We start from the raw sequence: 57,289 nt of genomic DNA, 5'->3' as shown, positions 1-57,289 counted from the left end.
CACCGGGCTGACCGAGACCGCTACCGGGGTGGGCGGCCCGCCGCTCGCCCTCGTCTACCAGCACCGGCCTCCGGGCGAGCTGCGGGCGACGGTCGCCGCCTGCTTCCTGGTGGGCGAAGTCGCCTCCCTCCTCCTGTTGTTCGTCACGGGGCGGGGACGTCCGGCGGACATGGGCTGGGCCCTCCTGCTGCTGCCGGCGCTCGCCGCGGGAGCCTGGCTGAGCCGGCTCGTGCACCGTCGTGTCGACGCGCGGCGGATGCGGGCGTTCGTCCTCGTCTTCGCCCTGGTGTCCGGGGTGGTGCTGATGACGGGGACGTGACACCTCCCTGCGCGAGGGGCCCTGTCTACGCCTCCCCCTGCCCCGTGCGCGTCCCGCCGGTCCCGGGCGGTGGGCGGCGCAGCGACGAGGCGCGCGGTACGAGCCGGGGTGCGGCGGAGGGCGGCTCGTCCCTGGTCCCCGCCGGCCCGGCCGTGCCGGTGGCCGGTCGCGCGCCCAGCCGGGCGAGCAGCAGTTCCACCGCGTCCGCGGCGGCCCGGTCCAGCCGCAAGTCGACCGCGGTGAGCGGCGGTTCGCAGGTACGGGCGCGCAGCCCGTCGTACCGGGTGACGACCATGACGTCGTCGGGAACACGGCGTCCCGCGTCCCGCAGTGCCCGTACGGCGCCGACGGCGAAGGCGTCGACCAGGACGCACAGCGCGTCGATGCCGGGGTGCCGCGCGAGCAGCGCGGCGCATCGGTCGTACCCCGCCTGCTCGCCGCCGTCCTCCGGGGCGGTGGCGACGATCGGCGGCCAGCCGTGCGCGGCGGCGGTGCGTTCGTACGCCGCCCGGGCGTCCACCGAGGAGTGACGGGTGCCCGCGCCGATGATGAGTGCCGGACTGCGGGCGCCCTGGTCGCGCAGGTGGTCCAGGAGCAGTTCGACCACCCTGCCGCCGTGCAGGTCCACGTAGGGGGCGTCGTCGTCGGGCGCGGTGGGCCGGCCCAGGGCGACGTACGGCAGTCCGCGCTCGCGCAGTTGGGCCACGGCCGCGTCGTCCGCCTCGGGTTCGACCACGATCGCGCCGTCGATGTCGACGGAGTACAGCGCGGACCCGGACTGCACGGGCGGGATCAGCACCAGGGCGTAGTCGTGGACGAGGGCCCGCTCGGCCGCCGCGGCGGCCACCTCCATGTAGAAGCCGAGCCGTGAGGGGCCTCCGGCCACCGCGAACGGCATCGAGGACGCCAGCGCGATGGCCTTGGCCTGGCCCCGGCGCAGCCGCTGGGCGCGCAGGTTGGGCCGGTACCCCAGCTCGGCGGCGATCTTCTTGATGCGTTCGCGGGTCCGCGGGTCGACCTTGCCGATGCCGTTGAGGGCGTGGGACACCGTGGTCCGCGACACCGACGCCGCGGCGGCGACATCGGCGATCGTGGGCCGGCGAGCGCCCTGCGAGGTGGTCATGGGCCCATCTTCGCAATCTCCGTCCGCCGGAGCCAGCACGGCCCCGCACCGGCAGCCGGCCGCCCGGGCAACGGGCGCCCCGCGTAAGGGTGTTCACGCGCGGTCGGCGGTGGGGCCGAGTCCCTGTCGGATACACGCGCCGGCGCCGAGGAAGCGGCCGAAGCCGGCACCTGTGGGGGGCGCCTTCGACCGGGGCTGGGCCGCGCTGATCGCACTGAGCTGATCGCACTCATCTGTGCCACGGACACCGGTCCCGAGGGGGTGCGGGCCCCGAGGGGGTGCGGGCAGCGGGCGGCCCGTCTCGGCCATGCCGGGAACCTGCTGACCGCGGAGGTGACCGAGCCGCTCGGACCGACCTCCGCCCTCGGCGGCCCGCCCGGCCCGCGGGTGGCGCAGGTGCCCTGCCGGGACCCGCCGTGGCAGCGGCCCGCGTCGCCCGGTTCGACGTCACCCGGGGCTGCCGGTACCTGCGACGTCATCCGTGGCTGCCGGCGCCTGCGTGGCCGGTCCCTTCGGCGAGGCGGCCGTCGCCGCCGAGGTCGTGCGCACCGGCGGACTACCTGGCGGCCGGCGGCTGCTGCGCGCGGACGTGCGCCGCCCTCGTCCGCGATCAGCGCCCCGCCGGCGTCGTCGGCGAGGCGATCGGCGTGTCCGTGCGGTGGGGGCCGGCGCCGACGCTGGACGCGTTCGACTTCGGCTCCCCGACTGCCCGCCGCCCGCTCACCGGCACCGCACCGCTCACTCACCGACCGCATCCCCGCGACGACGTGCCGTGCGCGGCCGCGTACGCCGACGTGCATGCCGGGACGGCCGGACTCGTTGTCCGGCAGAGCCACCTGCGTTCCCGGCGCAGGCAGGCCGGAGTCTCTGGTGAGGCTCGCGTGATGGTGCGACTCTGGGTGGAGAGGTCTGCGACGAGGGGAACCCTGGAGGGCCGATGGGGCGCGACGTCCCGGCGCTCGTCTTCACCCGCGAGGACCGCCGCCGGTACCGGATCAAGATGCACGAGTGCCTCGACGCGCTGGCGCAGATGCTGCGCGAGTCACGGTTCGAGTCGGAACGGCCGCAGGTCGGCCTGGAGATAGAGCTGAACCTGGTCGGTGAGGACGCCGAGCCGGCGATGCGCAACACCGATGCGCTGAAGGCGATCTCCGACCCCGCCTGGTCCACCGAGCTGGGCCGGTTCAATCTGGAGATCAACGTCCCGCCCCGGCGGCTGACCGCGGGCGGCCCCGACGCCTGGGAGTCGGAGATCCGCGCCGCGCTGAACCACGCCGACGAGCGGGCCGGATCGATCGGCACCCGGCTGATCATGATCGGGATCCTGCCCACCCTGCGCCAGGAGGACATCGGCGAGGAGAGCCTGTCGGAGAACCCGCGCTACCAGCTGCTCAACGACCAGATCTTCGCGGCCCGGGGCGAGGACCTGCGCATCGAGGTGGACGGTGTGGACCGGCTGCGCACCTACGCGGACACCATCACCCCGGAGGCCGCGTGCACGAGCACGCAGTTCCATCTCCAGGTGTCGCCCGAGGAGTTCGCCGGCTACTGGAACGCGGCGCAGGCCGTCGCCGGGGTCCAGGTCGCCCTTGCGGCGAACTCGCCGTTCCTGTTCGGCAAGGAGCTGTGGCACGAGACGCGCATCCCGCTGTTCGAACAGGCCACGGACACCCGCCCGGAGGAGATCAAGGTGCAGGGTGTACGGCCCCGGGTGTGGTTCGGCGAGCGGTGGATCAACAGCGTCTTCGACCTCTTCGAGGAGAACCTGCGCTACTTCCCGGCGCTCCTCCCGCTGTGCGACGAGCAGGACCCGGTGGAGACGCTGGACCGCGGAGACACCCCCGAACTCGGCGAACTGACCCTGCACAACGGCACGATCTACCGCTGGAACCGCCCGGTGTACGCCGTCTCGCACGACCTGCCGCACATCCGGGTGGAGAACCGGGTGCTGCCCGCCGGACCGACCGTCGCCGACACCCTCGCCAACGGTGCCTTCTACTACGGGCTCACCCGCGCCCTGGTGGAGGAGGACCGGCCGGTGTGGTCGCGGATGTCGTTCGCGGCCGCCGAGGACAATCTGCACACCGCCGCCCGGCACGGCATCGACGCCCTGCTGTACTGGCCGGGGACGGGCGAGGTGCCGGTGCCGGAACTGGTCCTTCGGCGGCTGCTGCCGCTGGCGCACCGGGGCCTGGAGCTGTCCGGCATGGACGAGGCGTGGCGGGAGCCGCTGCTCGGCATCATCGAGCAGCGCTGTGTGACGGCGCGCAACGGCGCCGTGTGGCAGAAGGAGATGTTCCACCACCTCGACGCCACCGCGCACGCGGGCCGGCACGAGGCGCTGCGCCGGATGACCCAGCTGTACATCGACTACATGCACCTCAACGCGCCCGTCCACACCTGGCCGGTGGACTGAGCCGGCTCAGCCTCGCCCGCCCAGCAGGTTCACGGCCCGGTCGAAGGCCGAGTCACGGTTCTTCGCGAACTCCTCCTTGGTGAAGACCGGTTCGGTCAGCTGCGGAGGGATGCCCGTGCCGTCGAAGGTGCGGCCGGTGCGGGTCAGGTACTCCTCGTTCGGCAGGCCGAAGAGCAGGCCGTCGGGCAGGGAGCACACCATCACGTCCGAGAAGACCCCCTGGGTGGGCTGTCCGATGCGCACGGTCGGCCCGGGCCGGTCCAGGAGGGCCTGGGTGAAGGTCTCGCCCGCGCTGACCGTGGAGCCGCCGGTGAGGACGGCGACGGGGCCGGTGTAGCGGGGGGCGTCGGCCGGGACGACACGCACGGGTTCGGGGCGGGTGTGCCGGGTGGGGTCGGCCGGGTCGTTGCGGGCCTGTTTCGTGTACGCCGTGTACGGCGTGTCGGTCAGCCGCTGGGCGATGCGGATGCCCAGGCGGTCGGAGCCGCCGCCGTTGACCCGCAGGTCGACGACGAGCCCCTTGAGGCGTTGGGTACGGCTGGGGGTGAGCACGGTGTTCAACGCCCGGTCGAGCTCGGCCTGTTCGGCGGTGTACGGCGCGCCGTCGCCGGCGTAGCCGCCGAATCCGGAGATGCGCAGATAGCCGAGGTCGCCCCGCAGGTCGGCGTAGGTGATCCGGCCGGCGGCGAAGTCCTGGCGGTGGGGGGCGTCCTCGAGGTCGCGGGTCAGGATGAACTTCTTGACCCTGGCGTCCAGTTCCGGGCCCGGGTTCTCCGTGCCGGGGCGGACCTGGCCGAAGACGCGGTCGCCGTCCATCACCGTGACATGGGCGTCGTACAGCGGACGCACCATCCGGCTCAGGATGCCGAAGAGTTCGTCCTTGGTGGTGTCCTGGTGCACCAGCGGCCGGTACCGGTCGCGGACGGCGTGCCAGTCGACGGCCTTCGGGGCGAAGAAGGGGTAGTTCTCCTCGAAGGTGTGCCAGAAGACGTCGAAGGCGGTGCGTGGGTCGGTGCCGGTCGGTCGGGTGCAGTCGGCGGGCGGGGCGCTCAGGCGGCGCAGCTTGCGGTGTCCCACCGAGCTGTCGGCGGAGAGCAGGGCGTGGTCGCGGTCGCGCACGGTCCGTACGGTGAGGATCGAGCCGTCCGGGGCCGCGTACGTCCCGGGACCGGTCTGCCGCGAGGTGTCTCCCCTCAGGCAGCTGACGGACGTCGTCTGGTACTCCTGCAGCACTCCCCCGCCGAGCACGAGCACGGTGCCGTAACCGTCCATGCGCCACACCCCGTCGGTGCCGGGCGGCCCCGTTCGGGCGGCGGCCGCGGCCGGTACGGCTCCGGCGGCGAGGACCAGGGTGGCGACGGTGGCCGTGAGGGTGCGCACAAGCACGTCCTTTCGACGTCGGTGGGCGGAAGACCACCGTCGTCGACGCGCCCCGGCGAACACCATCCGGCCATCCGGTGCATCGGAGGGGGGGACAACCCCCGCCCCCGCCTCGGCCCCGGTCGCACGCTCATGGTGTGGGTGCCATGGGCGTCCGCTCCGGTGTCCTGCGACGGGCCAGGGTCTCGGTCCGGCCCTGGCGCAGCCGCGCGGTGGGTGGCCCGCGGCGCCACCGAGGTGTCCGCGGCCTGGTGCTACGCCTGCGACCGCGCCGACCGCTCGCGGTCCAGGCCGGGGCACGGCGGCTCGTCGGGCAGGTGGGACTTCGCCCATCGGGCCAGTTCCCGGAGCGCCGGTTCCAGGGCGGCTCCCGCCTCGGTCAGCCGGTAGGACACCCGCAGCGGCGGGCCCTCGTCGACCTCGCGGAGCACGAGTCCGGCCGCGCCGAGTTCCGCGAGCCGGTCGGACAGCATGCGCTCGCTGATGCCGGGGACGGCCCGGCGCAGGTCGGCGAAGTGGGCGGGCTGTTCCACGAGGACGGCGACGATCGGGCCGCTCCAGCGTTTTCCGAGCAGCTGGAAGACGCGGGTGATGCCATCGTCCACCCGCTTGCACGCCGCGCTGTCGTGGGTCGTGTCCGCCGCCATGTGATCAGGGTACTACCCCGGCGTAGGGGGGTGAAAAAAAGTAAGTCCCTGTGTTAGAGATAGTCGAGTACAAAAGCTCAGCCCTCGACGAGGACCGTCGCGGAGCACCTCACCCTTTACCCCCCTTATTCGGTTCTGGAGTCACCATGGCCACCCTGCTGCACATCGACTCGTCCGTGTTCCCGGCCGAGGCCTCCGCCTCGCGCGCCGTGGCGGCGGCCTTCCGCGCGCACTGGCAGGAGCAGCACCCCGACGGCACGGTCGTCCACCGCGACCTGTCGGCGCAGCCCGTGCCGCACATCACCGCCGACGCACACACCGCCGGCTTCGCCGACCCGGCCTCGCACACGCCCGGGCAGGCCGCGGCCTTCGCCGAGCGCGTCCGGCTGATCGAGGAGCTGGAGCAGGCCGACGCGGTACTGATCGGCGCCCCGATGTACAACTTCTCGATCCCCTCGACGCTGAAGGCCTGGCTGGACAACGTCATCCTCCTCGGCCGTACCGCGGGCGAGGCCCCGTCCGCCAAGGGCACCCCGGTGACCGTGGTCGCCAGCCGGGGCGGCTCGTACGCGCCGGGCACCCCGCGCGAGGGGTACGAGTACGTCCAGAACTACCTCACGGCCGTCCTCGCCGACGCCCTCGGCCTGGACGTCGACTTCATCGTCCCGGAGCTGACCATGGCCCCGCGGAACCCGGCGATGTCCGAGCTGGTCCCGCTGTACGAGGCCTCCCGCGACCGTGCCTTCGAGGAGGCGGCCGCGAAGGCCAAGCAGCTCGCGGAGCGCCTCGCGGGCTGAGCGGAGCACCTCGCGGGCTGAGCGGCCCGCCATGGACCGGGCACCGCCAGGACGCGGCGCCCGGTCCTAGTCGCTCAGCGGGCCGCCCCGAGCGCTGCACATCGGCTCACACCCGGCCAGGCGGCGACCAAGGCCGCCTCGTGACCCGGCCCCCGTCAAGGATGTACCGTGCAACGACCTGCGCGCCCCGGGTGCCCGCGGGACACCGGTGAGGAGAGGCACGCGTTGACCGCCAGCTACTTCGAGCGCATCGACCGGCACCGCTACAAGCCCACCCCGCACGCGAGCGGCGCATGGGACCCCGACGAGCAGCACTTCAGCCCGCTGGCCGGACTCGTGGTCCACGCGATCGACCAGTACCGGGCCGAGCGCCCGCCGAGCGGACTGCTGCTGTCCCGGATCAGCTTCGACATCCTGGGGCGCCTCGCCCTCGACGAGTGTGAGATCCAGGTGGAGTCGATCCGGCCGGGCCGCACCATCGAACTGCTCGAAGCGGTCGTACGCATCGCGGACCGGCCGGTGGTGCGGGCCCGTGCCTGGCTGCTCACCGAGGTGGACACCGGCGCGGTGGCCGGCGGCGGCGACGCCCGCCTGCCCTTGCCGGACGGCCTCGCCCGCCAGTCCCTGGCTTCCGTCTGGCCCGGCGGCCACTGCGCGTCCGTCGACATCCGGCCGGTCCGTGCCCCGGAGCCGGGCCGCGCCACGGCCTGGATCACCACGGACCTCCGCCTCGTCGCCGGCGAGCCGAGCAGTCCGGTCGCGTCGTACGTCGCACTGGTCGACACGGCCAACGGCATCGCCGTACGCCGGCCGCCGACCGAGTGGATGTTCCCCAACGTCGACCTGACGATCCATCTGCACCGGCAGCCGGAAGGGCGCTGGGTCGGCCTGGACACCACGGTCGTCTTCGGCCCCACCGGCCTGGGCCTCACCAGCAGCGTCCTGCACGACATGCACGGCCCGGTCGGACAGGCCGAGCAGATCCTCACGGTACGCCCGCTGCCCGGCCGGTGACCCCGGCACAGGCCTCAGGACTCGATGTTCCACCGCCCGGGAAGATCGGCGTCGCAGAAGACACAGACGAAGTGGCCGTCCCGCACGATGTGGTGCTGCCCGCAGACGCCGCAGCGGCGGAAGACCACCTCATGGGTGAAGGAACCGGGGGCCGGGCCGCGGCCCTCAGGTCCTCGGGGCCGATACCGATAGCTCCGGCGGCTCCCACGGCGGGGGTGGAGACGGGGCGTCAGCGCGGCCCCACCCTTCAGACCGAGGACGCCGCCGAGGACGAGCGGCTGATGGGTACCGGGCTCCTTGTGCGACTGCCCTCGCGTCCCTGGGGTGACGACCCCTGGGTGATCAACAGGGGGCTGGTGGCACGGCTGCCGGCGGTACCGCTTAGCGTGCTGTCATGCGCGTCGACTACTCACCCGAGGCCATGGGCGCCGGAGCGTTCTACCGGCTGCTCACGGCCGTCGTCGTCCCCCGGCCGATCGCCTGGGTGTCGACCCTCGCTCCGGACGGCGAGACGGCGAACCTGGCCCCGCACTCCTTCTTCACGGTCGCCTGCACCGATCCTCCGGTGGTCCAGTTCACGTCGGTGGGCCGCAAGGACTCGCTGCGCAATGCCGAGGACACCGGCGAGTTCGTCGTGAACTTCGCCCCCGAGCCGCTCTTCGCCGAGATCAACGCGACGGCGACCGACTTTCCCCGCGACCGGGGTGAGTTCGACGCCGTGGGCATCGAGCGGGAGCCGTCGCTGCGGGTGCGCCCGCCGCGGGTGGCGGCGTCTCCGGTCGCCCTCGAATGCACGCTGCACTCGACCCTGCGGCTGGGCGATTCGACGGTGGTGTTCGGCCGGGTCGTGCACGCCGCCGTCCGCGAGGACGTGCTGGTGGACGGCCGTCCCGACATCGACCGGCTACGGCCGCTGTCCCGGCTGGGCGGAAACGAGTGGGGCACGGTCGGCGAGACCCACGAACTGGCCCGCCTACCGTACCGGGACCGCAAGCCCGACTGAGCAGCCCCGCTCCTCAGGCCAGCACCAGCACGAGGGCACCCCCGGCGAGTCCATGGCCGGCCTGCGCGCCGCACCGGAACCCGACCGCGACTCCCCCTGCTCCCGGCGAGCTGCTCCGGGTGCCGTACCGGGACCGCGCCCGCGACCGAGCAGCCCCGCTCCTCAGGCCAGCACCAGCACCAGGGGCACGCCCTGGCACGGCACCAAACGCAGGCCGTCGTACGCGCCGGGGCGTGCCGCGCTGAGCAGTTCGCCGAAGTCGGGGCCCTTCGTGAGGGAGCCGGCCAGATGGGCGGGGTCGGCGGAGGCGGCGACCCGGCCCCGGGCGTTGACCAGACGGGCGGGGCGGGGCAGGCGGCGCAGGAGGGGGAGGACGGCCGCCTCGAAGTGCCGCAGGTAGACGTCGGCGGCGGCCACCCCGGTGAACCGGCCCTCCCACAGCACCGGTTCGGACAGGGTGAGGCTGTACTCGTCGGAGCAGAGGTAGTCGACGTAGGGTCCGGCCACCGCCCGGCGCCCGGTGTCGCGGGGCAGCGTGAACCAGTCCCAGTGCGTGTAGTCGGAGTACGCCGACTGACCGGGATCGAGGTCGAGGAGGAGCGGTCGGACGCCGCCGTCGGCACCCGACTGCCACCACTCCAGCCAGGCGGGCACGTCGGACAGCAGGCCGGGCACCGCGACGAAACCGACACCGGAGACCAGTTCCTCGCGGGTCAGGTGGGGATGCAGTCCGGGACGGAGGGCGGCGAGGTCGGCGCTGACGGGCCGCCGGCCCTGCGCGGCCACCCGGCGGAGCAGGGCTTCGGTGTCGGCGCGGATGGCGGCGACGGTCTCGAAGACAGCCTCCAGCGCACCGCCGACCTGCGCGGCCACCCAGGTCTCCGTCTCGGTGTCGAGGGTGGCGAGCCCGGGCCTGACGCCCATGGTGTCCTCCAGCGGCCGGGAACCGGACGCGGCGCGGTCAGAGGGTGAGGCGTACGGCGACGAGCCGCGCCGTCGACTCCCTGACGCACCGCTCGGCCAGCGTGCCGGCCGTTTCGTGGGCCCCATCCTGCACGGCGGAGATGACGGAGCGGTGACGGTCCGCAACTTCTTCACGATATGCGTCGTCGGCGAGGACGAGGCACAGCAGTGCCCCGACCTCGCTCTGCAGGGCGACCTGTTCGCGGGTGAGCCGGGCGGACTGGGCGGCTGCAGCGAGTTCGACGTGGAAGCGGCCGTACAGCCGGCTGCGTGCCGCCGCGCCTTCGGCCCGGGTCAACTCCTCGGACGTCCGGCGCAGTTGGCGCAGGTCCTCGGGTTCGGTGCGCTGCGCGGCGAGGCGGGCGGCGGCACCGGACAGGGCGGCCCAGTGGTCGCCCAGGTCGCGCAGTTCCTCGGTGCTCCAGCCGCGCAGCCGGGCCCTCAGCCGGTCGTCGGCGGGGACTTCGGGGAGGGAGACGAAGCTGCCGCCGCCGCGCCCCCGGCGGGTGGTGACCAGACCCTGTTGCCGCAGGGCCATGAGTGCCTCGCGCAGCGTGACCGTGGAGACACCGAGCTGCCCGGCGAGCTCGCTCTCGCCGGGGAGCTGCTCACCGTCGGCGAGGAGGCCCAGTTCTATGGCGTCGCCGAGGCGGCGGACGACCGCGTCCACGCGGGCCCGGTTGTCCACCGGACTGAAGACGGCCTTGCGGGCCCGGCCGTCCCTCTCCTGCTGCCTCACGGTCACCACCTCATGCATTGACTCAAGCTTTACCTTAAGGGGACCTTGAGCTTAGAACTATGACTTCATATGTTTGCCGTCAAGCGGTTCAACGTACAGCGCGCCAGAAAGGTTCCCGTATGCAGGGAATTGCGATCCGGCTGCAGGACCTGTGGAAGTCGTTCGGTGAGACGACCGCTGTGGCCGGGGTCGACCTGGAGATCCGGGACGGCGAGTTCTTCTCGATGCTGGGCCCCTCCGGCTCCGGGAAGACCACGGTCCTCCGGCTCCTCGCCGGGTTCGAGACACCGGACCGGGGCCGGATCGAACTCGCCGGCCAGGAGGTCACCGGCCTCGCCCCGTTCGAGCGGGACGTGCACACGGTCTTCCAGGACTACGCCCTCTTCCCGCACATGACGGTCGAGCAGAACGTCGCCTATGGACTGAAGGTCCGCAAGGTGGCGAAGGCCGAACGGCTCGTCCGCGCCCGCAAGGCCCTCGCCGAGGTCCGCCTCGAAGGCTACGGCCAGCGGCGTCCGGCCCAGCTCTCCGGCGGGCAGCGCCAGCGCGTCGCCCTCGCCCGCGCCCTCGTCGGCCGGCCCCGGGTGCTCCTCCTGGACGAGCCCCTCGGCGCCCTCGACCTGAAGCTGCGCGAGCAGATGCAGGTCGAGCTGAAGGCGATCCAGCGGGAGGTCGGCATCACCTTCGTCTTCGTCACCCACGACCAGGAGGAGGCCCTGACGATGAGCGACCGCATCGCCGTCTTCGACCAGGGCCGTATCGCCCAGGTCGGCACGCCCGCGGAGATATACGAGCGCCCGGCGAGCCCCTTCGTCGCCTCCTTCGTCGGCACCTCGAACCTCCTCGACGGGGAGAGGGCCCACCGCGTCGTCGGCACCCCGGGCACGTACAACATCCGGCCGGAGAAGATCCGCGTCCTGAAGGAGTCCGCCGAGGCGGACGAACCGGAGCACGCCACCGCGACCGGAACCGTCGCCGAGGTCGTCTACCTCGGCGACGCCACCCGCTTCCTGGTCGACCTCGACGGCGGGGGCCGGCTCACCGCGCTCCAGCAGAACCTGGAGACCTCCTCCGAGGACGTCGCCGCCTACCGCGGCAACCGGGTGCGCCTGACCTGGCACCGCCGGCACGCCGTCCGGCTGCCCTCCTGACCCCCGCCCCGTCTCTACGTCCCCCTGGAGAACGCCGTGCGTCCCACCCGTACCCTGCGTACCGCGGCCTGCGCCGCCGCACTGCTGCTCGCCGCCGCCTGCGACTCCTCCGGCCCGGGCACCTCGTCCGCCACCGGACTCAACCCGCCCGACCTCAAGGCCCCGACCAAGCTCGGCAAGACGGAGGGCCAGGTCAATCTGATCGCCTGGGCCGGCTATGTCGAGGACGGTTCCGACGACCCGAAGGTGAACTGGGTCGGCGACTTCGAGAAGCAGACGGGCTGCCAGGTGCACTCCAAGGTCGCCGCCAGCTCGGACGAGATGGTCAGGCTGATGAAGACCGGCGAGTACGACGCCGTCTCCGCCTCCGGCGACGCCTCCCTGCGCCTGATCGCCGCCGGCGACGCGGCCCCCGTGAACACCGACCTGGTCCCCCACTACAAGGACGTCTTCGCCGGGCTGAAGAACGGCGCCTGGAACTCGGTGAAGGGGCGGATGTACGGCATCCCGCACGGCCGGGGCGCCAACCTGCTGATGTACAACACGGAGAAGGTCAGGCCCGCGCCCACCTCCTGGTCGGCCGTCTTCGGCGACGCCGCACGGTACAAGGGGCACGTCACCGCGTACGACTCGCCGATCTACATCGCCGACGCGGCCCTGTATCTCAAGGCCACCAAGCCCGAGTTGAAGATCAAGGACCCGTACGCGCTGGACCAGAAGCAGTTCGACGCGGCGGTGGCCCTGCTCAAGCAGCAGAACGCGAACGTGGGGGAATACTGGAGCGACTACCTCAAGGAGGTCTCCGCGTTCAAGAGCGGTGACTCGGTGGTCGGCACCACCTGGCAGGTCATCGCCAACCTCGCCGCCTCCGAGGGCGCGAAGGTCAAGGCGCTGGTGCCGAAGGAGGGTTCGACCGGCTGGTCCGACACCTGGATGGTGTACAGCAAGGCCAAGCACCCCAACTGCGCCTACAAGTGGCTGAACTGGATCGTGTCGCCCAAGGTCAACGCGCAGGTCGCCGAGTACTTCGGCGAGGCCCCGGCCAACTCCAGGGCCTGCGCCGAGACCAGTGACAAGAACTTCTGCACGGTCTACCACGCCGCCGACGAACGCTACTGGAAGAAGATCGCCTTCTGGAACACGCCCATCGAGCAGTGCCTCGACGGCCGCAAGGACGTGAAGTGCGTGCCGTACGCGAAGTGGGTGCAGGCCTGGACCGAGATCAAGGGCTGAGACATGGCCCTGCTGACCCGGACCGCGGGGGCGCTGCACCGCAGACCCCGGCTGCGGCTGACCCTGCTGCTCACCGCCCCGCTACTGTGGCTCGCCGTCCTCTATCTCGGCTCGCTGGCGGTGCTGTTCGTCTCCGCGTTCTGGACGACGAACTCCTTCACCTCCCAGGTGGTGAAGGTCTGGTCGACGGACAACTTCCACGAGCTGTTCACCACACCCGTCTTCCGCCAGGTGATCCTGCGCAGTGTCGGCGTGGCGCTCGCGGTGACCGTACTGTGCGCGCTGATCGCCTTCCCGGTGGCCTTCTACACCGCGCGCGTGGCCCGCCCCAGCCGGCGCCCGCTGCTCGTGGTGGCCATCCTCACCCCGCTGTGGGCGAGTTACCTGGTCAAGGTGTACGCGTGGCGGCTCATCCTGTCCCGGGGCGGCCTCGCCGACTGGATGCTCGCGCCGTTCGGGGCGAGCGGCCCCGGCTTCGGTCTGCCGGCCACCGTCCTCACCCTGACCTACCTGTGGCTACCGTACATGATCCTGCCGATCCACACGGCGCTGGGACACCTCCCCGCCAACCTGCTCGACGCCTCGGCCGACCTCGGGGCGCGGGCGGGACGGACCTTCCGCTCGGTGGTGCTGCCGATGGTGCTGCCGTCGGTCGCGGCCGGCTCGGTGTTCACCTTCTCGCTCAGCCTCGGCGACTACATCACCGTGCAGATCGTCGGCGGCAAGACCCAGCTCATCGGCAACCTCGTGTACTCCAACATCGAGCTGAACCTGCCCATGGCCGCCGCGCTCGGCACCGTCCCCGTCGTCGTGATCGTCCTGTACCTGCTGGCGATCCGCCGCACGGGCGCCCTCAACAGCCTGTAGGACCCTCAGGAGAGGAGCGCCATGCATCTCAGCCGCACCGCGCGCATCGCCCTGCGCGCCGGCGCCGGGCTCGGCTTCGCGGTGATCTACGTCCCGCTGCTGCTCGTCCTCGTCAACTCCCTCAACCCCGACCGCAGTGCGAGCTGGCCGCCGCCGGGGCTGACCTGGCACTGGTGGTCGGTGGCCGTGCACGACTCCGGTGCCCGGCAGGCGCTGTGGGTCTCGGTGAAGGCGGGTCTCGGGGCCACCGCGATCGCGCTGGTCCTCGGTACGCTCATCGCCTTCGCCGTGGCCCGGCACCGCTTCTTCGGCCGCGACACCGTCTCGTTCATCGTGGTCCTGCCGATCGCGCTGCCCGGAATCGTCACCGGTATCGCTCTCAACTCGGCCTTCAGCACGGTGCTGGAGCCGCTCGGCGTGGGTCTCGGGCTGTTCACGGTGATCGTCGGCCACGCCACGTTCTGCATCGTGGTGGTCTTCAACAACGTGGTCGCGCGGCTGCGCCGTACGGCCTCCTCGTACGAGGAGGCGGCCATGGACCTCGGTGCGACGACCTTCCGTGCCTTCGCCGACGTCACCTTCCCGCTCGTCCGCTCCGCGCTGCTGGCGGGCGCACTGCTCGCCTTCGCCCTCTCCTTCGACGAGATCGTGGTCACCACGTTCACCGCGGGCCCCGGCATCGTGACGCTCCCGATCTGGATCTTCGACAACATGACGCGGCCGCAGCAGGCACCGGTGGTGAACGTCGTGGCCGCCGTACTCGTGCTGCTGTCGGTGATCCCGATCTACGTCGCCCAGCGGCTGTCCGCGGACACGGCGACGTCCAGCCGGGTGTGACAGCCTGTACGGGGACGAACAGGGGGATGCATGAGCACGGGGTACGGTGTCGACCCGGCAGGGGCGGTGCGCGCGGCGTACGAGGCGGCCTCGGCGGTCGTCTCGGGCCTGGGCGACGAGGAGTCGTGGCTGCCGACCGGTTGTACCGGCTGGGCGGTCCGCGACCTCGTCTTCCACTGTCTGACGGACGCTCAGCGCGCACTCGTGGCCCTGCACACACCGGTGCGCGAGCCGGTGGACCGGGACGCGGTGACCTACTGGCGGGACTGGCGGCCGGACACCGTCGGAGCGGCGAACGGCCGGCGCTGGGTACGGGTGAACGCCAGCATGTTCCTCGACTTCCGTCAGCTCCAGGGCTTGTATCTGGAGACCCTGGCGGCGGTCGTACAGGCGGCGGAGACGGCCGGTCCCGCGCAGCGCGTCGGCACGCAGGGGCACGTGCTGACGGCCGGGGACCTGATGACCACCCTCGCGGTGGAGGCGACCGTCCACCACCTGGACCTGACCATCCGTCTCCCGCACGCGCCGGGCCCGGCCCCGGAGGGCCTGGCGGCGGTGCGCGCCACCTTGGACGGTCTGCTCGGGCGGCCGCCGCTGCCGGACTGGACCGACGAGCACTACGCGCGCGTGGGCACCGGGCGCGCCGCGCTCACCGAGGCCGAACGGGCCGCCCTGGGCGCGGTGGCGGACCGCTTCCCCCTGTTCGGCTGAGACCACCGGTCCCCTCTGTTCGGCCGGGACCACCAGTGCCCTCTGTTCGGCCGGAACCGCCGGTCCCTTGTTCGGCCCCGGCCCGCGTCCCCGCCGCACACCCAACACGGGGACGCAGGCGGCGACACCTGCGCGGCGCGGGGCTCGCCGGCCGGGTTGATGGAAGCCTGCGCCCCATGAGCAACCCGCCCAGCATCAACCGGTACGTCGACCGGGTCGTCTCCGGCCCCGGCGGAGCGATGACCGACGAGGTCGGTGTGATCACCGGTGACCTGACCGTCGCGACCATCCTGCTGTCGGACGGCCGCAGCGTGCGCGTCGCCATCCAGCACTCCGGCAGCGACACCTGGTACACCCTGGCCGGCAGCCCGGCCCCGGTGCCCGCCGGGCAACTCGCGGCGTACCACCGGGATCTGCTGGGCCGCATCCGCCGCGGGGGCGGCACGCGCGCCACCTGAACGGGGCAACTCCCCACGAGGACAGGCACGTTCGCTTTCCCATGAACATGCAAAGGGCGGCTCCCGCACCTTGACCGACGCTTGGTCCAGACCAATCATGGCGTAGCCCCACAGCCCCGGCCGGGCCGCACAGTGCCGTTCGCTATCCGGGAGTACCCGATGACACGTCCGAGACCTGTACGCGCCCTGCTCGCGGGCCTGGCCACCCTGGCCGCCTCCGCGGGGCTCGCCCTGGGAGCCCAGGGCACCGCGCACGCGGCGACCCCGCTGCCCCCGCATGTCTTCGCGCCCTACTTCGAGGCCTACAACGGCGACAGCCCCGCCGCGCTCGCCCAGGCCTCCGGCGCCACGTACCTGACCATGGCCTTCCTGCAGACCGACAAGAAGGGCTCCTGCACCCCGTACTGGAACGGCGACACCTCCACCCCGGTCACCTCCTCCGTCTTCGGCGCCGACTTCGCCACCATCCGCTCGCGCGGCGGCGACGTGATCCCCTCCCTCGGCGGCTACGCGGCCGACCACGGCGGTACCGAGATCGCCGACAGCTGCACGGACACCGACTCCATCGCCGCCGCCTACGAGAAGATCATCACCACCTACGACGTCTCCCGGCTCGACATGGACGTCGAGGACAACTCCCTCACGAACGCCGCCGGCATCGACCGCCGCAACCAGGCCATCAAGAAGGTCCAGGACTGGGCCGCCGCGAACGGCCGCCCGGTGCAGTTCTCCTACACCCTGCCGACCACGACGAGCGGACTCGCCGACAGCGGCCTCGCCGTGCTGCGCAGCGCGAAGAACGCGGGGGCCAGGGTCGACGTGGTCAACCTCATGACGTTCGACTACTACGACGGTGCCACGCACCACATGGCCACCGACACCGAGACGGCCGCGAGCGGACTGCACGACCAGCTGGCCGAGCTGTACCCGAACCTGTCGGACACCCGGTTGTGGAACATGGTCGGCGTCACCGAGATGCCCGGCGTGGACGACTACGGCCCGGCGGAGACCTTCACCACCGCCGACGCCCCCACCGTGTACGACTGGGCGGTCGCCAAGGGCATCAACACCCTCTCCTTCTGGGCCCTCCAGCGCGACAACGGCGGCTGCCCCGGCTCCGGCGCCTCCGACACCTGCTCCGGCATCCCCCAGGACACCTGGTACTTCACCCACACCTTCGCGCCCTTCACCGGCGGTACGACGACCCCGCCGGCGAACGACTTCTCCGTCGCCCTCTCCCCCGCCACCGCCTCGGTCGACCCCGGCGGAACCGCCACGGCGACGGTCCGGACGTCGGTGACCTCCGGCAGCGCACAGACGGTCGGCCTGACGGTGAGCGGTGCCCCGAGCGGGACGACCGCCTCCCTCAGCCCGTCCTCGGTCACCGCGGGCGGCACCTCCACGCTCACCGTGCGGACCGCTGCCACCACGCCGCCCGGCACCTACCCACTGACCGTCACCGGCACCGCCGGCTCCGCCCGGCACAGCGCCCCGCTCACTCTGACGGTCAAGGGGTCCGGCGGCACGGCCGTCCTCGGCAACGGCGACTTCGAGGCCGGCTCGCTCACGCCCTGGACCTGTGACAGCGGGGCCGTCGTGGTCTCCTCCCCGGTGCACGGCGGCGCGCACGCGCTGAAGACCGTGCCCTCCGCCTCGCACACCGGCCAGTGCGCGCAGACCCTCACCCTGAAGCCCGACACCACCTACACGCTGAGCGGCTGGGTGCAGGGGCCGTACGCCTACCTCGGCGTCAGCGGCGGCGCGACCGCCACTTCCTGGACCCCGTCCTCGTCGTGGTCGAAACTGACGGTGCCCTTCACGACGGGCGCCTCGGGCACGGTCACGGTGTATGTGCACGGCTGGTACGGCCAGGGCGCGGTGTACGCCGACGACCTGGCCCTGAGCTGAGCCAGCGCCGCGTACGGCCCCGCCCCGTGATCGACGGGCGGGGCCGTCGTGGTCGGTGCGGTGATCCGGCGTCCGTTCGCCGCCTTCCGTAGGCTGAGAAGATCCGAAGCTCCTCCGGGAGGCCTCCCGAAGGCAGGAGACGGTCGTGATCGAACTGGCCGCGGTGTTCGCCGTCGCGGGAGCCGCGAGCAACGCCGTGGGCACCGCCTTCCAGCGCAAGGCCGCGTCCGCCAGCAGCCGTGGCGGGCTCCGGCTGCTCGTGGAGCTGGTGCGCCGGCCGTTCTGGGTGATCGGCATGTGCGGGGTGGTCTGCGCCGCCCTGTTCCAGAGCCTGGCCCTGGTCAACGGACCACTCGCGCTGGTCCAGCCGCTCTTCATCCTGGAACTGCCCTTCGCGCTGCTCGTCGCCGCCCCGCTGATGCACAGGCGGCTGCCACGCTCCGGCTGGTGGGGGGTGGGAGGCTGCGTGGCGGGCCTCGCCGTCCTGCTCGTCGCCGCCGCCCCGCGCGGCGCCACCGACCACGCGCCGCTCACCCGCTGGATCCCGGCCCTGTGCCTGTGCCTCGGCGGAATGGCAGCGGCCGTTCTGCTCGCCGGCCGGGGTCACGCGCCGGCCCGCCGCGCCGCCCTCCTCGCGGTGGCCTCCGCCACGGGCAACGCGCTGACCGCCGCCCTGCTGAAGTCGGCCTCCGGCACCTTCGCCGACCACGGCTTCGCGGCGTTCCTGCGGTCCTGGCAGACGTACGGCTTCGCGCTCACCGGTCTCGCCGCCGTGCTCCTTCTGGAGAACGCGCTCCAGGCCGGGCCGCTGGCGGCGGCGCAGCCCGCGCTGACCATCGGCGACGCGGTGATCAGCCTGACGCTCGGCATGACCCTGTTCGGGGAGCGGATCCGCACCGGCTGGTGGCTCGTACCGGAGGCGTGCGGCGCCCTGCTGATCGTCGTGGGCGTGGGGGTGCTCAGCCGGGCCGTGCAGCACATCACCGTGGTGCCGGTCGCGGCCGGACAAGGACCCCCGGCGACATGAGCCGCTGGACGCACGCCCGGCGGACGCCCTGCCGGGCGGCGGCGGCGCGGCTGGTGCGGGCTGGTGCGGCGAAGGGGCTGCCGCTGTCCTCGCGGGGCGTGGGCACCCGGCCGCGGACGTACGCGCACGCCGCACGCCTCGAGGCGGCCGTGACCGCCTCGGGGGCGCCGTTCACCGTGCTGCGCGGGAACGCACACGGCGGTGCCGCCCGCACGCCGACCGGCCCCGAGCTGATCCGGTTCATGCCGTCGCCGTCGCCGTCGCCGAGGGCAGGCTCGCCGTCCTCGGCGCACCGGCCCCGGAGGAACAGCCGGTCGACGGCGCGGCGGAGAGCCTGCTCGGCCGGCCCGCGGCGTCCTTCTCCGCATGGGCGGCACGCACGGTGGCGGCGTTCCGCTGATCCGCCGAGGGCGGGCCGGCCGATCCTCCCCGGGTGGGCCTGTCCGGGCCGCCCGGTGTCCGTCGCCGTGGGGCCGGCCGGGTGACGCGAGTGGTACCGGACCGGTCCTTTGCACGCCACACCGCACGCAATTATCCGTTTTATACACTTATCGGCTCTATGGTGCGAGCTGTCGGCAGCGTCGGTCGGGGTGGCGCGCAAGGCGTCGCGCCTGGGCGCGGGTTGGGATGGCGATGAGTGGAATCAGCCGCCGGAGCGTGGCTCGCCTCGGTCTCGGCGCCGGCATCGGTGTGGCCGCCGCCTCGTTGGCCAGGTGCGGCCGCTCGGACGGCGGCACGGAACCCCTGCAGGGGCCGCCCCGGCTGATCGGGGACGGCTCCACGGCGTACACCGGACGGCAGCCCCACCAGCCGGATCCGCCCGAGCCCCTCGAACCCGGCCAGACCCCGCCGCAGTTCGTGGTGTTCTCCTGGGACGGCGCCGGCGAGCTGGGCACCGGGCTGTTCCCCCGCTTCCTGGAGCTCGCCCGCACCCACGGCGCGCACATGACGTTCTTCCTCTCCGGCCTCTATCTCCTTCCGGAGGAGAAGAAGCGGCTCTACGATCCGCCGAACAACCCGCTCGGCGCCTCCGACATCGGCTACCTCACCGACGAACACCTCAAGGCGACGTTGAAGTACGTCCGCCAGGCCTGGCTCGACGGCCACGAGATCGGTACCCACTTCAACGGGCACTTCTGCGTCGGCCCCGGGTCGGTGGCCAACTGGACTTCCGAGCAGTGGCGTTCGGAGGTCGAGCAGGCTCGCACCTTCGTCAAGTGCTGGCGGTCGCACACGGGCTGGCAGGACCATCCGCCGCTCCCCTTCGACTACGACAAGGAACTCGTCGGGGGCCGCACCCCGTGCCTGCTCGGGCAGGCGAGCCTGCTGCCGGTCGCGCGGGAACTGGGCTGGCGCTACGACGCTTCCTCGCCCGGCGGACTGCAGTGCTGGCCGAGGAAGCGGGGCGGCGTGTGGGACCTGCCGCTGCAGAGCATCCCGTTTCCCGGGCACAGGTTCGAAGTGCTCTCCATGGACTACAACATGATGGCGAACCAGTCCAAGAACTCCACGCGGGCGCCCTCCTACAACTACCCCTACTGGCGCGCCCAGGCGGCACAGGCGTATGTGGCCGGGTTCCAGCGGGCGTACGAGACGAACCGGGCGCCGCTGTTCATCGGCAACCACTTCGAGCAGTGGAACGGCGGCATCTACATGGACGCGGCCGAGGAGGCGCTCCGGCAGATCGCCGGCTGGGGCGACGTACGCCTGGTCTCCTTCCGGCAGTTCGTCGACTGGCTCGACGCCCAGGACCCCAGGATCCTCGCGAAACTGCGCACCCTCGAGGTCGGCGAGAAACCGCACGGCGGCTGGAGCACTTTCCTGCGCCCGGCGAAATAACCCGCCCCGAAAGAAGGCCAGTTTCCATCAATTGGACTTTGCCAGGGGGGATTGGCCCTTCCTAGCGTGAGGTCATGGCACAGGGAACGACAGGTGGCGGACGGGCCGGGGATGTCGTCGTCGGGGTGAGCGACTCGCTCGCCGGCCTGGCCGCGTTGCGCCGTGGCATTCTGGAGGCCCGCAGAACCGGCCGCACACTGGTGGCCGTCCGAGCCTGGGAACCTCCGGAGGGCGATGCCCTCTACCGGCGCTGGCCCGATCCGTCATGGGCCAAGCTGTGGGCCGACAAGGCGCGACAACTGCTGGACCGGGCCTTCGAGCTGGCGGCCGGCGGGGCCCCGGGGGACCTGCGGATCGTCCGGCGGGTGGTCAGGGGCCCAGCGGGGCGGGTGCTGTGCTCGATCGCGTCGTCCCCGGACGACCTGCTGGTGATCGGGAAGGCACGGCCCCGGGGTCCGCTGGCCGTGCTGCACCGCAGACCCGTCCACCGGCACATTCCGGCCCGGGCCGAGTGCGAGGTCCTGGTCGTGGCCGGCCCGCGACTGCTGCCCCGCGAGGCACGGATCCTGCGACGCGGCGAACCGGTGGAGCGGCGGGGCCGGGCGGCGGGCCTGGCACCGTGATCCCGGCCGCGCCGCGCCGGGACCGCCCGCGGTCAGCTCGCGCCGCGGCGGGCGTACACCTCGATCTCGATCTTCATACGAGGGTCGGCGAGGCCGCACACCAGCATGGTGGCGGCCGGCCGGACCTCGCCGAAGCACCGGCGCAGCACCGGCCAGCAGGGCTCGAAGTCCGCGCGGTCCGGAAGGAGATAGCGCACGCGCACCACGTCGGCGAAGCCGCACTCGGCCTCCGTGAGCGCGGCCTCGATGTTGCGCAGGCACTGCTGGGCCTGTTCCACGACGTCGTCCGAGATCGTCATGGTGGTGTAGTCGAACCCGGTGGTCCCGGACACATGCACCCAGTCGCCGTCGACCACGGCACGGGCGTAGCCGATCCGTTCCTCGAAGGTCGACCCGCTGAGGACCGCACGTCGCTCTGTCATGCACGGAAAGCTAGGTGACCTGCGACGATACGTCCAATACGAGCTGTGCCACGGACTGATATCTCTGCGGATATGGACGGGACCGGCATCCGTGGGCTGATATCCCTGGGGTATGGACCGCCCCGAACTCCCGCTGCCGCAGTTGCACGCCTTTGCCGTGCTCGCCGAGGAACTGCATTTCGGCCGCGCCGCCGCCCGTCTGGGCATCGCCCAGCCCCCGCTGAGCCAGCAGATCCGCCGGCTGGAGGGGAAGGTCGGGTACGCGCTCTTCGACCGGGAACCGGGGAGGGTGACGCTCACACCGGCCGGCCGCGCGCTGCTGCCGGCCGCCCGGCAGGCCCTGGCCGGGCTCGCCGACGGGCTGGCCGCGGCGCGGGCCGTCGGAAGCGGCCGTTCCGGCCGGCTCCGGATCGGCTTCGCCGCCTCGCTGGCGCTGACCGTCCTGCCGGGCCTGCTGCGCGACTTCCGGCAGCGCTTCCCCGCCGCGGACCTCGACATCCACGAAATGACCACGGCACCGCAGCTCGACGCGCTGCGCGAGAGAACGATCGACATCGGCCTGCTGCGGGAGCCTCCGGCCGACGAGTCCGAACTGGGTTTCCGGACCGTACTCAGTGAGCCGTTCGTGGCCGTGCTGCCGGCCGCGCACCCACTGGCCGCCCAACGCGTGGTGCGGCCAGGCCAGTTGGCCGGCGAGCCGTTCGTCCTGCTACCGCGCACGGCGGGCCCGCGGTTGTACGACCGGATCACCGGCCTGTGCGAGGAGGCGGGGTTCACGCCCCGGATCTCCCAGCACGCGGTGGAGTGGCAGACCGTGTGCGCCCTGGTGGAGACCGGGCTCGGCGTGTCCGTGGCCCCGGCCAGCATCCGCCGTATCCGGCTCAAGGGGGTGGCCTTCCGCCGGATCGATCCCGGCACCGCGCGCACACGGGTCGCCGTCGCATGGCGCAGGAACGACCGCAATCCCCTGGTCGCCCACCTACTGACGACGATCGGTCAGCGGGCTGGACACCGCACGGGTGCGCACGTGCAGGCAGCAGGACCCCGCCGTTGATCTGCGACAGCAGAGGTTGACCAGCCGGACGAGCGTGCCGCGGATCGCGCTGCTCTCACATCTCTCTTATGTTCGGTCACCAGAGTCCACGACCGTGAAGGCGAGGAAGCTCAAGAAGACGAAGACGCAGACGAAGATCATCGCGGTGAGCGGTGCCCTCCTGATGGTCGGTGTGATCGGAACGGCCGCCGCGTTCGGCACCGCCACGCCGGAGGCCCGGCGCATCGAAGCGCACGGCGACCAGCTCTCCGTACCGGTCGGCGGTGGCCACGCCACGGTGGACACCAGGTCCCTGGCGGTGCGGGCCCGAGCGGACGACGGCCGCACCTGGCAGCTCTCCGCACCGGCGTCCGGTGATCTGGGCGCGCCCGGGAAGGTCACCGTCCGCGACGGGCAGGCCAGTTGGCGCTACGGCAAGAAAGGGCTGGCCGTCACCGCGTCCGCGCGGGACGGGCGCCTGGCCGTCACCGTGCACGCGGCACGGCGGTCCAGCCTGACCTGGCCGGTCTCCGGCACGGACCGAACCACTGAGGAGTTGCAGTTCCCACGCGGCGAGGGCTTGTCCGTCCCGGTCGCCGACCGGTGGTGGAACTCCCCCTCGGCGGGCCTGGCGGGGACCGAGGCCGACATGGCCGGCGGCCTGACCATGCCGTTCTGGGGCACCAGTCAGTCCGGACGGCACGGCGCGAGCTACATCGTCGAGTCCGACATCGGCACGACCCTCAGGTTCGTGTCCGCCGGCGGCCGCCTGCACGCCGAGGCCGAGCACGCGTTCTCGGCGCAACAGGCCACGGGGACGTACACGGTGACGTTCGCGCTCACCGACGGGTCGCCGGTAGCGGCGGCACGCGACTACCGCGCCTGGCTCCAGCGCCACGGTGGCATCACGACGCTGCGACAGAAGATCGCGCGCAATCCCGAAGTCGCCAAGCTGGTGGGCGCGTTCCACGCCTACACCTGGGGCCGGGCGCGTACCGCCGAGGGCGTCCGCCGGCTGCGGGAGCTGGGGATCGACCGGATGTGGCTGGGGTACGACGCCGACGGCGCCCCCATGGACCGCAAGGCCACGCGCCGTGCCCGGCAGGCCGGTTATCTCGTCGGGCCCTACGACTCCTGGGCCAACGCGCAGGACCCGGCGTCGGCCGACACCCCCGTGTCCAACTGGCCCGCCCCGGTGTGGCAGGCCGCCTGTGTGCGCCAGGCGGACGGCAGGATCGTCACCGGTTTCGGCGACCGCGGCTGCTATGTGAGCTCCGAAGCGCTCCGCCGCGCCGAGCCCACCCGGCACTACCTGGCCGACCGCACCGGCAAGATGACCGCGAGCGGCGCCACCAGCTACTTCCTGGACGTGGACGCGGCAGGTGAACTGTTCGCCGATCACTCTGCGGCGCATCCGATGACCAAGGCCGAGGACCGCAGGAACCGGCTCGCACGCATGGCGTGGCTGTCCGGCGACCGCCGCCTGGTGCTCGGTTCGGAGAGTGCGGGATCCTGGGCGAATGGAGTGCTGTCCTTCAGCCATGGCTCGGGCACACCGGTCGACGACCGGCTGTGGAAGCTGGAGCGGGACCGCCCGACCTGGGGCCGTTACGCCCCGGCCGGCGCGCCGGGGGTCTTCTTCAAGCCCGTCCACCTGCCGGCCGACCTCGCGAAGGCGATGTACGACCCGAGGTACCGGGTGCCGCTGTACCAGACGGTCCTGCACGACTCGGTGATCAGTACCGAGCGCTGGGAGCTGTCGTGGTCGAAACTGCCGGACCAGAGCCGCACCCGCGCGCTTCTCGCGATGCTGTACAACGTGCCCCTCAACCTGGTCCTCGACCAGTCCGAACTGGACCGTCACGGCGAGCGGATCGCCCAGGTGCAACGGTACTTCGAGCCGCTGCACAAGGCGGCGGCCACACAGCCGATGACCGACTTCCGCCGGCTGACGGACGACGGTCTCGTACAGCGCACCACGTTCGGCGCCGACGTGCTGACCGTGACGGCCAACTTCTCCGCCACGTCCCGTGACGGACTGCCCGCCGGGTGCGTCGACGCGGTGCTCAAGGGCGGTGAGAAGCACCGGCTGTGCCCCGCGGGCCTGTGAGGCGACCGGCTGCCGGTGCACAGGGCACTCGGCTCCGTGCACCGGCTACCGACTCCCGGAACGGCAACCGGCTCCCGGCGGGATCCCCTACGGATACCCTGAGGGACAAGATCGGGGGCTTCCCCGGATGTGGGGAGAGCCGACGAGCCGTCAGGCTTGGCCCATGACGAATCCCCTCCCGCGCCCGCCCGACCGTCCCGGGGGCACCCGGCGGCGGGCACGAGCGCTCGCCGCCTGCGCGGTCGCCGCGCTGTGCACGCTGACGGCCGCTCTCCCCGCCTCCGCAGCCACCCGCACCGCCCCCACCGGACCGACCACCTCGTCGTCCCCCCGTCCACTCGCCCTCCCCGCCCCGACCGGTCCGTACCGGGTCGGGGAGGTGGACCTGCACCTGGCAGACCACTCCCGGGCCGACCCGTGGCGGTCCGGGCACAGCACGCGCGAGTTGATGGTCAGTGTGTACTACCCCGCGACGCGCACGGGAGGCCGTCCGGCGGCCCCGTACATGCTGCCCGCGGCTGCCGCCCACTTCGACGAGGTCACCGCGAACGGCTACCTCCGGTTGCACGTCCCGGCCGGCCGGGCGGACTGGGCGCGCACCGTCACCCACGCGACGCGCAGCGCTCCTGTGGCCTCGGGGCGCAAGGGGCGGCTTCCGGTGGTGCTCTATTCCCCGGGACTGGGCGAACCACGCACCTGGGGTACGACGTCGGCAGCCGATCTGGCCAGCCGTGGCTATGTGGTCGTCACCATCGACAACACCTACGAGTCGCCCGAGGTCCAGTTCCCGGACGGTTCCCTGGCCACCCTGTCGCTGCCCCCGGACGGTGTCGACGCCTTCCTGCGCAAGGCGCTCGCCGTGCGGGTCGCCGACACCGGCTTCGTCCTGGACGAGCTCCAGGATCTCAACAGCGGCCGGAACCCGGACGCGGACGGACAGCCGCTGCCGGAGGGCCTGGCCGGGGCGCTGGATCTGAGCGAGGTCGGCATGTTCGGCCATTCGATGGGCGGCACGGCCGCCGCGCTGGCCATGGACGCCGACCACCGGATCACCGCGGGCATCGACATGGACGGCAATCTGACCCACTACGACGGCTCACTGATGCCGGTCGCCCGGCACGGCCTCGACCGGCCCTTCCTGCTGATGGGCAAGGACGGCGACACCGACACAGGACCCGGCTGGCGGGCGTTCCGCGCCCACACCCCGGGATGGAACCGCGAGCTGACCCTGCTCGGCTCGGAGCACGCCTCGTTCACCGACGCGGAGGCACTCGTGCCACAGCTGCGTCTGTCGCCCTGCGAGCGCACCGACGACATCGGCACCATCGACCCGGCCATCGCGATACGCACCAACGAGGCCTACGTCTCCGCCTACTTCGACCACTGGCTGCGCGGCCGCAGCGGACGGCTCCTGGAGCGACCGTCGCCGGAGTACCCGGACATGGTCTTCGTGAAGTGACCGCGACACCTCGCGGGTGAGAGCGATCGGTACGGGGGCTAACAGGAGGAGGACGCGAAGCGCGTCAGCTGGTCCTTGACCCACGGGTCGTACGCTGCCAGGCGATGCCGAGCTCCAGGGACGAACCACGCCAGCTGGCCGGCGACCCACGGATCGATCCGCTGGTCGGGACCGCGGTGGCAGGGCATGCGCCGGCCGGCGTGCACCGCCGCGGTACCGGCGGCGCCGTGCCCGGCCGGTCCAGGGGTGGCCGCCGCCGCGGATCCGCCGGTGGCGAGGAGAGCGGCTGCGACCACCGTGGTCACGGCGCCGGCCGCGCCCGCTTCCCGTATCAGTTTCTTCATGGCCTTCTCCTTCCGGTGGGCCCATGACCCTGCGTATGCGGTCCATGGCTGACGGTCCTGTCCCACCCGTAGTGGCGGACCACGGAACCGCCTCCCGTGGCCGGTAGGGGCGTCTACCCGGTGGGTCGCGCCTCACTCGTCCCACCGGGCCCAGCGTGCTGGAGCACCGGGCAGCACTTCCGGAGGTGGAGACGGATGCGCAGTCGCCGGGCGCGGACCACGGTCGAGCCGGAGACCGGGTTGCCGGTCTCCGGGGTCGGGGCGCCGACGGAGGTCACGTACGTGCCGGGGAACCAGGGAGCGGCCGTCTCGTCGGGGCCGTACCGGGCGGACGGCGTGATCGTCGTGCCCACCGAGATGAGGACTCTCGCTGATGTCGGCGCCGAACTCCGCCGCGAGGGCGTGCGGTTGGTGCTTCCGGAACCGGCGTTCCCCGAACATCCGCGGTCCGTGGACGACATCGTCGACCACTTCGTCATGTGGAACGCACTGGGCCGCGGGAGTTCTCAGCTGCCGCGCGTACACGAATGGCGGCAGCGGACGCTGTGCCGACCGATGCCGCGGGCTTATGGTGGGCCGTCATGTGCGTCCGCTCTGAGGGGAACAGATGAGACCCGGGACCAGGATCGCGCGATACGCCGCCGTCTGTGCGGCGGCCCTGCTGCTCTGTACCGGCCCCACCACCACGGCATCCGCCGACGGCGCCGCCGCCGGCCGGAACCCGCTCGCCGACCGGCTCGACGCCTACTGGACCCCGGCCCGCATGGCGGCCGCGCTGCCGGCCGACACCGTCAAGGGGAGCGAGCCCGGTGCGACGGCCGCCGAAGCGTCGCCCGCGGTGGACGGGCCCCGGCCGGGCGAGTACATCCCGCCGAGCCGGAGCTTCGACGGCATGCCCCAGGCCGGCACCTTCTTCTGGACGGACGCCGGCGGCACCGGCCGCACCTGCAGCGGCTCCGTCGTCCGCAGCCCCGGCCACGACCTGGTACTGAGCGCCGGGCACTGTCTGAAGGGCTATGCCGGGACCTCGCCAAAGCGTCACCTGGCCTTCGTCCCGCAGTACCACGACGCCCGCAAACCCTTCGGGATCTTCCCGGTGCGCACGAACGGCGTCTATGTCCCCCAGCAGTACTACGACCTCGGCGAACACGCGGGAGCCGAGTACGACTTCGCCTTCGCCGTCACCGAGCCCAACCAGGACGGCACACTCCTGGAGGACGCGGTCGGCGGGGTACGGCTGCTCACCGGGACGGGCTACTACCACGCCCCGGTACGGATGGTCGGCTACCCGGCGGGGGCGGAGAAGCCGCTGACGTGCTGGAGCTGGACCACCAGGTGGGACAGCGACGACCCGGCCGATCCCGGTACGTTCCCGCGCATCGCCTGCGACGCCTTCGTGGGCGGCACCAGCGGCGGTCCGATGCTCGTACCGTGGCCCGGTGGCTGGGCGGTCATCGGCGTGATCGGCGGCTATCACACCGGCGGCAACACCCCGCAGGTCTCCTACAGTGCCTACTTCGGCACCGCCACCGAGGCCCTGTACGGTGCGGCGGTCACCGGAGCCCCGTCGGCCGGCCCCCGTCTCACCGCCGGATCATAGGGCGGCCCGCGCGCCGGGGACGTCATGCCCGCGCCGGCGGCACGTCGTCCCCGCACATGTCCCGGAAGTCGGGCCTGCACGTCCACTGCCAAGACAACGTCCCCGTGGCACGATAAGGGTGAACATCACCCTACTGAGGGGGGTGGACCATGGCCGTGTCAGAGGCTGCACCCGGCCCGAAGGCCCACAAGCCCGGTCTCCGGCGTGAGATCGGCTTCGTCGGACTCATCTGGGCCTCGGAGGGTTCGATCATCGGGTCCGGGTGGCTCTTCGGCGCACAGGGTGCGCTGGCGGCCGCCGGTCCGGCGGCGATCATCTCCTGGGCCATCGGCGGCCTGGCGATCCTGATCCTGGCGCTGGTGCACGCGGAACTCGGCGGTATGTATCCCGTTTCGGGCGGCACCGCCCGCTTCCCTCACTACGCCTTCGGCGGCGCGGCCGGCGCGTCGTTCGGCTGGTTCTCCTGGCTGCAGGCGGCCACCGTGGCACCCATCGAGGTGCTGGCGATGATCACGTACGCCCAGCACTACTCCTGGGCGAGCGGCTGGGAGAAGGTCGAGAGCGGCGAGCACGTCCTGACCCCGCCGGGCATCGCCGTCGCGGTCGGCCTGATGGCGGTCATCACGGCCGTCAACTTCCTCAGCATCCGGCTGCTGGCCCGCACCAACAGCGCGGCGACCTGGTGGAAGGTCGGCATTCCACTGCTGACGATCTTCGTGTTCGCCATCGCCCAGTTCCACACCGCCAACTTCACCGCGGCCGACGGTTTCAACCCGTACGGCGCCAAGGGCATCCTGTCCGCCGTCTCCACCAGCGGCATCATCTTCGCGCTGCTGGGCTTCGAGCAGGCGGACCAGTTGGCCGGTGAGAGCGCCAACCCCAAGCGGGACATCCCGCGAGCGGTCATCGGGTCGATCATCCTGGGCATCCTGATCTACATCCTTCTGCAGGTCACCTTCCTCACCGCACTGCCCGCCTCGCAGATCGGCAGCCACTGGGCCGACTCCGCCTTCACCGCGCTGAGCGGGCCCTTCGCCCAAGTGGCCACGCTGATCAGCCTGGGCTGGCTGGCCACGGTCCTCTATCTCGACGCCGTGGTCTCCCCCGCCGGGACCGGCCTGATCTACATCACCGGCTCGTCCCGGGTCTCCTACGGCCTGAGCCGCAACGGCTATGTGCCCTCCGTCTTCGAGACCACCAACCGGCGCGGTGTTCCCTGGGTCGGCCTCATCACCGCGTTCGTGATCGGCTGCATCTGCTTCCTGCCGTTCCCCAGCTGGCGTTCCCTGGTCGGCCTGATCACCAGCGCCAGTGTGCTGATGTACGCGGGCGCCCCCCTGTCCTTCGGGGTGTTCCGCGACCGGCTGCCCGAGGCCCACCGTCCCTACCGGCTGCCCGGCGGCCGCTGGATGTCGCCGCTCGCCTTCATCGTCGCCAACCTGCTGATCCTGTGGTCGGGTTGGACCACCGACTGGAAGCTCGGCGTCGCCATCCTGCTCGGCTACGTCATCCTGGTCGCCAACCGGCTGTTCAAGATGAACCCCATCACTCCCCAGCTCGACCTGCGGGCCGCGCAGTGGCTGCCGGTCTACCTCGTGGGCATGGGGCTCATCGTCTACCTCAGCGACTTCGGGCCGCTCAAGCACCCCTGGTTCCCGCTGTGGTGGGACATCGGGGTCGTGGCCGTGTTCAGCCTCGTCATCTACTACTGGGCCATGGCGGTCGCCCTGCCCACCGAACGTATCCAGAGACTGATCGACCAGGTCGTCGTTCCGGAGGAGGAGGACATCCTCTGAGCCGCCGGGTCCCGGGCCGTTCCGCTTCCGTTCTCCGGCCTCGGACCTCAGCGTCGCGCGTGGCGGATCCTCAGCCGCCCGAACTCCATGGTTCCGGAGATCCGGATCCGCAGCCCGCCGGGGCGGGGGTGCCGGCGGGTCTCGTAGCGGGGGTCCTTCCACACGGTGCGCAGCTCCTGGATCTCGACGATCGCGTCGCGCGGCACGATGATCTCGGCTCCGCCCGTGCCGAGGTGCAACTCGATGTCGACCACCGGATGCTCGATGACCGCGTGGGACAGGTCCAGGCGCACCCTGCCGAACGCGGACTCGACCCGGAGGATCCGAGGCACCCTTCTTCCCGCCGTGACCGTGACGTGCCGTCAGGGGACACTTCCAGCATGCCCCGTCCCCGGCGGTGACGGGCCGCCGTGCATGAGGTCACCCGTCACCGGCGCGCGATCAGGCGTCCCAGGTGACCGGGAGGCTCTTCACCCCGTAGATGTCCGCGGTCTCCGGGCGCAGGGCGACCTCCTCGGCCGGGACGGCCAGGCGGAGTGTGGGGAAGCGGTTGAACAGCGCGGGGAACGCGACCCGCATCTCGACGCGGGCCAGCTGCTGGCCCAGGCACTGGTGGATGCCGTGACCGAAGGCCAGGTGTCCGCCGTCCTGCCTCCGCAGGTCGAGCACATGGGGATCGGCGAAGCGCTCGGGGTCGCGGTTGGCGGTGTTGTACGACAGGACGACCGTCGTACCGGCCTTGATGGTCTGGCCGCCCACCTCGACGTCCTCCAGCGCCGTCCTCCAGAACTGCTTGGCGACGCTCAGATACCGCAGCAGTTCCTCCACGGCCCGGTCGGCGAGCGCGGGATCGGCGCGCAGCGCGGCCAGTTGCTCCGGGTGCCGCAGCAGGGCGAAGGTGCCGAGGGACAGCATGTTCGCGGTGGTGTCGAACCCGGCGGCCAGCAGGATCAGGCTGATCCCCTTCAGCTCCTCATCGGTCAGGTCGCTGTCGGTGAGTTCGCTGAGCACGTCGTCGGTGGGGTGGGCGCGCTTGGCGGCCACCAGTTCCGCGAGATACTCCTGGGTCGCGGTGTAGGCCGCTATCAGCTCCTCCTCGCTTGTCTCCCCGCCCATGAAGGCGTCGATCTGCTCCTGGAAGGAGCCCCGGTCCCGGTACGGCACCCCCAGCAGCTCGCAGATGACGATGGTGGGGATGGGCTTGGCGAACGCGGTCACCAGGTCCGCCGGGGGCCCGGCCTTCTCCATGGCGTCGAGGCACTCGGCGGTGATCTGCTCGACGCGCTCGGTGAGCAGCCGCATCCGCCGTACGGTGAACTTGCCCATCAGCGGTTTCCGATAGCGCATGTGCTGTGGCTCGTCCGTGAGGAGGAACTCGCCGGGCGGGGCCGGAGGAACCTCGAAGTCGCCGACGTTCAGGAGTTCCTTGCGCGAGCTGAACCGCGGGTCGGCCAGGACCGACCGCACCAGGTCGTATCCGGTGATCAGCCAGCCGGGTTTTCCCTCGGGATGGGTGTAGCGGCTGATGGGGCCGTGCCGACGGGCGTCGATCAGCTCTGCCGGCGGGTCGAAGGGGCAGCCGGGCCGACGCTCCGCCGGCAGCGCCGTGACGGTGTGGACGGATTCACTCATCGCCATTCCCCATCTCGCGATATTACGTGTTTGATGCGACCTGAAAGCTACGTTGCATTCAGAATCCCTGTCAATCGACCAAAAGTAATTTCACGAGGTCAGCGGCGAGAAATTGATGCAATGACGCTGAACTCGAATGCAATGACGCGTTGCAATGAGTCTCTCCGGAGGGCGCGCGCTCCTGACGTGACGGGCCCGAGCCGAACGGCACTCTCCCGGGCAGCCGCGACCGCGGTCTAAGAGGCTGTTAAGAACGCCGTTTGGCAGGCTGGTCCCATGAACGACGCAGCTCAGGACGTGTCCCCCGCCGGTGCCGCGCGCGTGCTGGTCGTGGATGACGACCCCGAGGTACGCGCCGCCCTGGAGGACGGGCTGGCCCTGGAGGGGTTCACCGTCCGTGGTGCGGCGGACGGACACGCGGCTCTGACGGCCGTGGCGGCCTGGGAGCCGGACGCGCTGGTGCTCGATGTGATGATGCCGGTGGTGGACGGGCTCGCGGTGTGCCGGCAGTTGCGGGCGCTGGGCGACCGTACGCCGATCCTGGTGCTGACCGCGCTCGACACGGTCAGCGACCGGGTGGACGGCCTGGACGCGGGAGCCGACGACTACCTGGTCAAGCCGTTCGCGCTGGACGAGCTGGCCGCCCGGCTGCGCGCCCTGCTGCGCCGCGCCGGTCCCGCCGGGCCGGCCCCGTCCGCACAGCTGCGCTTCGCCGATCTGGTCGTGGACCCGCGGACCCGCACGGGGCAGCGGGGCGGGCGGCGGCTGGAGTTCACCCGGACCGAGTGGAGCCTGCTGGACCTGCTGCTGCGCCACCCCGGGCAGGTACTGGAGCGGGAGACGATCATGCGCTGGGTGTGGGGCCGGGATCTCGGGCCCGAATCCAATTCGCTGGCCGTCTACGTCGGGTACCTGCGCCGGAAACTGGAGGCCGACGGCGCCTCGCGGCTCGTGCACACCGTGCATGGCATCGGCTACCGGCTGGACGAACGGTGACGCGGCCCCGCCGGTCCCGTCGGCCGCGCCGGCACCGCCGCCCTCCGCTGCGCCGCCGACTCGCCGTGACCGCGTCGGCCGCGGTGGCGGGCGTGGCGCTGGCCGTGTGCGCGGGCGCGTACGCCGTCACCGTCTACACCCTGCACCGGCAGTTCGACCTGCGGCTGACGCAGGCGGCCACGCTGGCCATCCGGCAGCACCAGCAGGAGGGTCCCGGGGTGCAGGCCGGCGAGTGCCGGTACCTGGCCGCGCCCGCCTGCGCCCAACTGGTGCCCGAGTCCCCCGCGCACGACCCGGGCCGGCCCTATCTGCTGCCCGTCACCCGTGCGGTGCGCGAGGTCGCCGGCCGCCACCGGGCGCCGTACTACAGCATGGCTTCGGTGGACGGTCAACCGGTACGGGTGCTGACCACGCCGGCCCGCCGAGGGCTGGCCGTGCAGGTGGCGCTGCGCTTCGACGGGGTACGGCACGCCGAGCGGCAGGCCGCCGGGCTGCTCGCCGGGATCGGCGGGGCGGGTGTGCCGGTCGCGGCCCTGCTGGGCTACTGGGTGTCCCGCTCGGGGCTGGCTCCGGTGACCCGGCTGACGTCGACCGCGGAGCGGATCACGGCCACCCGTGACGCGGGACTCCGTATCGAGCTGCCGCCCGGGCAGCGGGGCGGCGAGGACGAGATCACCCGTCTCGCCGTCACCTTCAACACCATGCTCGACGCCCTGGAGGAGTCACTCGCCGCGCAACGGCGCCTGGTCGCCGACGCCTCGCACGAACTGCGCACACCGCTGACGGCGTTGCGCGCCAACGCCGAGATCCTGCTGCGCGCCGACCGGCTGACCCCGCGTCAGCGGGAGCGGGCGACCGGCGCCCTCACCCGCCAGTTGCGGGAGGTGACCACGCTGGTCAACGACCTGATCGACCTGGCCCGCGACGAAGAGCCGCAGCAGTCCCTGGAGTCGGTGCAGCCGGCCGCCCTGCTGGAGCACGCCGTGGCGGCCGCCCGCGATCACTGGCCCCACGTCCCCTTCGTCCTCGACACCGACACCGCTGCGGCGTCCGCCCTGACGGCCGCGGTGCCGAGCCGGCTGACCCGGCTGCTCTCCAACCTGCTCGACAACGCCGCGAAGTTCTCCCCGCCCGGCGGCCGGGTCGAGGTGGCGGCGCACCGGTCGGCGGACGGCGACAGGCTGGAGATCAGTGTCCGTGACCACGGTCCCGGTATCGACTCGGCCGACCTTCCCCATGTGTTCGACCGCTTCTACCGGGCCCGCGCCGCCCGTGCCCTTCCCGGCTCGGGCCTCGGCCTGGCCATGGCCCGTCAGATCGCCCAGACCCACCACGCCGAACTCACCGCCCACCAGGCCCCGGGAGGCGGGGCCCTGTTCCGGCTGAGCCTGCCCGTGGACACGCGCTCGCCCCACTGAACCGTCGGCTCCGCCGAAACCCCCTGGCCGCCGGGCCGTTGCGGTCCCAGATCGGCACCTGGCCGCCACCCGCGGCTGTGCCAGTGGTTCAAGGTAGGCGAAGTAACCGGGATGTGATGTCGCGTCAGACAAACGGCTGGTTCTGCACCGCGTGTCCTTGACAGCAGAGGCCAGAGGGGCCACTTTGCGGGACAACGTTGTCGAAGGGACATGGTCACGATGGTGCCGTTCCGCCTTCTGTCCGTGCTCGCCGCCGGCGCCCTGACCGTGGGTGCCGCCTACACTCCCGCGCAAGCCGATCCCACCCCGCCCGCGCCGGTCTCCGACCCGGCCTCACTGGTGAATCCCTTCATCGGGACCACACACGCCGCCGACGACTTCCCGGGAGCCGACACCCCGTTCGGGATGGTCCAGTGGAGCCCCGACACCAGCCCGCACCGCCCGGACGGCGGCGGCTACGAGTACGGTGACTCGGCCATCACCGGATTCGGTCTGACGCACATAGCGGGACCGGGCTGCCGGGCCGCCGGTGACATCCCGGTGCTGCCGACCGTCGGCACGGTGGACACGGGCGCCACGGTCGGCTTCTCGCACACCGACGAATCCGCCACGCCCGGCTCGTACACGGTGTCGCTGGACAACGGTGTGACAACGGAACTGACCGCCACCGCCCGCAGCGGGATGGCCCGGTTCACCTTCCCGTCCACCACCCGGGCGAACCTCCTGTTCAAGCTGACGGGCAGCGAGAACGGCGACACCGCCGCGCAGTTCGACGTGGTGAACGACACTGAGGTGCGGGGGAAGGTCACCAGCGGCAACTTCTGCGGCGAGGGCAACTCCTACACGGTGTACTACGACATGGTCTTCGACCAGCCGTTCCGCCACAGCGGCACCGCGCTGGCCGCCGTCACGCCGACCACCCCCCGGACCGACGCCTCCCCCAGTGCCCCCGAGGCGCCCAACAAGCCGGTGCTGCACGGCCCCGTGCCCCGTCCCCCGCACCCCTTCGCTCCCGAGGCGAGCGGCTCCGACGGCTATGTCACGTTCGACACCACCGCGCACCGGACCGTTCAGGCCAAGGTCGGCATCTCCTATGTGTCTGCCGCCGGCGCGGCGGGCAACCGCCAGGCGGAGAACCCGGGTTGGGACCTGGCCAAGGTCCGCGGCGCGGCGCACGACGCCTGGAAGTCCCTCCTCGGCCGGGTCCGGATCGCCGGCGGGACGCCCGCCCAGCAGACCGTCTTCTACACGGCGCTGTACCACGCGCTGCTGCATCCGAACGTGATCAGTGACACCAACCGCCGCTATCCCGGCTTCGACGGCAGGACCCATACCGTCGACCAGGGCCATGGCGCCGCCTACGCCAACTACTCGGGCTGGGACGTCTACCGCTCGCAGGCCCAGCTCGAGGCGCTCGTCGCGCCCCGGGTCGCCTCCGACACCGCCCAGTCGATGGTCGACGACTACCGCCAGACCGGCCTGTTCCCCAAGTGGTCGGAGAACAACGGCGAGACCCACGTCATGGTGGGTGATCCGGCGGACGAGATCATCGCCGACTACTACGCCTTCGGGGCCCGCGCGTTCGACACCGCCACCGCACTCAAGGGCATGATCGCGGAGGCCACCGTCCCCAACGACAACCGGCCCGGGCTCACCTACCTGCAGCAGCTGGGGTGGCTGCCCAGCAACGGCAAGTACGGCTGCTGCAACTTCTACGGCGCCGCTGCCACCACCCTCGAGTACAACTCGGCGGACTTCGCCGTCTCGGCCCTCGCGGGCGCCCTCGGCCACACCGCCGACCAGCAGCGGTTCGCGGACCGCGCGCAGGACTGGCAGAACCTGTTCCACCACGGCAGCGGCTTCGTCCAGCCGCGCGACGCCTCGGGCACGTGGACGGCGGGCTTCTCGCCGACCTCGGGCAGGAACTTCGTCGAGGGCGACTCCTGGCAGTACACGCCGATGGTGCCGTTCAACCTGCACGGGCTGGCGACGGCCATGGGCGGTGACGCGGCCATGGCCAGATACCTGGACACGGACCTGTCCTCGCTGACCGGCGCCGGCGGATACACCGACCTGGGCAACGAGCCCAGCCTCAACATCCCCTGGGAATACGACTACATCGGCCGCCCCTACCAGACACAGAAGGTCGTCCGGCAGGTCCAGGACCAGATCTGGACCGCCGGCCCGGCCGGGCTCGCGGGCAACGACGACCTGGGCGAGATGAGCTCGTGGTACGTGTGGTCCGCCCTCGGCATGTATCCCGAGACCCCGGGCACCGCCGACCTGGCCCTGGGCAGCCCGCTCTTCCCTCAGGCCGTCATCACCCTCCCGTCCGGACACACCCTCACGATCAACGGCGACGGTGCGGCGGACGACGCCCCGTACGTCCAGTCCGCCACCTGGAACGGCACGGCCTGGAACGCGGCGCACGCACCCGACGGCGCCCTGACCGGCGGTGGCACCCTCACCTACGTACTCGGCACCTCGCCCGACACGTCCTGGGCGTCGGACCCCTCCGCCGCCCCGCCCTCCTACCCGGGCGCGCCGGGCCGCACCGACGTCGGGACGTCCGGCGACACCGCCGCGGCCTCGGCCAACTTCGACGGCGCGGGCTACAGCTACTCGGCGCACGCCCTGGCCGGCGCGGGCGTCACGCCGGGTTCGCAGCTCACCGTGAACGGCGTGACGTTCACCTGGCCCGACGTGGCGGCCGGCGCACCGGACAACTACGAGGCGAACGGGCAGACGGTACGGACACCGGGCTCGGGCAGCATCTCCTTCCTGGGTGCCGCCAACAACGGTCCGGTATCCGGCACGGCGACCGTCACCTACACGGACGGCACGACCCAGTCGGTCCCGGTCGGCCTCTCCGACTGGACGCTGAACGGGGGCGCCGCCTCACCGCTCGCCGACAACACCGTCGCGGTGACCCTGCCGTACCGCAACCACGCGGGCACCGCGTCCGACAGCACCCGGACGTATGTGTTCGCCACGGCACCCGTGGCGCTGAGTCCGGGCAGGACGGTCAGCAGTGTGCGCCTGCCGTCCGACGTCGCCGCCGGTGGCCTGCACGTCTTCGCGATCGGTTTCGGCAACAGCTGACCCTGTGCGCAGGCAGGTGCCGGAACATGCCGTTGAGTGGAGCAATCCCGGGGTACGGAGGCACCGCGCACCAGGCTGGTCGGGTGACGCACGAACGGACCGGCCGGGAGCCGGAGGACGGCTCGATGCCTCGGCCCCGGCTGCCGGCGCCTCCGGCGTGGCTGCGCTGGCTTCCGGCCCTGTACGTCGCGGCCGTGCTGCTGCTGGAGCCGGCCACGCCCGTGGACTGGCCGGTGAGCTTCGTGCTGATCGCCGTACCCCTGGTGACCGCGTTCGCGCACGGTCCCGTCATCGTCGGCGCCGCCACGCTGTTCGCCCTGGGCCTCGAAGCGGTGCTGGCCGGCACCCCGTGCTGTGCCGGCCGGTCCGTCGGCTATCTCTGGGACCGTCACTACGTCGCGTCCTACATCTGTACGGTCCTGGTGGGCGCCCTCGGCACGATCCTGGCCGCCCACCGGATCCGGCGCGAACGCACCCTCGCCGACGTGCGGTTCGTGGCCGAGATCGCGCAGCGCGTCCTGCTGCGGCCGGTGCCGCACCGGATCGGCCACCTCCGCCTGGAGAGCCTCTACCTCTCCGCGGCGGCGGAGGCCCGTATCGGCGGCGACCTGTACGAGGCCGTCCCCACCCGGTTCGGCGTCCGCCTGGTCATCGGCGACGTCCGGGGCAAGGGACTGCTCGCGGTCGAGACCGCAGCCGCTCTGCTGGGGGCGTTCCGCGAGGCGGCGTACGACGAACCGGAGCTGCCCGCTCTGGCCGGCCGGGTGGACACGAGCATGAGCCGCAGGGCGACGCAGCTCGGCGGTACGGAGACGGGCGAACGGTTCGTCACCGCGGTCTTCGCCGAGATCCCCGCCGACGGCCGGCTCGTCCGCATCGTCAACTGCGGCCACCCGCCGCCCATCTCGCTCAGCGCCGGCGAGGTGCGCGAACTGGAGAGCGAGCGGCCGGCCCCGCCCCTGAACCTCGGTATGCTCGTCGAGGACCCGTTCCGCCTCGAGGTGTATCCCTTCCGGCCCGGCGAGCAGCTGCTGCTGTACACGGACGGCGTCACGGAGACACGGGACGCGGCCGGCGCCTTCTATCCGCTGCTGCAGCGTCTGCGCTCTTGGGGTCCCCTCCCGCCGAAGGAGCTGCTCGCACGGCTCCACGACGACCTGCTGGCCTACAGCCACAACGGCCTGCAGGACGACACCGCGGCCCTCGCGGTCTGCCTGCTGCCCGAGGAGCCGCCGGCCGGGCCACCGGCCGAGTGAACACGGCTGGTGTCAGAAGGCCGGCTGGGCTCAGCCGGTGACGGACGGCAGGGTGGGCTCCGCCGGTGTCAGAAAGCCGTGTGGGCGAACCAGTTGTCCAGGACCGCCGTCTGTCCCGAGACGTCGAAGGCGGAGTCCTGGTACGACCGCCGGCCGTAGAGCAGGAGCAGCAGATCCGCCGCCCGCGCGCGCACCGCCGCCGTGACCGGCGCGGCCTCTCCCGCCGCGTGGTCCGCACGCGGCAGCGGCCGGAAGCCGTCCGGGTCGAGCCGAACCCGCCACTCCTCACCGGATCCCTCGCCGGGGTCCGTGCACCGGAACGCGAGGATCTCGCCGTCGCCGCGCAGCTTCCGCACGCCGGGAGCGAAGAGACCCGCGTAGGGCAGGTTGACGAGGAACTCGTCCACGCCGTCCGCGGCGAGTACGGGGTCGAGGTCGGAGTCCAGGCCGACGGCACGCTCCGCATCCACCCGGTGCAGCAGTGTCTCGAAGAGCATCCGCCGGGCCCAGAACCGCGCGTGCCGGTCCTCGCCCCAGACCCACATCGGCGCCTCGGGGTCCGTGTCCCGCAGCACGGCCGCCACCGCGGGCACCCCCGCGGCCACCCAGTCGGGATACTCCCGCGGGCTCTCCGGCAGCCCCAGCTCGACGTCGCGGCTGCGGGGAGGCTCCTGCACCAGCCGCGTCAGCAGGGTGCTGAACCAGCGCTGCAGCGAACCCACGTGCCGGGTGAGGTCGGCCAGGGTCCAGTCGGGGCAGGAGGGCACGGCAGCCGCCGGATCGGCACCCCGGACCACCTCGGCGAAGCGCAGGGTCTCGCGGGCGATGGCCTCACGGTAGGTGTCGTACGGCAGAGGATGCTCCGCCTGGTTGGTCGCTGCCATCGGCTGCCGCCGTCCTGTTCTGTCCTGGGCGTCGAACTCGGTCGCCGACAGTCTGGATGCTGGAGTGCACTCCAAGGCAAGTCCGGGCTTTCAGGGGATCTCCTGTTCGGCCCAGATGACCTTGCCGTCGCCGGTGTACCGGGCTCCCCAGCGCTGGGTGAGCTGGGCCACCAGGAAGAGCCCGCGACCGCCTTCGTCCGTGATCCGGGCGTGCCGGAGCCGGGGGGCCGTACTGCTGGCGTCGGCGACCTCGCAGGTGAGGCGGGTGTCCCGGAGGAGCCGTAGCCGGATGGGCGGGGTGGCGTAGCGGATGGCGTTCGTGACGAGTTCACTCACCACGAGTTCCGTCGTGACGGCCAGTTCGCCGAGGCCCCAGTCCTCGACCTGGCGGGTGGCCTGGGCGCGCAGGACGCCGACGGCGGCCGGGTCGGCGGTGACGTCCCAGGAGGCGACCCGGTCGGTGCCGAGGGCGTGGGTGCGTGTCAGGAGCAGGGCGATGTCGTCGGGCTGCGGCACGGGCACGAGCTGCCGCACGGTGGAGGCGCACACCGCGTCGAGGTCTTCCCCGGTGTGCGCGAGTACCTCCCCGAGCTGGGACATGCCGCGCTCCACGTCGCGGTCGCAGCCCTCGATCAGACCGTTGGTGTACAGGCCGAAGAGGCTGTTCTCGGCCAGTTCGATCTCGGTGGCCTCGAACGCCATGCCGCCCAGTCCGAGCGGGGGCCCGGCGGGGATCTCGGCGAAGCGGGCGGGCCCGCCGGGTGCCACGACGACGGGCGGCGGGTGTCCGGCGCGGGCCATCGCGCACCGCCTGCTGACCGGGTCGTACACGGCGTAGACGCAGGTCGCGCCGATGAAGGTGCTCCGGGCGGCCGTGCCGGCGGCGGTCTCCTCGTCGCTCAGCCGGAGCACGAGGTCGTCGAGATGGGCGAGCAGTTCGTCCGGGGGCATCTCCATTGCGGCGAGTGTCTGCACGGCCGTGCGCAGCCGGCCCATGCTCGCCGCCGCGGTGATGCCGTGCCCGACGACGTCGCCGATGACGAGGCCCACCCGGGCGCCGGACAGCGGGATCACGTCGAACCAGTCGCCGCCGACACCGTCCGAGGGGTCGGCGGGCCGGTAGCAGGAGGCCACCTCCAGCGCCGTGCCGCCGGTCAGGGCGGGTGGCAGCAGGCTGCGCTGCAGGGTGAGCGCCGCTGTGTGCTCCCTGGTGTAGCGGCGGGCGTTGTCGACGCACACCGCCGCGCGGGCCACCAGCTCCCGGGCGAGCAGGACGTCGTCGGTCCCGAAGGAGACGGGGTTGAGCGACCGGGCGAACGTGGTGAGGCCGAGGACGGTGTTCCGCGCCCGCATGGGCACGGCGATGAGCGAGTGCATGCCGAACTCGCGGATGCGCTCCGTGCGCACGGGCTCCCGGGCGAGCCACAGTTCGTCGGACGGGTCGAGGACCGGGATGAGCAGCGGCTCGCCCTCGGTGAGCAGGCTCCCGTCGTGGGGTGGCGGGAGGAAGTGGACCCGGTCGCCGACCCGTGCGACGGCCTCGGGGCAGCCCTCGCGCACCGACCGCAGCGCCGCACGGCGCATCACGGGCCGGGCGGGCGCGGGTCCCGCGTCGGTGAGCCAGGCTCCGTGGCCCTCGGTGCTGAGCACGGGTTCCAGCAGGTCGACGATGACGAAGTCCGCGAAGCGGGGGACGGCGAAGTCGGCGAGTTCCTGGGCGGTGCGCAGCACGTCGAGTGTCGTGCCGATGCTGGTGCCGGCTTCGTTGACCATGGTCAGCAGCCGGCGGGCGTTCCACCGCTCGGTGACGTCCTGGACCATGTAGCAGACGCCGGTGATGGTGTCGTCGACGTCCACCAGGGGGAAGAACGAGGTCGAGTAGGCGTGCCGGCGGTGCGGGTCGGCCCAGCTCCAGCCCATGTACTCGTAGTCGGTCACCGGCAGGCCCGTCGCGAGGACCTTGCGCATGAGACTCTCCAGGGCCTCCGCCTGCAGCCCCGGCAGCAGCTCGCTCAGCCGCCGCCCGAGCCGTTCGTCCCGGGGAACCCCGCCGAACCGCTCCAGGGTGTCGTTCAGCCAGACGTACCGGAGTTCGGTGTCCATGACGGCCATGCCGACCGGTGAGCGGGTCAGGAACCCGTCCAGGACCGACAGGCCCATGGTCCACCGCTGCCGCTCTTCGCGGGCCGACGCCAGGAAGCATTCGGTGTCGCCCAGGAGGAAGGAGGCCGAGACCCGCAGCCGGAGGTCGAGTCGGCGGCCGTCGCGGTGCCGTAGGGCGATCTGCCCGCTCCAGCCGTTTCCGGCGCGGCACCGCTCCACGACGCCGGCGAGCCGTACGGGGTCCTCGGGCACGGCGAGCAGCCGCGCGGCGCAGACGCCCAGGACGTCCGGGGCCGCGTAGCCGAGGAGTGCTTCGGCGTTGCGGGTCCAGCCCACCACCACGCCGTACTCGGAGATCACCGCGGTCGCGTCGGTGGACGCGTCGAAGAACTCACCCGGTTCCCCGGGTGTGGCCGCGGAGAAGCCCTTTCGTGCCGGTTCCATCAGTGACACCCATACCCCACTATGAGCCTGTTCGACCGGTGATGTGCAGGGGCCGGACAGCCCATGTCCCGCGGTCCGGTTGGGGCCGGCCCGGGCCGGAGGGACCATGGGAGTACCGGTCGTCAGCGCCCTCGGGTGCCCGCCCGGCCGGTGGAGGTGAAGCAGGCATGGCAGTGGAATCCTTCGATGCCGGCCACGACGAGCGGCGCACCGGGCTGCCCCGGCCGACCGGGCTGCTGGACGTGCTGAGCGTGGCCGCGGTGGCCCTGGACACCCGCGGCCGTATCGTCTTCTGGACCCCGCAGGCCGAGGAGCTGTTCGGCTACTCGTCGGAGGAGGCCCTCGGCAAGCACGCGGCGCGTCTGCTCATCCATCCCGAACACCTGCAGGCCGTGGTGAGTCTGTTCACGGAGGTGCTGGAGACCGGCCGGGGCTGGGCGGGCACCTTTCCCGTCCGGCACAAGGACGGCGGCAGCCGGCTGACGGAGTTCCGGACCATGCGGCTGCTGGACGACCTCGGGGACGTCTACGCCCTGGGTATCGCGGCGGACCACACCCTGCTCCAGCGCGTCGAGACGGATCTGGCGCTGTGCGAGCAGCTGATCAACCAGTCCCCGATCGGTCTGGCCCTCCTCGACCCCGATCTCAAGTACCTCCTGGTCAATCCGGCGCTGGAGCGGATCGACGGCATTCCCGCCGAGGACCACATCGGCCGCCGTCTGCGCGAGACCCTGCCCTTCCCGGACGTCGAGACGGTCGAGTCCGCGTTGCGCCAGGTCCTCACCACCGGTACGCCCTTGCTGGACCAGTACCACGTCGGCCGCCCCTCGGCCGATCCCGGCCGCGAGCACGCCTGGTCGCTGTCCTTCTACCGGCTGGAGGATCCCGGCGGGCGAGTGCTGGGGGCGGCCGCCTCGGTCGTCGACGTCACCGAGCGGCACCGCGCGGCGGCCGAGGCCGACCGGGCGCGGCGGCGCCTCGCGCTCATCGCGGACGCCTCCGCGCGGGTCGGCACCGCGCTGGACGTGGAGCAGACGGCCCATGAACTGGCCGAGATCGCCGCGCCGGCCCTGGCCGACGTGGTCGCCGTGGACATCCTCGACTCGGCCCTGTCCTGCCGTATGCGCAGACGGGACAACGGCCCGGAGATCTTCCGGGCCCTCGCCCTGAAGGCGGCGCATCCCACGGTGGCGCTGCGCGCCGCCGACGCTCCGGGCGACCTCGCCGCATACGAGGGCGACCGGCTGGTCACCCTGTGCGTCCACACCGGACGCCCGGTCATGGTGCGCCACGTCGGGCCGCGGGACCTGCCCCGCATCGCCCGGGACTCCGCGGCCGGTGCCCTGCTGGCGCAGGCCGGCGTCCACTCGTATCTCGCCGTGCCGCTGATCGCCCACGGCGAGGTGCTCGGCGCCCTCGATCTCAAGCGGACCCGCAATCCGGCGCCGTTCGACGAGGACGACGTCGTCCTGGCCGTCGAACTCGCCGGCCGCGCCGCTGTCGCGATCGACAACGCCCGCTGGTTCCAGAGCGTCCGCAACACCGCCCTCACCCTGCAGCGCAGTCTGCTGCCCGAGCACTCGGCGCACCACACCGGCCTGGAACTCGCCTCCCGCTACCAGCCGGCGCAGGCCACCAGCGAGGTCGGCGGCGACTGGTACGACGTCATCCCGCTGACCGGCGACAAGACCGCCCTGGTGGTGGGGGACGTCATGGGCAACGGCATCGACGCGGCCGCCACCATGGGCCGGCTGCGCACCGCCACCTGCGCCTACGCCGATCTCGACCTGGACCCCGGGGCGGTCCTGCAGCACCTGGACAAGATCACCTGCGATCTGGAGCACTACATCGTCACCTGCCTGTACGCGGCGTACGACCCCGGCAGCGGGCTGTGCAGCGTCGCCAACGCCGGACACATGCCGCCCGCGCTCGCGCGTCCCGGCGCCGCGCCGAGGCTCCTGGACCTGCCGACCGGGGCACCCCTCGGCGTCGGGGGCGTGCGGTTCGAGACGACCACCGTGGCGCTGCGCCCCGGCGATGTACTGGTCCTCTACACGGACGGGCTCGTGGAGACCCGTCAGCACCCCATCGACGACCGGCTCAACGCCCTGCTGAACCTCCTCGACGAGCCGCACAGGCCGCTGGAGGAGACCTGCGACGTCCTGCTGCACGGGCTGCGCCACCCCGACGACCACGACGACGTGGCGCTGCTCGTCGCCCGGGCCCTGTAGACCCCTGCACGAGCGGGGTGGGCAGACGCCCGGGCCCGGCGTCCTACCGCGCCGCCGGCTCCGTGGAACCGGCCGGGAGCGATCGGCCGGCGGCCCCGTTGACGAGCAGGAGAAGGGCGTCGGCCAGATCGTCGGCGGGGCTGCCCGTGGCCAGACGCCGCAGTTGCAGGCCCATCACGAGGGCGACCGTCGTGGCGGCGAGGCGTTCCGCGTCCGGGACGCCGAGCGCGGTGAGGATCCGGGCGGCGAGCAGGTCGTAGGCCCGGAACGCCTCGGCCGCCGCCTCCCGCAGGCGCTCGTCCCGTCCGGCGTGCAGATACAGCTCGAAGGGGGCGAGATGGGCGCTGTCCAGAGCTGAGCCGCAGGCGACCTGGCCGGCCAGGGACGCCGCGTCCTCGACGTCCAGGCCCTCCGTCTGGCACTGCTCCGCCAGTGCGGTGAAGTGCCGCGCCTCCTCGCGCACGAAGTGCAGCAGGCTCTCCCGCAGGAGGTCGTGCTGGGTCTCGAAGTGGTAGGTGACCGAACCGAGGGACACCCCCGCCTCCTTGGCGATCCGCCGGTTCGTGACCGCCGCGACTCCGCCCTCGCCGATGATCCGCAGGACGGCGGTGATGATGCGCTGGCGCGTCGGCGCGGAGGGGGCGGCATGCGGCATGGCGTTCATTCTCCCATCCCCGGGGGCGTGGCCGTCCGGGCACCCCTGGTGGACACGGCAGCCCGGGCTCCCTATTGTTCGTTCGAACGAACAGGACTGGAGGGGTAGTCGTGCACATTGCCGGGTCAACCGTTCTGCTCACCGGCGTCACCGGCGGCATCGGGGGCGCGCTCGCCGCCGAGTTGTCCGCCCGCGGCGCACGTCTCGTCCTCACCGGCCGGCGGCCCGAGGCACTCGAACCCCTCGCCGAGCGCTACGGCGCCCGCACGGTCGTGGCCGATCTGGCCGACCCGGACGACGTGCGGCGGCTGGCCGAGGAGGCCGCCGGTACGGACATCCTGATCGCCAACGCGGCCCTGCCCTCCAGCGGCGACGTCCTCGACTACACGCCGGAGCAGATCGACCGGGCCCTCGCGGTGAACCTGCGCGCCCCCGCGGTGCTCGCCCGGCTGCTCGCGCCCGGCATGGTGGCGGCCGGACGTGGTCACCTCTGCTTCGTGGGGTCGCTGTCCGGCATGGCGGCCACCAAGTCCTCGTCCCTGTACAACGCGACGAAGTTCGGGCTGCGCGGCTTCTCGCTGGCCTTCCGCCAGGATCTGCACGGCACCGGCGTCGGCGTCTCGATCGTCCAGCCGGGTTTCGTGCGCGATCTGGGCATGTTCGCGAAGACGGGCTCGGCCACGCCCGGCGGCGTCCGGACCGTCTCCCCGGAGCGGGTCTGCAAGGGGGTGACGCGGGCGATCGAACGCGATGTCGCCGAGATCAACGTGGCGCCCGTCGAGTTGCGGTTCCTCACCAAGGTCGCGTCCCAGTTCCCGGGGTTCGCGGAGCGGGTGCAGCGGCTGGCGGGGGCGGAGCCGACGATGAACGCGATCGTGGCCGCGCAGCGACCGAGCCGCTGAGGATCCGCGCCATCTCGCAGGACTGCCCGGCACCGGAGTCCGGCCGCCCCGGCAGAAGTGGACGGCCTTCACGGCTCCGCCCTGTCGGTCAGCGCGGGCTCGAAGGCGGTGCGGCCCATCGCCGCCTCGCACCCTGCGGGGAACTCACACAGCCGTCGGCGCTCATGCCCGTGCGGGCGCGGGTCCTCATGTCCTCTCCACGACTTGGCAGTTGGCCCAGGAATGCCGTTGTCATGTCCGCCTGCGCTGTGGCAAGATCCTTCCCGTTCGACAGCGCATCCCACCACTCTTCCCGAAGGACTGAAGTCCATGGTTCCGGCGTCCCCCAGCGGCCGCCGTCGGTACTGAGCCGTCTGCCCCGAGGCAGCGTTCTCCGTATCCTCCGCACACCCCCTCACGGCGGTCCGACGACGCGGTGTCCAGCACACCGCCCGCCTCCTCGAAGAGGCCGTTCCCGTATGCCCGGCCACGCCCGGCCCTCAGCAGCCCGTGGCCGCCTTCACCGTGAGGTCCCATCACCATGCGCACCGATGTCCAGCGCTTTGCCGTCGCCCATCTCCTGCGCCGCCCGGCGGCGTGTGAAGTCGGCGGTTTCGTCGCGGGATTCGATCCCTCGACGACCAGCCCCTACATCAACTACGCCACTCCCCTCCCCGGCGCCGAGCCCACCGACCGGGACGTCGCCGACCTGATCGCCGCGTTCCGCGAGCGCGGACTGCGGCCCCGACTGGAGTTCGCCCCGGACGCCGCGCCCGCCGTCGAACCCGCGCTGCGGCGGGCCGGTTTCGGCACGGAGGCGGTGCACGAGTACCTGGTCTGTACGCCGGCCACGCTGGCCGTGCCCCGCTGCGGACCCGGCTCGGCGGACCCGGTCCACGTGGAGGCCCCGGCCACGGAGGCCGACTACGCCGGACTCGACATCGCGCTCTCCGAGGCCTTCGGCGGCGAGTGGGAGCCGTCCCCGGAGGGCGCGGCCCGGTTGCGGCGCACCGCGGAGGGCGGCGGAGCCGTCCGGTTCGTCCGCACGCCCGAGGGCGGCTGCGCCGGCGGTGCCCTGTGCTCGGCGCCCGCCGAGGGCACCGCCGAACTGGCCGGCGTGGGCACCCTTCCCGCGTACCGGGGCCGCGGCATCGCCGCCGCGGTCACCTCGGCCCTGGCCGGGACCATGTTCGGCCGGGGAGCGCGGTCGGTGTGGCTGGAGTACTCCGGCGAGGGTTCCCGCCGCGTGTACGAGAGGGTCGGCTTCCGGCCCGGCGGCACCCGACTGTACCTCTCGCTGGACGCGTGACCTCCCGGGCCGACGGCCCCGCACCCTACCCGGCGTCCGGCGTCAGCCTTCTCCGGGCAGAGGGTGGTCCTTGACGAAACGGCGGATCTCCTCCGTGAGCGCCGCCGGGTTGTCCAGCTGGACCAGGGTGCGGGCGTCGGGGATCTCCACATAGTGCGCGGCCGGCAGCAGTTCGGCCAGGCGACGCCCCGTCGCGGGCGGCATCATGCGGTCCTCGGCGCCCCAGGCGACCAGTGCCGGGCGGGTGAAGCCGGGAAGGTTCCGGGCCGCTTCCAGATAGCAGTCCTTCCGGGTCGTACGGAGGAACTTGGCGAAGTCCCGGCGGATATGACGGTTCGTCAGCAGTGGGCCGTACCAGCGGGCGACGAGTTCCTTCGGGAGCCGCTTCTTCGCCATTCCGCCGAGCGAGGTCTGCATCCGGGCGAGGAAGGGGAAGCGGAAGGACTGCAGGAGGAGGAAGACGCCACCGGGGATCCTGCAGGCCCCGTTCAGGATCCGCCCCTGGATGCCGGGCGGGTAGTTGTCCAGGGCCTCACAGGAGGTCAGGACGAGCCGGGCGATGCGTTCGTCGCGTACGCCGACGAGGAGTTGGGCCGTTCCGGTGTCGTTCTGGACCAGGGTGACGTCCCGCAGGTCCAGGCGGTCCATGAACTCGGCGAGCAGGCGGGCGATGCCGTGCGCGGACAGGTCCGCGTCCGGCCGCATCGGGCGCCGGTGGCTGCCGAGGGGCAGCACGGGGACCAGGACGCGGAAGTCGGGGCGCAGGGCGGACACGACGTCGGCCCAGACCGACTCGTCGAAGCCGAGGCCGTGGGCGAGGACCACGGCGGGGCCGTCACCTCCGGTGTCCTGGTAGTCGATGCTGCCCGCGCCCAGCTCGATCTCCGGCATGCCCGTGCCTCCGCCCGTCGGCCGCTACGATGACTGCAAGCTTCTTGATAGATCGTTCTACTGACAGAATAGACACCGACCGCCTTTCGGCAACAGCGGCTGCCCCGGAGGTGCCTCCCCATGAACGACGGCAAGGCGATCAGCACCCACGAGAGCCGGCAGCGGATCCTGAACGCCGGAACCGAGCTGTTCCGGCGCTCGGGCTACACCGGCACGGGGATGAAACAGATCGCCGAGGCCGCCGGTGCGCCCTTCGGCTCGATCTACCACTTCTTCCCCGGGGGGAAGGCCCAGTTGGGCGAGGAGGTGATCCGCACCTCGGGCGCCGTCTACCTGGGGCTCATCACCGCGCTGATGACGCCGTACGAGGACCGGGTCGCGGCCACCGCCGACGCCTTCGCCGCCGCGGCCGGTACCCTCGCCGAACTCGACTTCGCCGACCCGTGCCCCATCGCGACGGTCGCGATGGAGGTCGCGAGCACCCACGAGGCGCTACGGCAGGCCACTTCGGAGGTGTTCGACAGCTGGATCGACCACCTCGCCGGGTACTACGCCCAGGGCGGGATTCCCGGGCCGGCCGCCCGGGAGACGGCGAGCTCGGTCGTCGCCCTGCTGGAAGGCGCCTTCATGCTGGGCCGGGCCGCGCGCAGCACCGAACCGGTGCGGGCCGCGGGCACGGCGGCCGCGGCGATCGTACGAGCGGCACTGGCCGGGCAGTGAACCGGCCGTGGGCGTCAGGACGCCCGGCCCGCTCGGTACAGGTCGCGGAGCAGGGCGATCTCGGCTCCGTGGTGCAGCACTTCCTGGTTGACCCACCACACGATGTCGAGGAAGGGTTCCTCCGCGTCGCTGCCGTACGGGTACGTGCAGTACCCGACCGTGTCCAGCGCCGCGTCGTCGGCGCCCAGCAGTGCCCGTCGCCAGGCGGCGGCGCCGGCCTCGAAGGCCTCGATCGCGCCGGCGGCGTCCCCGGGGACGGGATGGTCCTCCCGGGTCGCCGAGCGGCTGCCGGCGGTGTGGTCGGCGCGCAGGGCCAGCATCTCGGAGAGGTGGCTCAGCCGCCAGGCGAGGGTCGTGACGGGCGGTGGCCAGGGGTGCGGGTAGGGGGCGGCGTCCCGACCCCAGGGACCGGCGCCGGCCAGGAAGGCCGCCCGCGGCCCCGGCCCGTCCACGCGTCGTCTGACCGCCCAGCAGCCCGGGACCGGTTCCCAGACGTACTCGCCGTCGGCCAGGGGCTCGACCCTGGTGTCCGCGCCGTCGCCGCTGTCCATGAGGGGCCCGGCCAGCCGGTGCAGCAGGCGCTCGCAGGCGAAGTCGAACTGGTCCAGCAGGGGAAGGAGCCGGGGCGGTGGTGTCGTCATCGGATGCTCCTGAGTGAGGGAACCGGCCCCTGCCGTGCCGGCCGGCACGCCGGAGCGCTCGGCCCGCCACCCTGCCACGGTGCCCCCGCTCCGCGCCCTCGTTTTTCCACCGCCCGCCCTACGCCATACGCCCGTCAACGCCCCGCGGCACTAGGCCTGTCGCCTCCCTCAGCGCCGTCTCGCGCCGCTCGGCGCCGGCACCTGGATGCGGGCCGCGTACCGGTCGGTGGCCGCCACCAGGGGGCTCCGCCATGCCCGGCGTCCCGGTGCTGTGCCCGGTGTCGTCCACGATCACCAACTCGCTGCCGGATCAGGCCCGGTGGAGGCGCCAGACGATGCCGAGGAGGTGCCGAAGTCGAGGCCGCCCTGGACGAGGGTGCCGGGGACGCCCTGGAGCAGGTGTGCGTCGCGCAGGACCGTGCGGGCGAAGCCCATGCGGAAGACGGGTCGAAGCGCGCGACGGAGCGGGGCGGGGATCGTGGCCGTCTCCCAGTCGGTCCAGCCCCGCGCGGCCCGGTCCCGCACTCTGGGCTCCTCACAGCTGCCGTCGTACGCCGGCCTCCCGTTCCGCCCGTTCCAGCTGGTGGCCGAGGTCGCCCTGGAGGGATGTACGGGCGCGGCCCCGGCGGCCCAGCGGGAGGATCGTGCGCTGGGCGCTGTCCTCCAGCAGGAGGGCGAAGCCGCCGTAGAGGGCGAAGGCCGCGAGGGCCAGCCCGGTCCAGCCGGCGGCGGTCCGCAGCACGGTCGCCGCGCCGGCCTCGTACACGCCGGTCAGCACGAACCGGCAGGCTCCGATCAGCAGCAGGGCCGAGAACAGCGGCTTGCCGGGGATCGCGGCGGCGCTGAGCAGGAGCATGAGCGGGGCGACGCTCAGCAGGAACACGGCCAGCCCGGGGCTGGGCTGTCCCGGCGGCCCGGACAGGGTGACCAGCGCACTGCCGGCCCAGGCGCAGCCCAGCACGGACAGGCCGCAGGCGGCGCCGCTGTCGCGGGCCAGGAACGCGAAGATCCCGGAGAGGAGTTCCAGGGGCACGACGAACACCAGGATCAGCAGCATCAGCGGCCGGCTCTGGGCCAGGGGCACCCACCGCAACTGCACGGCGGTGAGCAGAATGCTTCCGGTGCCGAAGGCGAAGAAGCCGAGGGGCAGGCTGCTGGCCAGCGGCCTGAGCATGATCCTCGTCAGGGCCTCGGGCCGCGGCGGCCCACCGGCCGTGTCGTACGTCCGCGCTGCTGGTGACGGCATCCGGATCACCCCGTCCCTCGGGTCTGGGCCGTAGTGCTGCGGTGGTCGTACGACACGGGGTACCCCGATGTGCGCGCTGCCCCCGCCTCAGCCCCTCGGGCGACGGAACGGAGCGTTCTGTCGCGAAAGCGCCTCGGAATTGTCCGTGATCTGTAACAGCCGGATCCCGTGCTCAACCCCGGCCGTCCTGACAGGTGCACAGCGACCAGGTGCACAACAACACAGGGACACGGCACGGAACGGGGCGGGGCATGGCGCGACATGGCGGGCGGGGATGGCACGGCCGGGTGATCGCTGCGGCGGTCGGGGTGACGGCGGTGGCGGCGGCCGCGTCGGTGTGGAGCGCACAGGCCGGACAGCCGGGCGGCGGTGCGCCGCGGGCGGGCGTCTCGTCCGGGCACACCGCGCCCAAGCCCGCGGCCGTGTCCGCCGACATCGCCCACGCCTCGGACGGGGGCGCGCACGCGGTCAACATCACCATCGACGACGGCCCGGACCCGGTGTGGACCCCGCAGGTGCTGCAACTGCTGCGCGCCAACGGTGTGAAGGCGACGTTCTGCATGATCGGCCCGCAGGCCCAGGCGCATCCGGAGCTGGTCCGGCAGGTGGTGGCGGCCGGGCACCGGCTGTGCGACCACACGGTGTCCCACGACACGACGATGGACAAGAAGCCCGAGGCCTACCAGTCGCAGCAGGTCCTGGGGGCCGAGCAGCAGATCACCAAGGCGTCCGGCGGCGTGCGGCCGATGTACTACCGGGCCCCGGGCGGTGCCTTCACCCCGTACAGCCGGCATCTGGCGGCATCGCACGGGATGCGGCCGCTGGGCTGGAACGTGGACTCCAAGGACTTCGAGCGGCCGGGGACCGACGCCATCGTCGCCACCGTCAAGCGCGAGCTGTCCCTCGGGCCGACGATCCTCTTCCACGACGCGGGCGGCGACCGCTCGCAGACCGTGGCCGCGCTGCGCACCCTGCTGCCGTGGCTGAAGCAGCAGGGCTACACCTTCGGTTTCCCGGTCCGCTGAACGGGCCGCCCCGGCAGGTGACTTCGGCCGATCCGGTGGAAGGGGTTCCGGGGAGGTCGCGGCGGCCGTGCGGGCTCATGGGGCGCGGCGACTCCCGCCGTGCGCCCCGGTGTCCAGCCACATGACGGTGAACCCCGGGGAAATTCTCGGACATCGGCGCCTTGGGACAGTTGTTCGGATCCGGGGGGTGTCTACCATGAGCCCTCTGCGTACGTCGTCCCGGAAAGGCTCGCCATGCCGTTGCCTCGCCTCGGCACGCGGTCCGTCCGGCTCCGGACGGCCCCCGCCGTGTTCGTCGTCCTCGCCGTGGCCCTCGCGGGCACGCTGTCGGCGCTCTCGCCGGGCGGGCCGCGGCCCGGCCGGGCCGGCGGTGCCCCGTCGGGGCACGTCGTCATCGAGGTGTCCCAGAGCCGCTGTGGCCGGGGCTGGACCCGGCCCGAACCCGGGGTGCGGACCTTCGACCTGCACAACTCCTCGGACGGCGCCGCCGAGGTGTACCTGGAGGACCCGGGCAGCCAGGTGGTGTACGGCGAGGTGGAGGGCATCGGTCCCGGTACCACACGGCAGTTGACCGTCCGGCTGGGCGAGGGCACGTACGCCTTCAAGTGCGTGCCCGACGACGCCGACGCCGTCACCGGGCCCAGCGTGCACATCACCGCCGGGCAGCGCGGTCCGGGCGCCGCACCGGTCACGCAGCACGACCTGATCCCGCCCGCCCTCGCCTACCAGAAGTGGGTCGGCGGCGGCCTCGACGACGCCGTCCGGCTCACGACGGGGCTCAGGGACGCGATCGACCGGGGCGACCTCGTGGCCGCCCGGTCGGCCTGGCTGCCGGCGCATCTCGAGTACGAGCGGCTGGGGGCGGCGTACGACGCCTTCGGGGACGCGGACGCGGAGATCAACGGCACCGACGCGGGCCTGCCCGGCGGGGTGCACGACAAGGACTTCGCCGGGTTCCACCGCGTCGAGTACGGGCTGTGGCACGGTGAGCCGGCCGACGGGCTGCGCGCCCCGGCGGCGGCGCTGGTGAAGGCGCTGACCCGGCTGCGGGACAGCTGGTCGCAGACCCGTATGGACCCCGCCCAACTGGCCCTGCGCGCGCACGAGATCCTGGAGAACACCGTGCAGTTCGAGCTGACCGGCCGCACCGACTACGGCAGCGGCAGCAACCTCGCCACCGCCCGCGCCAACCTGGACGGCACGCGCGAGGTGCTGTCCAGGCTGCGCCCGCTGCTGACCACCCGGTACTCCGGTCTGCCGGGGCTCGACAAGGACCTGGACCGGGCCCGGCACACCCTCGACGGGTTCCGGCACGGCGACCGCTGGACCCCGCTCGACGGTCTGGGCCGCGCCCGGCGGGAGCAGATCGACGCGGCCCTCGGTGACCTGGTGGAGCGGCTGGCGTCGGTGGCCACCCTGTGCGACCCGCGGAGGACCGCGTGAACGACCGTCCGAGCAACCGGGTGAGCGGCGCCGGACGGTCCGAGGGCCTCGGCCGGCGCCGCTTCCTGCGCGGCGCCGCCCTCGCCGGGGCCGGTCTCGCCTCCAGTGCCGCCGCCCCGGACAGCGCCGCGGGCACCGGCTCCGAGATCGCTCCCTTCCACGGCGTCCACCAGGCCTCAGTCCTCGCGGCCCCCCGCCGGACCTGCGTGTTCGCCTCCCTCGACGTGACCGCCGGCAGCCGCGCGGAACTCACCGACCTGCTGCGCACACTCACCGACCGGGCCCGCTTCCTCACCTCCGGTGGCACGCCCTTGCCGCCCGGCATCACCGGTCCGCCCGCGGACTCGGGCGTCCTCGGAGACCCGCCGCTCCCCGGCGAGTTGGCCGTCACCGTCGGCGTCGGCGCCTCCCTCTTCGACGACCGGTTCGGCCTGGCCGCTCGGCGACCCCGGCGGCTGACCGCCATGCCCGCCTTCCCCGACGACGACCTGCGGACCGACTGGTGCCACGGCGACCTCAGCCTCCAACTGCACGCCGACGAGCCGGACATCACCCTGCACGCGCTGCGTGACATCGCCCGGCACACCCGGGGCGCGATGCAGGTCCGCTGGCGGCTGGACGGCTTCTCCAGCCCGCCCCGGCCCTCGGGCACCCCGCGGAACCTGATGGGCTTCAAGGACGGCACCGCCAACCCGGACGTGTCGAGTGCCCGCGAGATGAACCGCCTGGTGTGGGTGGACCAGGGCATGGGCGAGCCGGACTGGGCGGTCGGCGGCAGCTACCAGGTCGTACGGCTGATCCGGATGCTGGTGGAGTTCTGGGACCGGGTCTCGCTCAGCGAGCAGGAGCGGATGTTCGGGCGCGCCCGTGTCTCCGGCGCGCCGCTGGACGGCGACCACGAGCACGACACACCGAAGTACGCCGACGACCCCAAGGGTGACGTCATCCCCCTGGACGCGCACATACGCCTGGCCAACCCGCGCACGCCCGGCACCGCCGGACAGCGCCTGCTGCGCCGCGCCTACAACTACGACCGGGGCATGGACGCCAACGGCAACCTCGACATGGGCCTGCTGTTCTCCTGCTACCAGCAGGACGTGAAGCGGCAGTTCGAGACCGTTCAGCACCGGCTGGCGGGCGAGCCGCTGACGGACTACATCAGCCCGTTCGGCGGCGGCTACTTCTTCGCGCTGCCCGGGGTGCGGGACGCCTCGGACTGGTACGGGCGTGCGCTGTTGGGCTGAACCTGTCCGGACAACTCGGCGGCCGACCGGGTCAACACACAGTCAAGTTTTGCCCCAACATCCCTGACTTGGTGTTCACCCACAGGTCATCATGGCTCCGCCGACGCGCCCCGCAACGGGCGCAGCATCCGTGCTCGTACCACGCACAAACGTTCAGTCCGGAGGGGAAGTCCACCATGGCCAGCAGAGGAAGACGAGCCGCGCTGCGCACTCTGGGTGCGCTCGCGGGAGCCGCCGCGCTCACCACGCTCGGCAGCAACGCGCCCGGCTGGGCGGCCGTGTCCGCGGGCCAGGCCTCGACCGCGACGCCGATCAAGCACGTCGTCGTGCTCTTCGACGAGAACATCTCCTTCGACCACTACTTCGCCACGTACCCGAAGGCCGCCAACACCGACGGCACGAAGTTCCACGCGGCGAAGAACACCCCGAAGGACATCGACACCGTCGCGCACGCCGGGCTGCTGAAGAACAACCCGAACCAGTACGCGCCCAAGCGGCTGTCCCCGTCCCAGGCGATGACCTGCGACCAGAACCACTCCTACGGCGCCGAGCAGTACGCCTACAACGGCGGCAAGGCCGACCAGTTCGTGCAGAACACCGAGGTCGACAAGTGCAGCGGCGGCCTGTTCGGCGAACCCGGCCTGGCGATGGACTACTACGACGGAAACACCGTCACCGCGCTGTGGAACTACGCCCAGCACTACTCCCTGAGCGACCGCTCCTACAGCTCGAACTACGGCCCGTCCACGCCCGGCGCCCTGAACCTGATCTCCGGCAACACGCACGGCGTCATCTCCGTCGACCCGGCCACCGGCAAGCAGACGGCGAAGCCGGACCCGTACGCCGTCCAGTCGCCCGACGCCAAGGGTGTCGGCACGATGATCAACGACCCCGACCCGGCCTGGGACGACTGCTCCGGCAAGGACCACACCAGCACCAACGCCCTGGCGTCGATGCAGGGCAGGAACATCGGTGACCTCCTCAACGCCAGGAAGGTGACCTGGGGCTGGTTCCAGGGCGGCTTCCGCCCGTCGGCCGCGTGGAACGGCACGTCCGGCTCGTACGCCAAGTGCGACACCACGCACACCAACGCGGGCGGCGCGGCCGTGGTCGACTACAGCCCGCACCACAACCCGTTCTCCTACTACAAGTCGACGGCGAACCCGCACCACCTGGCGCCGAAGAGCGTCTCGGAGATCGGCCACAACGGCCGGGCCAACCACAACTACGACCTGACCGACTTCTCGGCCGCGCTGAAGGCGGGCAAGCTGCCGGCCGTCAGCTTCGTCAAGGCCGGCGCCTACCAGGACGGCCACGCCGGCTACTCCGACCCGGTCGACGAGCAGCACTTCCTGGTGAAGCAGATCAACGCGATCCAGAGCTCGCCGCAGTGGAAGTCCACCGCGGTCGTGGTCGCCTACGACGACTCCGACGGCTGGTACGACCACGCCTACGTCGTCCCGAAGAACGGCTCGACGGACACCTCGCTCGGTTCCAACGGCAAGGCCACCGACAGCCCGGCCTGCCAGAAGGGCCCGAAGGCGGCCGGCGGCTACGCGGACCGCTGCGGCCCCGGCACCCGGCAGCCGCTCCTCGTCATCTCGCCGTACAGCAAGGTGAACAAGGTCGACCACACCCTGACGAACCAGGCGTCCATCACCCGGTTCATCGAGGACAACTGGAGCACCGGCCGGATCGGTGACCACTCCTTCGACGCCACGGCCGGCTCGCTGGCGGGCATGCTGGACTTCCGGCACCCGAACAACAAGCAGGTCCTGCTGAACTCCGACGGCTCCGTGCGGCACGTCGGCCCGGTCCAGCACATCGCCCCGGTGGCCACCAGCATCACCCCGGGTCCGGCGATGCAGAACACCGCCGCGTCGACCGACGCCTCCGCCTTCCCGGTCCTGCCGGTCGGCCTCGGCGTGGGCGCCCTGCTGGCCGCGGGTGCGACCGGCACGTACCTGACCCGGCGCCGCAGGCAGCACGGCACCGCCTGAGCCCGTACCACCACAAGTGACCGCGCCCCCGGACGAGTTCCGGGGGCGCGGTCGTACCTCCTGCCCGGCCGGTGGCCGCCCGGCACCGTCACCGCACCGGAGCGCGGGAAAACGAGTGGCCGGTTCTCGTCCGTGATGGTGGGATGGCGCGATGCAAGGTGAGTTCTCCCTCGTCGTGGACCGGAGCGCCTACCAGTACGCGCCGACGCCGTGGGAACAGGACTCCTGGCGGGCCGCGGCCCTCGGCTGGGTGGCGGAGCAACTCGCCGCACGCGGCCTGCGCGTGAACGGGGACCTCGGAGTGCGGCTGCGCCCGTGGTCCGTGCTGGTGCGGGTGCCCGTCGAGGGGCAGGACCCCGTCTGGTTCAAGGCGAACCCGCCGGCCAGTGCCTTCGAGGGACCGTTGACGGCCGCGCTGGCCCGCTGGGTGCCGGAGCACGTGCTCGAACCGCTGGCCGTGGACGCCGAACGGGCATGGGTGCTGCTGCCCGACGGCGGAGACCTCTTGCGCGACGTGCTCGCCCGGGAGCCGGTCGAGCCGCGGATCTGGGAGGACCTGCTGCGCCGGTACGCGACCGTACAGCGGGCCGTCACGGCGCACACGCGCGAGATGGAGCGACTGGGCGTGCCCTCCACGCGGACCCGCGACCTGCCCGAGCAGTTCGACAGCCTGCTCGCGCACAACACCGCGCTGCGCCCGGAGGCCCGCGCCCGGCTGGAGCGGCTGCGCCCCCGGCTCACGGACTGGTGTGCCGAACTCGCTTCCGCGGGCGTCGAGGACACCCTCGACCACGCGGACCTGCACGACGGCCAGCTCTTCCGTCCGGCACCGGGCCGGTTCACCTTCTTCGACTGGGGCGACGCCGCCCTGTCCCACCCCTTCTGCAGCCTGCGGATCCCCGTCGACAAGGCTCGCGCACGGCACGGGCCGCAGGTCCTGGACCGGCTGCTCGCCGCCTACCTGGAGCCCTGGACGGACACCGGGCGCACCACGGCGGACCTGCGCCGCGCCGCACATCTCGCCTGGCGCCTGAGCGCCCTGGGCCGCGCCGCGTCCTGGGGCCGCACGTTCCCCGCCCCGTCGGGCGCCGCCGCAGGAGCCGGGCACAGCGGCGAGTCCCTCCTCGAACTCCTCATGGAGCCGCCGTTCTGAAGCAGCTGGTTCGCGGCGAACCGTCGCTCGGGCGATCACGGGCGAGGGGCAGGCGCCGGGAGCGGAGTTCGAGGGTGTGCCGCAGGGCGCAGGCCACGGGGTGTGTTTTTCAAAGGAACCTCGTCCCAGCAGATGCTGGAGACGGGGCATCAACATATCTGGCGTTGATTTTTGGCACGCTGTTGAGTTCTCAAGG

Annotated in this window: 48 protein-coding genes and 2 pseudogenes (1 of these 50 cut by a window edge); 33 read left to right on the top strand and 17 right to left on the bottom strand. The window is 72.2% G+C overall.

Going from position 1 to position 57,289, the window contains the following annotated elements:
• Window positions 1-319 carry the 3' end of a sulfite exporter TauE/SafE family protein gene (locus ACWC94_RS28720; protein ID WP_450800076.1) on the top strand. It extends 392 nt beyond the left edge of the window, so 319 of the gene's 711 nt are visible here — the last part of the coding sequence; its start codon lies beyond the left edge, outside the window; its stop codon occupies window positions 317-319.
• Window positions 320-344: 25 nt separating this feature from the next.
• Here ACWC94_RS28720 and ACWC94_RS28715 read toward each other — a convergent pair whose 3' ends face one another.
• Entirely contained in the window at window positions 345-1,442 is a 1,098-nt protein-coding gene (locus ACWC94_RS28715) for a substrate-binding domain-containing protein (protein ID WP_450800074.1), read from the bottom strand.
• Between the two features lie 937 nt (window positions 1,443-2,379).
• On the opposite strand from ACWC94_RS28715, the gene ACWC94_RS28710 reads away from it, so the two are divergent.
• A complete protein-coding gene (locus tag ACWC94_RS28710) occupies window positions 2,380-3,858 on the top strand; it encodes a glutamate--cysteine ligase (protein WP_450800072.1) in 1,479 nt (492 codons plus the stop codon).
• Window positions 3,859-3,864: 6 nt separating this feature from the next.
• Here ACWC94_RS28710 and ACWC94_RS28705 read toward each other — a convergent pair whose 3' ends face one another.
• A complete protein-coding gene (locus ACWC94_RS28705; protein WP_450800070.1) occupies window positions 3,865-5,238 on the bottom strand; it encodes a S41 family peptidase in 1,374 nt (457 codons plus the stop codon).
• Between the two features lie 254 nt (window positions 5,239-5,492).
• A complete protein-coding gene (locus ACWC94_RS28700) occupies window positions 5,493-5,885 on the bottom strand; it encodes a winged helix-turn-helix transcriptional regulator (RefSeq protein WP_450800068.1) in 393 nt (130 codons plus the stop codon).
• 146 nt (window positions 5,886-6,031) lie between these two features.
• Here ACWC94_RS28700 and ACWC94_RS28695 point away from each other — a divergent pair, with 146 nt between their 5' ends.
• From ACWC94_RS28695 to ACWC94_RS28685, 3 genes are all read left to right on the top strand, one after another.
• Complete coding sequence (locus ACWC94_RS28695; RefSeq protein ID WP_450800066.1) at window positions 6,032-6,682, top strand: FMN-dependent NADH-azoreductase; 651 nt, start codon at window positions 6,032-6,034, stop codon at window positions 6,680-6,682.
• A 225-nt stretch (window positions 6,683-6,907) separates the two neighbouring features.
• Complete coding sequence (locus tag ACWC94_RS28690) at window positions 6,908-7,696, top strand: thioesterase family protein (RefSeq protein ID WP_450800064.1); 789 nt, start codon at window positions 6,908-6,910, stop codon at window positions 7,694-7,696.
• 394 nt (window positions 7,697-8,090) lie between these two features.
• Window positions 8,091-8,699: a flavin reductase family protein gene (locus ACWC94_RS28685; protein WP_450800062.1), complete on the top strand. Its 609-nt coding sequence runs from the start codon at window positions 8,091-8,093 to the stop codon at window positions 8,697-8,699.
• 162 nt (window positions 8,700-8,861) lie between these two features.
• Here ACWC94_RS28685 and ACWC94_RS28680 read toward each other — a convergent pair whose 3' ends face one another.
• Together ACWC94_RS28680 and ACWC94_RS28675 are read right to left on the bottom strand one after the other, a co-directional pair.
• Window positions 8,862-9,623, bottom strand: coding sequence for a cache domain-containing protein (locus ACWC94_RS28680; RefSeq protein WP_450800060.1), 762 nt, complete (start codon window positions 9,621-9,623; stop codon window positions 8,862-8,864).
• Window positions 9,624-9,660: 37 nt separating this feature from the next.
• Window positions 9,661-10,419, bottom strand: a complete 759-nt coding sequence (locus ACWC94_RS28675) for a FadR/GntR family transcriptional regulator (protein ID WP_450800059.1) — start codon at window positions 10,417-10,419, stop codon at window positions 9,661-9,663.
• A gap of 101 nt (window positions 10,420-10,520) precedes the next feature.
• On the opposite strand from ACWC94_RS28675, the gene ACWC94_RS28670 reads away from it, so the two are divergent.
• From ACWC94_RS28670 to ACWC94_RS28625, 10 genes are all read left to right on the top strand, one after another.
• The gene (locus tag ACWC94_RS28670) at window positions 10,521-11,552 is read left to right on the top strand and encodes an ABC transporter ATP-binding protein (protein WP_450800058.1); all 1,032 of its coding nucleotides are present in this window, start codon (window positions 10,521-10,523) and stop codon (window positions 11,550-11,552) included.
• Between the two features lie 36 nt (window positions 11,553-11,588).
• The gene (locus ACWC94_RS28665) at window positions 11,589-12,785 is read left to right on the top strand and encodes an ABC transporter substrate-binding protein (RefSeq protein ID WP_450800057.1); all 1,197 of its coding nucleotides are present in this window, start codon (window positions 11,589-11,591) and stop codon (window positions 12,783-12,785) included.
• 3 nt (window positions 12,786-12,788) lie between these two features.
• Window positions 12,789-13,652: an ABC transporter permease gene (locus ACWC94_RS28660; RefSeq protein ID WP_450800056.1), complete on the top strand. Its 864-nt coding sequence runs from the start codon at window positions 12,789-12,791 to the stop codon at window positions 13,650-13,652.
• Window positions 13,653-13,673: 21 nt separating this feature from the next.
• Window positions 13,674-14,489 (top strand): ABC transporter permease, encoded by an 816-nt coding sequence (locus ACWC94_RS28655; protein ID WP_450800054.1) that lies wholly within the window; start codon window positions 13,674-13,676, stop codon window positions 14,487-14,489.
• 30 nt (window positions 14,490-14,519) lie between these two features.
• Window positions 14,520-15,200, top strand: coding sequence for a maleylpyruvate isomerase N-terminal domain-containing protein (locus tag ACWC94_RS28650; protein WP_450800052.1), 681 nt, complete (start codon window positions 14,520-14,522; stop codon window positions 15,198-15,200).
• Window positions 15,201-15,376: 176 nt separating this feature from the next.
• Window positions 15,377-15,658 carry a hypothetical protein gene (locus tag ACWC94_RS28645; protein WP_450800050.1) on the top strand — a complete coding sequence of 94 codons (282 nt, stop codon included), beginning with the start codon at window positions 15,377-15,379 and terminating at the stop codon, window positions 15,656-15,658.
• Window positions 15,659-15,817: 159 nt separating this feature from the next.
• The gene (locus tag ACWC94_RS28640; protein ID WP_450800049.1) at window positions 15,818-17,566 is read left to right on the top strand and encodes a carbohydrate binding domain-containing protein; all 1,749 of its coding nucleotides are present in this window, start codon (window positions 15,818-15,820) and stop codon (window positions 17,564-17,566) included.
• 145 nt (window positions 17,567-17,711) lie between these two features.
• Complete coding sequence (locus ACWC94_RS28635) at window positions 17,712-18,593, top strand: DMT family transporter (RefSeq protein ID WP_450800048.1); 882 nt, start codon at window positions 17,712-17,714, stop codon at window positions 18,591-18,593.
• Between the two features lie 633 nt (window positions 18,594-19,226).
• Window positions 19,227-20,432 carry a hypothetical protein gene (locus ACWC94_RS28630; protein WP_450800047.1) on the top strand — a complete coding sequence of 402 codons (1,206 nt, stop codon included), beginning with the start codon at window positions 19,227-19,229 and terminating at the stop codon, window positions 20,430-20,432.
• A gap of 74 nt (window positions 20,433-20,506) precedes the next feature.
• Window positions 20,507-21,055 (top strand): universal stress protein, encoded by a 549-nt coding sequence (locus ACWC94_RS28625; RefSeq protein ID WP_450800046.1) that lies wholly within the window; start codon window positions 20,507-20,509, stop codon window positions 21,053-21,055.
• A 32-nt stretch (window positions 21,056-21,087) separates the two neighbouring features.
• Here the strand turns inward: ACWC94_RS28625 and ACWC94_RS28620 are convergent, their stop codons facing one another.
• A complete protein-coding gene (locus ACWC94_RS28620; protein WP_450800045.1) occupies window positions 21,088-21,477 on the bottom strand; it encodes a RidA family protein in 390 nt (129 codons plus the stop codon).
• Between the two features lie 112 nt (window positions 21,478-21,589).
• Here ACWC94_RS28620 and ACWC94_RS28615 point away from each other — a divergent pair, with 112 nt between their 5' ends.
• From ACWC94_RS28615 to ACWC94_RS28605, 3 genes are all read left to right on the top strand, one after another.
• Complete coding sequence (locus tag ACWC94_RS28615) at window positions 21,590-22,531, top strand: LysR family transcriptional regulator (RefSeq protein ID WP_450800044.1); 942 nt, start codon at window positions 21,590-21,592, stop codon at window positions 22,529-22,531.
• Window positions 22,532-22,625: 94 nt separating this feature from the next.
• Window positions 22,626-24,620 (top strand): glycoside hydrolase, encoded by a 1,995-nt coding sequence (locus tag ACWC94_RS28610; RefSeq protein ID WP_450800043.1) that lies wholly within the window; start codon window positions 22,626-22,628, stop codon window positions 24,618-24,620.
• 163 nt (window positions 24,621-24,783) lie between these two features.
• On the top strand, window positions 24,784-26,079 hold the full coding sequence (locus tag ACWC94_RS28605) for an alpha/beta hydrolase family protein (protein ID WP_450800042.1): 1,296 nt from the start codon (window positions 24,784-24,786) through the stop codon (window positions 26,077-26,079).
• 38 nt (window positions 26,080-26,117) lie between these two features.
• Here ACWC94_RS28605 and ACWC94_RS28600 read toward each other — a convergent pair whose 3' ends face one another.
• Together ACWC94_RS28600 and ACWC94_RS28595 are read right to left on the bottom strand one after the other, a co-directional pair.
• The gene (locus tag ACWC94_RS28600; protein ID WP_450800040.1) at window positions 26,118-26,423 is read right to left on the bottom strand and encodes a hypothetical protein; all 306 of its coding nucleotides are present in this window, start codon (window positions 26,421-26,423) and stop codon (window positions 26,118-26,120) included.
• A gap of 113 nt (window positions 26,424-26,536) precedes the next feature.
• Complete coding sequence (locus ACWC94_RS28595) at window positions 26,537-26,776, bottom strand: hypothetical protein (protein WP_450800038.1); 240 nt, start codon at window positions 26,774-26,776, stop codon at window positions 26,537-26,539.
• A 254-nt stretch (window positions 26,777-27,030) separates the two neighbouring features.
• Here ACWC94_RS28595 and ACWC94_RS28590 point away from each other — a divergent pair, with 254 nt between their 5' ends.
• On the top strand, window positions 27,031-28,023 hold the full coding sequence (locus tag ACWC94_RS28590) for a trypsin-like serine peptidase (protein ID WP_450800037.1): 993 nt from the start codon (window positions 27,031-27,033) through the stop codon (window positions 28,021-28,023).
• A 149-nt stretch (window positions 28,024-28,172) separates the two neighbouring features.
• On the top strand, window positions 28,173-29,819 hold the full coding sequence (locus ACWC94_RS28585) for an APC family permease (RefSeq protein ID WP_450800035.1): 1,647 nt from the start codon (window positions 28,173-28,175) through the stop codon (window positions 29,817-29,819).
• 47 nt (window positions 29,820-29,866) lie between these two features.
• Here the strand turns inward: ACWC94_RS28585 and ACWC94_RS28580 are convergent.
• Window positions 29,867-30,154: pseudogene (locus ACWC94_RS28580) on the bottom strand (hypothetical protein); the annotation flags it as partial.
• A 106-nt stretch (window positions 30,155-30,260) separates the two neighbouring features.
• Window positions 30,261-31,451: a cytochrome P450 gene (locus tag ACWC94_RS28575; protein ID WP_450800033.1), complete on the bottom strand. Its 1,191-nt coding sequence runs from the start codon at window positions 31,449-31,451 to the stop codon at window positions 30,261-30,263.
• A 276-nt stretch (window positions 31,452-31,727) separates the two neighbouring features.
• Between ACWC94_RS28575 and ACWC94_RS28570 the strand changes: the two genes are divergently transcribed.
• From ACWC94_RS28570 to ACWC94_RS28555, 4 genes are all read left to right on the top strand, one after another.
• On the top strand, window positions 31,728-32,447 hold the full coding sequence (locus ACWC94_RS28570) for a response regulator transcription factor (protein ID WP_450800032.1): 720 nt from the start codon (window positions 31,728-31,730) through the stop codon (window positions 32,445-32,447).
• Between the two features lie 65 nt (window positions 32,448-32,512).
• Entirely contained in the window at window positions 32,513-33,865 is a 1,353-nt protein-coding gene (locus ACWC94_RS28565; protein WP_450800031.1) for a HAMP domain-containing sensor histidine kinase, read from the top strand.
• Between the two features lie 222 nt (window positions 33,866-34,087).
• Window positions 34,088-36,967 (top strand): lectin, encoded by a 2,880-nt coding sequence (locus tag ACWC94_RS28560; RefSeq protein ID WP_450800030.1) that lies wholly within the window; start codon window positions 34,088-34,090, stop codon window positions 36,965-36,967.
• Between the two features lie 83 nt (window positions 36,968-37,050).
• A complete protein-coding gene (locus ACWC94_RS28555; RefSeq protein WP_450800028.1) occupies window positions 37,051-38,223 on the top strand; it encodes a PP2C family protein-serine/threonine phosphatase in 1,173 nt (390 codons plus the stop codon).
• Window positions 38,224-38,291: 68 nt separating this feature from the next.
• Here ACWC94_RS28555 and ACWC94_RS28550 read toward each other — a convergent pair whose 3' ends face one another.
• Together ACWC94_RS28550 and ACWC94_RS28545 are read right to left on the bottom strand one after the other, a co-directional pair.
• Window positions 38,292-39,107 (bottom strand): maleylpyruvate isomerase family mycothiol-dependent enzyme, encoded by an 816-nt coding sequence (locus ACWC94_RS28550; RefSeq protein WP_450800027.1) that lies wholly within the window; start codon window positions 39,105-39,107, stop codon window positions 38,292-38,294.
• A gap of 90 nt (window positions 39,108-39,197) precedes the next feature.
• Window positions 39,198-41,654 carry a SpoIIE family protein phosphatase gene (locus tag ACWC94_RS28545; protein WP_450800026.1) on the bottom strand — a complete coding sequence of 819 codons (2,457 nt, stop codon included), beginning with the start codon at window positions 41,652-41,654 and terminating at the stop codon, window positions 39,198-39,200.
• Between the two features lie 167 nt (window positions 41,655-41,821).
• On the opposite strand from ACWC94_RS28545, the gene ACWC94_RS28540 reads away from it, so the two are divergent.
• The gene (locus ACWC94_RS28540) at window positions 41,822-43,885 is read left to right on the top strand and encodes a SpoIIE family protein phosphatase (protein ID WP_450800025.1); all 2,064 of its coding nucleotides are present in this window, start codon (window positions 41,822-41,824) and stop codon (window positions 43,883-43,885) included.
• Window positions 43,886-43,928: 43 nt separating this feature from the next.
• Here the strand turns inward: ACWC94_RS28540 and ACWC94_RS28535 are convergent, their stop codons facing one another.
• The gene (locus tag ACWC94_RS28535; RefSeq protein ID WP_450800024.1) at window positions 43,929-44,540 is read right to left on the bottom strand and encodes a TetR/AcrR family transcriptional regulator; all 612 of its coding nucleotides are present in this window, start codon (window positions 44,538-44,540) and stop codon (window positions 43,929-43,931) included.
• A 110-nt stretch (window positions 44,541-44,650) separates the two neighbouring features.
• Between ACWC94_RS28535 and ACWC94_RS28530 the strand changes: the two genes are divergently transcribed.
• Window positions 44,651-45,442 carry an SDR family NAD(P)-dependent oxidoreductase gene (locus tag ACWC94_RS28530; RefSeq protein WP_450800023.1) on the top strand — a complete coding sequence of 264 codons (792 nt, stop codon included), beginning with the start codon at window positions 44,651-44,653 and terminating at the stop codon, window positions 45,440-45,442.
• Between the two features lie 520 nt (window positions 45,443-45,962).
• Window positions 45,963-46,730: a GNAT family N-acetyltransferase gene (locus ACWC94_RS28525; RefSeq protein WP_450800022.1), complete on the top strand. Its 768-nt coding sequence runs from the start codon at window positions 45,963-45,965 to the stop codon at window positions 46,728-46,730.
• 42 nt (window positions 46,731-46,772) lie between these two features.
• On the opposite strand, the gene ACWC94_RS28520 is transcribed toward ACWC94_RS28525, so the two are convergent.
• Window positions 46,773-47,621 (bottom strand): alpha/beta fold hydrolase, encoded by an 849-nt coding sequence (locus ACWC94_RS28520; protein WP_450800021.1) that lies wholly within the window; start codon window positions 47,619-47,621, stop codon window positions 46,773-46,775.
• Between the two features lie 120 nt (window positions 47,622-47,741).
• Between ACWC94_RS28520 and ACWC94_RS28515 the strand changes: the two genes are divergently transcribed.
• Window positions 47,742-48,341 (top strand): TetR/AcrR family transcriptional regulator, encoded by a 600-nt coding sequence (locus ACWC94_RS28515; RefSeq protein ID WP_450800020.1) that lies wholly within the window; start codon window positions 47,742-47,744, stop codon window positions 48,339-48,341.
• Window positions 48,342-48,355: 14 nt separating this feature from the next.
• On the opposite strand, the gene ACWC94_RS28510 is transcribed toward ACWC94_RS28515, so the two are convergent.
• From ACWC94_RS28510 to ACWC94_RS28500, 3 genes and pseudogenes are all read right to left on the bottom strand, one after another.
• Window positions 48,356-48,982: a DinB family protein gene (locus ACWC94_RS28510; RefSeq protein ID WP_450800019.1), complete on the bottom strand. Its 627-nt coding sequence runs from the start codon at window positions 48,980-48,982 to the stop codon at window positions 48,356-48,358.
• Window positions 48,983-49,150: 168 nt separating this feature from the next.
• Window positions 49,151-49,516, bottom strand: a pseudogene (locus ACWC94_RS28505) (prolyl aminopeptidase); the annotation flags it as partial.
• Window position 49,517: 1 nt separating this feature from the next.
• Window positions 49,518-50,228 carry a GPR1/FUN34/YaaH family transporter gene (locus tag ACWC94_RS28500; RefSeq protein ID WP_450800018.1) on the bottom strand — a complete coding sequence of 237 codons (711 nt, stop codon included), beginning with the start codon at window positions 50,226-50,228 and terminating at the stop codon, window positions 49,518-49,520.
• Between the two features lie 251 nt (window positions 50,229-50,479).
• Here ACWC94_RS28500 and ACWC94_RS28495 point away from each other — a divergent pair, with 251 nt between their 5' ends.
• From ACWC94_RS28495 to ACWC94_RS28475, 5 genes are all read left to right on the top strand, one after another.
• Window positions 50,480-51,253: a polysaccharide deacetylase family protein gene (locus ACWC94_RS28495; RefSeq protein WP_450800017.1), complete on the top strand. Its 774-nt coding sequence runs from the start codon at window positions 50,480-50,482 to the stop codon at window positions 51,251-51,253.
• Between the two features lie 234 nt (window positions 51,254-51,487).
• Window positions 51,488-52,696: an EfeM/EfeO family lipoprotein gene (locus ACWC94_RS28490; protein ID WP_450800016.1), complete on the top strand. Its 1,209-nt coding sequence runs from the start codon at window positions 51,488-51,490 to the stop codon at window positions 52,694-52,696.
• The gene (gene efeB / locus ACWC94_RS28485) at window positions 52,693-53,940 is read left to right on the top strand and encodes an iron uptake transporter deferrochelatase/peroxidase subunit (protein WP_450800014.1); all 1,248 of its coding nucleotides are present in this window, start codon (window positions 52,693-52,695) and stop codon (window positions 53,938-53,940) included. The genes ACWC94_RS28490 and efeB overlap by 4 nt, the downstream gene beginning before the upstream one ends.
• Window positions 53,941-54,116: 176 nt before the next feature.
• Entirely contained in the window at window positions 54,117-55,940 is a 1,824-nt protein-coding gene (locus tag ACWC94_RS28480) for a phospholipase C (protein WP_450800012.1), read from the top strand.
• Window positions 55,941-56,091: 151 nt separating this feature from the next.
• Window positions 56,092-57,093, top strand: coding sequence for a phosphotransferase (locus ACWC94_RS28475; protein WP_450800010.1), 1,002 nt, complete (start codon window positions 56,092-56,094; stop codon window positions 57,091-57,093).
• The last annotated feature ends 196 nt before the right edge of the window (window positions 57,094-57,289 follow it).

It is taken from the genome of Streptomyces sp. NPDC001135, from assembly GCF_053598395.1.
The sequence above is the reverse complement of the archived record's forward strand: the minus strand, read 5'-3'. Positions and strand labels throughout refer to the sequence as shown.

Excerpts from the sequence above, each read along its gene's own strand:
- ACWC94_RS28675 (WP_450800059.1), bottom strand. The coding sequence starts at position 10,419 with ATGCATGAGGTGGTGACCGTGAGGCAGCAGGAGAGGGACGGCCGGGCC.
- ACWC94_RS28510 (WP_450800019.1), bottom strand. The coding sequence starts at position 48,982 with ATGACGACACCACCGCCCCGGCTCCTTCCCCTGCTGGACCAGTTCGAC.
- ACWC94_RS28515 (WP_450800020.1), top strand. The coding sequence starts at position 47,742 with ATGAACGACGGCAAGGCGATCAGCACCCACGAGAGCCGGCAGCGGATC.
- ACWC94_RS28670 (WP_450800058.1), top strand. The coding sequence starts at position 10,521 with ATGCAGGGAATTGCGATCCGGCTGCAGGACCTGTGGAAGTCGTTCGGT.
- ACWC94_RS28660 (WP_450800056.1), top strand. The coding sequence starts at position 12,789 with ATGGCCCTGCTGACCCGGACCGCGGGGGCGCTGCACCGCAGACCCCGG.
- ACWC94_RS28545 (WP_450800026.1), bottom strand. The coding sequence starts at position 41,654 with ATGGAACCGGCACGAAAGGGCTTCTCCGCGGCCACACCCGGGGAACCG.
- ACWC94_RS28640 (WP_450800049.1), top strand. The coding sequence starts at position 15,818 with ATGACACGTCCGAGACCTGTACGCGCCCTGCTCGCGGGCCTGGCCACC.
- ACWC94_RS28575 (WP_450800033.1), bottom strand. The coding sequence starts at position 31,451 with ATGAGTGAATCCGTCCACACCGTCACGGCGCTGCCGGCGGAGCGTCGG.
- ACWC94_RS28715 (WP_450800074.1), bottom strand. The coding sequence starts at position 1,442 with ATGACCACCTCGCAGGGCGCTCGCCGGCCCACGATCGCCGATGTCGCC.
- ACWC94_RS28480 (WP_450800012.1), top strand. The coding sequence starts at position 54,117 with ATGGCCAGCAGAGGAAGACGAGCCGCGCTGCGCACTCTGGGTGCGCTC.
- ACWC94_RS28630 (WP_450800047.1), top strand. The coding sequence starts at position 19,227 with ATGAGTGGAATCAGCCGCCGGAGCGTGGCTCGCCTCGGTCTCGGCGCC.
- ACWC94_RS28615 (WP_450800044.1), top strand. The coding sequence starts at position 21,590 with ATGGACCGCCCCGAACTCCCGCTGCCGCAGTTGCACGCCTTTGCCGTG.
- ACWC94_RS28525 (WP_450800022.1), top strand. The coding sequence starts at position 45,963 with ATGCGCACCGATGTCCAGCGCTTTGCCGTCGCCCATCTCCTGCGCCGC.
- ACWC94_RS28490 (WP_450800016.1), top strand. The coding sequence starts at position 51,488 with ATGCCGTTGCCTCGCCTCGGCACGCGGTCCGTCCGGCTCCGGACGGCC.
- ACWC94_RS28590 (WP_450800037.1), top strand. The coding sequence starts at position 27,031 with ATGAGACCCGGGACCAGGATCGCGCGATACGCCGCCGTCTGTGCGGCG.
- ACWC94_RS28685 (WP_450800062.1), top strand. The coding sequence starts at position 8,091 with ATGCGCGTCGACTACTCACCCGAGGCCATGGGCGCCGGAGCGTTCTAC.
- ACWC94_RS28475 (WP_450800010.1), top strand. The coding sequence starts at position 56,092 with ATGCAAGGTGAGTTCTCCCTCGTCGTGGACCGGAGCGCCTACCAGTAC.
- ACWC94_RS28520 (WP_450800021.1), bottom strand. The coding sequence starts at position 47,621 with ATGCCGGAGATCGAGCTGGGCGCGGGCAGCATCGACTACCAGGACACC.
- ACWC94_RS28650 (WP_450800052.1), top strand. The coding sequence starts at position 14,520 with ATGAGCACGGGGTACGGTGTCGACCCGGCAGGGGCGGTGCGCGCGGCG.
- ACWC94_RS28695 (WP_450800066.1), top strand. The coding sequence starts at position 6,032 with ATGGCCACCCTGCTGCACATCGACTCGTCCGTGTTCCCGGCCGAGGCC.
- ACWC94_RS28500 (WP_450800018.1), bottom strand. The coding sequence starts at position 50,228 with ATGCCGTCACCAGCAGCGCGGACGTACGACACGGCCGGTGGGCCGCCG.
- ACWC94_RS28620 (WP_450800045.1), bottom strand. The coding sequence starts at position 21,477 with ATGACAGAGCGACGTGCGGTCCTCAGCGGGTCGACCTTCGAGGAACGG.
- ACWC94_RS28605 (WP_450800042.1), top strand. The coding sequence starts at position 24,784 with ATGACGAATCCCCTCCCGCGCCCGCCCGACCGTCCCGGGGGCACCCGG.
- ACWC94_RS28570 (WP_450800032.1), top strand. The coding sequence starts at position 31,728 with ATGAACGACGCAGCTCAGGACGTGTCCCCCGCCGGTGCCGCGCGCGTG.
- ACWC94_RS28540 (WP_450800025.1), top strand. The coding sequence starts at position 41,822 with ATGGCAGTGGAATCCTTCGATGCCGGCCACGACGAGCGGCGCACCGGG.
- ACWC94_RS28625 (WP_450800046.1), top strand. The coding sequence starts at position 20,507 with ATGGCACAGGGAACGACAGGTGGCGGACGGGCCGGGGATGTCGTCGTC.
- ACWC94_RS28700 (WP_450800068.1), bottom strand. The coding sequence starts at position 5,885 with ATGGCGGCGGACACGACCCACGACAGCGCGGCGTGCAAGCGGGTGGAC.
- ACWC94_RS28600 (WP_450800040.1), bottom strand. The coding sequence starts at position 26,423 with ATGAAGAAACTGATACGGGAAGCGGGCGCGGCCGGCGCCGTGACCACG.
- ACWC94_RS28655 (WP_450800054.1), top strand. The coding sequence starts at position 13,674 with ATGCATCTCAGCCGCACCGCGCGCATCGCCCTGCGCGCCGGCGCCGGG.
- ACWC94_RS28680 (WP_450800060.1), bottom strand. The coding sequence starts at position 9,623 with ATGGGCGTCAGGCCCGGGCTCGCCACCCTCGACACCGAGACGGAGACC.
- ACWC94_RS28710 (WP_450800072.1), top strand. The coding sequence starts at position 2,380 with ATGGGGCGCGACGTCCCGGCGCTCGTCTTCACCCGCGAGGACCGCCGC.
- ACWC94_RS28550 (WP_450800027.1), bottom strand. The coding sequence starts at position 39,107 with ATGGCAGCGACCAACCAGGCGGAGCATCCTCTGCCGTACGACACCTAC.
- ACWC94_RS28495 (WP_450800017.1), top strand. The coding sequence starts at position 50,480 with ATGGCGCGACATGGCGGGCGGGGATGGCACGGCCGGGTGATCGCTGCG.
- ACWC94_RS28585 (WP_450800035.1), top strand. The coding sequence starts at position 28,173 with ATGGCCGTGTCAGAGGCTGCACCCGGCCCGAAGGCCCACAAGCCCGGT.
- ACWC94_RS28645 (WP_450800050.1), top strand. The coding sequence starts at position 15,377 with ATGAGCAACCCGCCCAGCATCAACCGGTACGTCGACCGGGTCGTCTCC.
- ACWC94_RS28535 (WP_450800024.1), bottom strand. The coding sequence starts at position 44,540 with ATGCCGCATGCCGCCCCCTCCGCGCCGACGCGCCAGCGCATCATCACC.